This is a genomic window from Klebsiella sp. HMSC09D12, from assembly GCF_001808475.1.
GTDB lineage: Bacteria > Pseudomonadota > Gammaproteobacteria > Enterobacterales > Enterobacteriaceae > Klebsiella > Klebsiella oxytoca.
In genome coordinates, this window is sequence record NZ_KV793483.1 from 66,307 (window position 1) to 122,382 (window position 56,076).

A 56,076-nucleotide genomic window follows, 5' to 3' on the forward strand; every position below is an offset into this window, starting at 1 on the left:
TCAAGCACCAGCAGTAGATGCTTCGGCTCCGGCAGCACCGCTTCGCTCTCCATAGCCGCCATCACCAGCGCATGGTTCGCCACCACCACTTCCGCTTCCTGGATTTCCCGTCGGGCGACAAAGAACGGACATTCGCGATAATAGTGACAGTTTCGATTCAGGCAGCTGGCTTTATCCGTGCTCAGGCGGCTCCACAGAGAATCATCCACGTTTTTGTCGGTATGATCGCGCAGGCCGTCCCATTTGTAGCTATCGAGATCCGCTTTCAGCGTTGCGCACAGCTTCTGCTCCGCCTGGTTGTTAGGCGTGAGTTCGTCATCAAGAAAGGCCAGCAAATCCTGCTGCGTCGGTTCCGTGCTGGCAAGCGCGGCCAGGTTACGCGGGCAGACGTAGCGCCCGCGGCCAAAGGCGGCGGTAAAGCGCAGATCGGGGATGATTTTGCGCAGCAGCGGCAGATCTTTACTGTAGATTTGGTCCTGCAGCGCAACGTTGGCGGTACTGACCACCAGCGTTTTTTGCTCTTCGCGGGCAATAGCAATGCCAGGGATCAGATACGACAAGGTTTTGCCGACCCCGGTCGGCGCTTCAATCGCCAGGTGCCGCCCCTCTTCTCCGGCGAGCGTCTTCGCCACATCGGCGATCATCTGCCGCTGCGGAGGCCGGGGAATAAAGTCAGGAATTTGTTCCTGAAGCGCCTTATACCAGGCGGCGATTTGCGCTTTCAGCGCTGCGGTCAAAGCCATGAGAAAACCTGAATACTGTATAAACAGCCACTATTGTGCCATTTTTGCCGGGAGGGAGGTATCCCTTTTTCGGCAAACAGGAAGCGGTCTCGCAGAATCAGGTTGAAGTCGGTTTATGCAGCCACAACCAACGCTCGACATCCACTTAATGAATAATGTGTCATAACGTTATTTTATCCGGGCTGAATATAATTTTCAAAATACCAGCACAGTCACCAAAATCGCTATCAATTTAACTTTATGGGCATTCAAAAAAACATGAAGATGTTTAAAATCATCTAAACGAATTCCGAAAAATATCGTCAAAAAGACCGTGAAATTAAAATTAATCCTTTAATTTCAGATATATTAAGAATATCTAAACTCATAATACATTATATCTTAAACGCTAATCCGTATACTGCTTTATGAACCCGCAGGGTCTGTAAATTATTGAGGGTATATATGGTTGCTTTTTTAATGTTATTAGTATCTGTCATTCTTTTGATAGTTGCAGGTTATAACTTTGTTAGTTATTGCAAAAATCGTAAAAATAGTTCATTGCCAAAAGTAAGATCTCATAAAAGATAAATAGCGAGCGGCAACATTGAAGTCAGACTTAGCGGGAGAGTGTTAAATTTTAATCGCGATGTGTTCTGAAAGGAACAAGCTGCGGTAGATTTCCCCACCGCAGCCAGAACAACTTTACTCAGCCGCAGCAGGTTTGCGCGGGCGGCGACGGCGAGGAGGCTTACCGTCCTGAGTGCGCGCTTTCGACGCTTCGCCATCGGTGCGACGCGGAGCAGCCTGCTGGGCACGACCCTGTCCCTGACCACCACGTCCCTGGCCGCTCCGGCCCTGGCTCTGACCGCCACGACCGCCGCCGCGCTGCTGCTGGCGACCGTTCTGAATCGGCTCGGCTTTGATCGACGGATCCGGCTCGTAACCCGCAATGGCGATGCGCGGGATCTCTTTCTTCAGCAAGCGTTCAATATCATGCAGCAGCTTATGTTCATCTACGCAGACCAGCGACAGCGCTTCGCCCGTTGCCGCAGCGCGCCCGGTACGACCAATACGGTGCACGTAATCTTCCGGCACGTTTGGCAGCTCGTAGTTCACCACGTGCGGCAACTCTTCAATATCCAGACCGCGCGCGGCGATATCGGTTGCGACCAGCACGCGGATGCCGCCGGATTTAAAATCAGCCAACGCTCGGGTACGCGCGCCCTGGCTCTTGTTGCCGTGAATAGCGGCGCTGCGGATGCCGTCTTTATTGAGCTGTTCCGCCAGGTGGTTTGCGCCGTGTTTGGTGCGGGTAAAGACCAGAACCTGCTGCCAGTTGCCTTCGCCGATCATCTGCGACAGCAGCTCGCGCTTGCGCTTTTTATCGACAAAATGCACCAGCTGGCTCACCTGCTCAGAAGCGGTGTTACGGCGGGCGACTTCGATTTCCAGCGGGTTATGCAGCAGCTTTTCCGCCAGTGATTTAATGTCGTCGGAGAAAGTTGCGGAGAACAGCAGGTTCTGCCGCTTTGCCGGCAGCTTCGCCAGCACCCGGCGAATATCGTGAATAAAGCCCATATCCAGCATACGGTCGGCTTCATCCAGCACCAGCACTTCGACTTTGTCCAGGCTCACGGCGTTCTGATGCTCAAGGTCCAGCAGACGGCCAGGGGTTGCCACCAGAATATCGACGCCGCTGCGCAGCTTCATCATCTGTGGGTTAATGCTTACGCCGCCGAAAACCACCAGCGAACGAACGTTAAGGTATTTGCTGTAATCCCGGACGTTCTCGCCAATCTGTGCCGCCAGCTCGCGCGTCGGGGTCAGGATCAGGGCGCGCACCGGGCGACGACCTTTGGCGTGGGGTTCTTTTTGGATCAGGTGCTGAAGCAGCGGCAGCGTAAATCCCGCCGTTTTGCCGGTACCCGTCTGGGCGCTGGCCATCAGATCGCGGCCCTGTAATACTGCCGGGATAGCCTGCTGCTGAATAGGGGTTGGCTCTACGTAGCCCTGCTCAGCGACGGCGCGCAGGATTTCAGGATTCAGGCCAAGGGAATCAAAAGACATAACAACTCCGAACCGCCCCGGCCCGTCACAGGCGTAGTTTTCAGGGAGATTATTGCGAAAGAGATGGCAAAAACCACAATGCCATGAAGTTGCGCAGTCTAGCAGATTTTGTGACGAACCGCATAAAATCTGCCGAAAAGAATCCTCTGCCTCACAAACGACAGCTCCCCGTTCTGTCGATGAGAAGCGGCGATGGCGCTTCGCGCCAGGCGTCCTCGAAATAGCACGTTTAATGCCTCGACAGGGAAGCCGCGAACAAAAGCAGAGAAGCGCCGCCGCAGGACGCGGCGGCGAAAGCAATTAACGCAGGCGATACTTAATTTTTTCGACCATCCTCGCGGTGGAAATACCGTAGCGATCGTGCAGGGTCGGCAGCGCGCCGGCCAGCAGGAATTCGTCAGGCAAGCCAACGGTATCCAGCTCGCAGCGCACGCCTTTGCGCATCAGCAACGCGGCAACCGCCTCCCCCAGTCCGCCAACCGAAGTATGGTTCTCGGCAGTAACCACCAGGCGACCGGGCTTCGAGGCCTGTGCAATAATCGTTTCTTCATCAAGCGGTTTGATCGTTGGCACGTGCAGTACGGCTGCGCTGATATTATCGGCCCGCAGCTTTTCGACCGCCTCGAGGGCGCGCATGGTCATCAGCCCGGAAGAGATAATCAGCACATCGTTGCCATCTTCAAGCAGCTTCGCCTTGCCCAGCTCAAACTGATAGTCGTACTTATCCAGCACCAACGGCACCTTACCGCGCAGCAGGCGCATATATACCGGACCGTTATGGTCGGCAATCGCCGGTACCGCCTGCTCTATCTCCAGCGCATCGCATGGGTCGACGATGACCATGCCGGGAATGCCGCGCATGATCGCCAGATCTTCCGTTGCCTGATGGCTCGGCCCGTAGCCGGTGGTCAGGCCCGGGAGCGCCGCGCAGATCTTCACGTTGAGATGCTCCTCGGCAATGACCTGATGAATAAAATCATAGGCGCGGCGGGTAGCAAAAGCGGCATAGGTGGTGGCGAAGGGAATGAATCCCTCTTTCGCCATTCCTCCCGCCGCCCCCATCAGCAGCTGTTCCGCCATTCCCATCTGGAAAAAGCGATCCGGGAAAGCCTGCGCGAAAATGTGCAGATCGGTGTACTTTGACAGGTCCGCGGTCATACCAACGATTTCTGGTCGCTGCGCCGCCAGCTTCGAGAGCGCAACGCCAAACGGTGCCGGAATCGTCGCCTGACCTTCGTCAGCAATAGAAGCGATCATCGCGGACGTTTTTAAACGTGGTTTACTCTGGCTCATTACAGCACTCCTTCCGGTTTGTTGGCGTCCAGCACCGCAATCGCTTTTTGCCACTCATCCGCATCGACGCGAATAAAATGGTTTTTATCCCGGGTTTCGAGGAACGGGACCCCTTTACCCATCAATGTGTCGCATAAGATGACCCGCGGCTGGTTGCCCGCATGATTTTTCGCGTTATCAAAGGCGGCCATCACCGCCGCCAGATCGTTACCGTCGACGCGCTGCACGTACCAGCCGAAGGCGGCCCATTTTTCATGCAGCGGCTCAAAGCCGAGAATTTTGCGCGAATCGCCGTCCGCCTGCTGTTTATTCACGTCAACGATGTTGATCAGGTTCGTCAGGCCGTAATGCGCCGCCGACATCGCCGCTTCCCAGGTGGAACCTTCATCCAACTCCCCATCCGACATGGAGTTGTAGACCCAGGATGCGCTCCCTTTTTGCCGCAGCCCCAGCGCCATCCCGACGGCAATAGAGAGCCCCTGCCCCAGCGAGCCGCCGGACATCTCCATACCCGGGGTGTAGGTCGCCATTCCCGACATCGGCAGGCGGCTGTCGTCAGAACCGTAGGTTTCCAGCTCCTCTTCCGGGATAATTCCCGCCTCCAGCAGCGCCGCATAGTAGGCGATGGCGTAATGGCCGTGAGAGAGCAGGAAGCGGTCGCGCCCTTCCCACCGCGGCTCTTGCGGACGGTAGGTCATCGCGTGGCTGAACGCGGTGGCCAGCACATCCGCATAGCCTAATGCCTGGCCGATATAGCCCTGACCCTGAACCTCCCCCATGCGCAGGGCATAGCGGCGAATCCGCCACGCCGCCGCGGCGACTTTTTGTGCTTCGGTGATCTTCATCTGCTTGCCTCGCTTAGTGGATTAACATGCCGCCGTTTACGTCAAGAGTGATACCGGTAGAGTAGGAAGAGAGATCGCTGCCGAGGAATAGCGCGGCGCGCGCGATGTCAACCGCATCGCCGAGGCGGTTCATCGGGATTCCGGCGAGGATGTTGGCCGTCATTTCGTCGGTCAGCTTACCGGCGGTGATATCGGTCTGGATCAGCCCCGGGGTAATGCAGTTGACGCGGACGTTGTCCGGACCCAGCTCGCGGGCCATCGCTCGCGCCAGACCAAGCACTCCGGCCTTTGCCGCACTGTAGTGCGGGCCGCCGAAGATACCGCCGCCGCGCTGGGCGGAAACCGACGAGATACAGACAATGCTGCCCGATTTTTGCGCCCGCATCGCCGGGATAACCGCCTGCGACATCAGCAGCGTACCGCGCAAGCTGACATCCAATACCGCGTCATAGTTGGCACGTTTAATGTCCATCAGCTTCAGCGGCTGGGTGATACCGGCGTTATTCACCAGCACGTCTACCCGACCATATTTCGCCAGAATCTGTTCCATTGCCGCCTGAACCTGAACTTCATCGGCGACGTTTGCCGCCAGCCCGAGATGGCCTTCGCCTAATGCCGTCGCCGCGGCTTTGCTGGCTTCGCCATTGAGGTCGATAATGACCACTTTAGCGCCGTTTTCGGCAAATAACTTCGCGGTAGCAAAACCCAAACCGCGTGCGGAGGCCGCGCCAGTAATAATGGCGACTTTATCTTTTAATAACATATTTTTACTCCATGACATTACGTCATATTAATTAACAGGATATATTTCCGTTATTGTGGCTCATCGAGAAAGAGAATAACCAGCAAACCAATTGCTGCGCAGATACCAAAATAAGTAAATACAGAATTAAAGCTGCCGGTCTGGTCCAGTAAAAATCCCGCAGCCATCGGGGCAACAAATCCGCCAAGGTTGCCACCGCTATTAATAATAGAAGAGGCGATCGGATAGGTTTTACTGTCCGAAACGGCCATACCGTAAGCGGTAAAAGCCGGCCAGCCGATATTTAAACAAAAGCCGACGAAGAACAAACCAATACAGACCGCCAGGGTACTCGCTGGAATATTCAGCATGATTAACATCATGACCACCGTTGAAATAGCGGTAAACATCATGGTGGGTTTACGCCGACGGCCTAATACTTTATCTGAAATCCACCCTCCGGCGATCGCGCCAATAAAACCGCCGATGCACGGCATACTTGCCACAAAGCCCATGCTCATCACATCAAAACCGCGCTCTTTGACTAAATACAGCGGGATCCAGGTTAATAATCCGTACAGTACGCTAACCATCATAAAATAGGCCAGACAGTCACCGAGAATATTTTTTGAGGTAAATAATCCTTTCGCCGTATCGATAGGCGCCATTTTCTTCACTCGAATAATTTTATCCAGCCAGGTAAAACGATTGGCAATTAAGATATTTTCGCGCACAAGGTTATCATCGGTTTCACGCCCGGCATTGATCTCTTCCAGTTCGGCTGGTGAAACAAATCCGCTCTCCGAGGGTTTTGACTTAACCAACAGGTACCACGCTATCGCCGCCACAATCCCCGGTATCGCAAAGGAGAAAAAGACCCACCGCCACCCCCAGGTTACCGCAATCCACACCGCCAGCGGCGGAACGATGATCGGCGCAAACATGGTAGCTGCAATGTAAACGCCCGTCGCCGTGGCTTTCTCTTTCGGCGGGAACCAATTGTTAATGGTTGAAGCCAGTCCTACCGGGCACGGCCCTTCGCTAAGACCCAGTCCCAGACGCACCATTTTCAGACCAAAAACGGAGCTCACGGTGCCCATCAGCCAGGTAAAAGCGGAAAAGCCGAAAATGGATAGCGAAACCAACCCCCGGGTACCGCGTTTGGCAATAAAGAATCCTGCCGGGATCTGACTTACCGCATAGCCCAAAAAAAACATGCTGGCGATGGCCCCGGCTTCAAAGTTATTGATATGAAACTCATCAATGATAAACGGCAGCACCGCGCCGATATTCGTTCTGTCAGCGTAATTTATGGCATACACCAGAAAAATCATCGTCAAAACCACGGAACGATATTTTGTTTTCCTGGCGTCAGTACAGACAACAGTATCTATACGTGACATAGGGTATCCTCATTATTGTTTTATGTTTTTGTCGCGAACCTTACCGCATCGCGCCTTGGTATCAGGCCTGTGGTTGCAATATAACAACCCAAAAAAGAAAGGGTATTCAAAAAACCTCAATTATGAGTGAGAAAAATTTGCTTCGTGACTGCACGCAAATTCCTGCGAATTATGTTGCCTGGCATCCCTCGCCCTAAAACTGTTAACTTCATCACGAATTACGCCATTACTTATTTTGTCTCTATGTTATGCTGATGTGCCATTGTGGAGATAAGGGCGAGCGTAGCTTCTTGCGAAGTAAAAATAATACCACCAGACATTTTCTATTTGCTGGAGAAATGATGAATCAGCCGCTGCAAAATAAAAGTTTACCGATGCCCTCCTTACGCAATATTCAGGCATTTATTGAAGTGGCGGATACCGGCAGTCTCAATCTGGCCGCAGAGCATCTCAATATTACGGCCTCAGCGGTCAGCCATCAGATAGCCAGCCTGGAACAGTATCTCGGAAAGAAAATATTTTCCCGCAGCAGTAAAGGCATGGTGTTAACCGCAATTGGTGAAAAATATCTTAAAGAGGTTTCCGGAGCGTTAAATATTATTGGCCAGGCCACCAATCAGGTGATTAACGATATCCATCAGGATTATTTACGCATTCACTCCGCGCCCAGCTTTGGGCTCCTGTGGCTGATGCCCCGCCTGAACAAATTTCGCCAGGCCTGGCCCGAGCTTAAAATTAGCCTGACCTGCTCTTATGAAAGTATCCAGTTCTCCCGCGATAATATTGATATCGATATTCGCCATGGGCTCTCACAATGGCCGACTCTGGTGGTCAAAACCATAAAAAATGAACGCATGCTCCCCTATAGCTCATCAACTTATTTAGCCAGCCGCGAAGTTCAGACTATTGAAGACTTACTGGCCTGCGATCTTATCCACTCCGACAGCACGCTGATCGGCTGGAGCAACTGGTTATCCTGGCACAAGGTTCGCGGCTGGAATAAGAGCTTTATTTTTAATTTTGACCGTTCCTATATGAGCATTGAGGCCGCACGCATGGGTATGGGCATTGTTCTTGAAAGTAATTTGCTGGCCGGTCAGAGCGTTCGGCAACGGCACCTCGAGCCGGTTTTTTCCAGCGACGCGAGTATGCCGGTTAACGCCCATCACTTCGTTTTGCCGCACCCTAACGAGCAAAAAGAGAAAGTGAAGATCTTTTTTAACTGGGTTGCCGAAGAGCTCAGTCATGAGGGATTTCATATCTAACCGTCGACGCTGGACAAAGCGGCAACCTGCGCCTAGAGTTAATCAATCGATTGATTAACTCTTTCCGCGTGATGACCACCACACCGACTACCAGCAAGGGAGAGCAGGCGAAAAGCCAGCTCATCGCCGCCGCTATCGCCCAGTTCGGCGAATACGGCCTGCACGCCACGACCCGCGATATTGCCGCCCAGGCCGGGCAGAATATCGCTGCGATCGCCTACTATTTTGGTTCTAAGGACGATCTCTATCTCGCCTGCGCCCAGTGGATCGCCGATTTTATCGAGCACAATTTCCGTCCCCACGCGCAGGCGGCGGAAGCGCTATTCGCTCAGCCTGTTCCGGACAAAGCCGCCATGCGCACTCTGATTCTGCGCGCCTGTCAGAATATGATTTTGCTACTGACCCAGGATGATACGGTTAACTTGAGCAAATTTATCTCCCGCGAACAGCTATCGCCGACTGCGGCCTACCGGCTTATCCACGATCAGGTCATTGCTCCGCTACACTGCTACCTGACCCGTTTAATCGCCGCTTATACCGGCCTTAACGCTGACAGCACGCAGATGGTGCTGCACACGCACGCGCTACTTGGCGAAGTGCTCGCCTTTCGTCTTGGTCGGGAAACGGTGCTGCGCCGCGCGGGCTGGGCTGAATTCGATCGGCAAAAAACCGAGCAAATTTTTGAAGTTATTACCTGCCATATAGATTTCGTTCTGGAAGGATTATCGCAAAGGGGTCTGGAGTCATGAAAAAACCGCTCATCGTCGTTGTGCTGCTTCTCCTGCTGGCCGCTGTCATTGGCGGAGGCTGGTGGTGGTACCAGAGCAGCCAGCAAAAAGAGCTCACGCTTTATGGCAACGTGGATATTCGCACCGTTAACCTGAGCTTTCGCGTGGGCGGACGGCTGGCGTCGCTCAGCGTCGACGAGGGCGATGCGATAAAAGCCGGGCAGACGCTGGGCGAGCTTGATCGCGCGCCCTACGAAAACGCCCTGCAGCAGGCGCAAGCCAACGTTTCCACCGCCCAGGCGCAGTACGACCTGATGATGGCGGGATATCGCTCGGAGGAGATTGCCCAGGCCGCCGCCGCGGTCAACCAGGCGCAGGCGGCTTACGACTATGCGCAGAACTTCTATCAGCGCCAGCTGGGGCTACGCAAAAGCAGCGCCATCTCCGCGAACGATCTGGAAAACGCCCGCTCCTCGCGCGATCAGGCCCAGGCGACGCTGAAATCCGCGCAGGATAAGCTGCGCCAGTATCGCGCGGGGAACCGTCCGCAGGAAATCGCCCAGGCCAGAGCCAGCCTCGAACAGGCGCAGGCCGCGCTGGCGCAGGCGAAGCTGGACCTGCACGATACCACGTTGACCTCGCCGTCCGACGGAACGCTGATGACCCGCGCCGTCGAGCCGGGCAGCATGCTTAGCGCGGGCGGTACCGTAATGACGCTGTCGTTAACCCATCCGGTATGGGTACGCGCCTACATCGATGAAACCAACCTGGGCCAGGCCCAGCCGGGGCGCGAAGTGCTGCTTTACACCGATAGTCGCCCGGATAAACCCTATCGCGGCAAAATCGGCTTCGTCTCCCCTACCGCTGAATTCACGCCGAAAACCGTGGAAACCCCGGACCTGCGCACCGATCTGGTTTATCGCCTGCGAATTGTGGTCACCGATGCCGACGACGCGCTGCGTCAGGGGATGCCGGTCACCGTCGCCTTCAGTCATGGAAACGGCCAATGAGCGAAGACGTGATTACGCTGAGCGGCCTGACCCGGAGCTTTGCCGGGATGGACCGCCCGGCCGTCGCGCCGCTGGACTGCACCATTCACTCCGGCTATGTGACCGGTCTGGTGGGCCCGGATGGCGCCGGAAAAACCACCCTGATGCGCATGCTCGCCGGGCTGCTGAAGCCCGACGCAGGCAGCGCAAAGGTGATCGGCTTCGACCCGATTGCTGACGATAGCGCCCTGCACGCTGTGCTCGGCTATATGCCGCAAAAATTCGGTCTGTATGAAGATCTGACGGTGATGGAAAATCTCACGCTCTACGCCGACCTGCGCAGCGTGACCGGCGAGGCGCGGGAGAAAACCTTCGCCCGGCTGCTGGAGTTTACCTCTCTCGGCCCCTTTACCGGCCGGCTGGCGGGTAAGCTTTCCGGCGGCATGAAGCAGAAACTCGGCCTGGCCTGTACCCTCGTCGGCGAGCCGAAGGTGCTGCTGCTGGATGAGCCCGGCGTCGGCGTCGACCCCATCTCACGCCGCGAGCTGTGGCAGATGGTACACGAGCTGGCGGGCGACGGGATGCTGATCCTCTGGAGCACCTCCTACCTCGACGAGGCCGAGCAGTGCCGGGACGTTCTGTTGATGAACGAGGGCCAGCTGCTTTACCAGGGAGCGCCAAAAGAGCTGACGCAGACCATGGCGGGACGCAGTTTTTTGATTTCCAGTACCCGGGAGAATAACCGCCGCCTGCTCCAGCGCACCCTGAAGCTGCCGCAGGTCAGCGATGGCGTCATTCAGGGTAAATCGGTACGCCTGATCATTAAAAAAGAGGCCAGCATCAGCGAAGTACAGAACGCTGCCGATATGCCGCCGCTGGAGGTCGCTGAAACCGCGCCGCGTTTTGAAGACGCCTTTATCGACCTGCTCGGCGGTGCCGGTACCGCCGAATCGCCGCTGGGCAAAATTATCCATACCGTGGAAGGCTCCCATGAGGACACGGTGATTGAAGCGCAGACCCTGACCAAGAAATTCGGCGATTTCGCCGCTACCGATCACGTCGATTTTCAGGTTAAACGTGGGGAGATTTTCGGTCTTCTCGGGCCTAACGGCGCGGGTAAGTCTACCACTTTTAAGATGATGTGCGGCCTGCTGGTCCCCACCTCCGGTAAAGCGCTGGTTCTGGGGATGGACCTGAAGGTCAGCTCCGGCAAAGCGCGTCAGCATCTGGGCTATATGGCGCAGAAGTTCTCGCTGTACGGTAACCTTTCCGTTGAGCAGAACCTGCGCTTCTTCTCCGGCGTATACGGCCTGCGCGGACGGGCGCAGAACGACAAAATCGCCAGCATGAGCGAGGCGTTCGGCCTGAAAAGCATCGCCAGGCAGGCCGCCGACGATCTGCCGCTTGGCTATAAACAACGCCTGGCGCTGGCCTGCTCGCTGATGCATGAGCCGGATATCCTGTTTCTTGACGAACCCACTTCCGGCGTCGATCCCCTCACCCGCCGCGAGTTCTGGCTGCATATCAACAGCATGGTCGATAAAGGCGTCACGGTGATGGTGACCACCCACTTTATGGATGAGGCGGAGTATTGCGATCGTATCGGTCTGGTCTATCACGGCAAATTGATCGCCAGCGGCACGCCGGACGATCTGAAGGCGCTGGCGGCGGATGAAAAACAGCCAGACCCGACGATGGAGCAGGCATTTATCACCCTCATCCATGACTGGGATAAGGAGAACGCCGGTGAGCGCTAAACTGCTATCGTGGCGGCGCGTACGCGCCCTGTGCGTGAAAGAGACGCGGCAGATCGTCCGCGACCCCAGCAGCTGGCTGATTGCGGTGGTGATCCCCCTGCTGCTGCTGTTCATTTTTGGCTACGGGATTAACCTCGACTCCAGCAAGCTGAGGGTGGGCGTGCTGCTGGAGCAGCAGAGCGAAGAGGCGCTGGATTTTGTCCATACCATGACCGGCTCTCCCTATATTGACGCCACCATCAGCGATAACCGCCAGGAACTGGTGCAGATGATGCAGGCGGGACGCATTCGCGCCCTGGTCACCCTACCGGTGGACTTCGACCAGAAGATGGCCCGTCCCGGCGACGACGCGCCGATCCAGCTCATCACCGACGGCAGCGAACCCAATACCGCTAACTTCGCCCAGGGCTACGTCGAAGGCATCTGGCAAATCTGGCAGCAGCAGCGGGCGGAAGATCGCGGTGAAACCTTCGAGCCGCTGATCGACGTGCAGATGCGCTACTGGTTTAACCCGGCCGCCATCAGCCAGCATTTTATTATCCCCGGCGCGATTACCATCATTATGACGGTGGTCGGCGCGATCCTGACGTCGCTGGTGGTGGCCCGCGAGTGGGAACGCGGCACGATGGAAGCGCTGCTGTCGACCGAAATTACCCGCGCCGAGCTGCTGCTGTGCAAGCTGATCCCCTACTATTTCCTCGGCATGCTGGCGATGCTGCTGTGTATGCTGGTGGCGGTGTTTATTCTCGGCGTGCCGTTCCGCGGTTCGCTGGTGATTCTGTTTTTTATTACCAGCCTGTTTTTGCTGAGTACCCTGGGCATGGGGCTGCTGATTTCCACCATCACCCGTAACCAGTTTAACGCCGCGCAGGTCGCGCTGAATGCCGCGTTCCTGCCGTCAATCATGCTCTCCGGATTTATTTTTCAGATAGACAGCATGCCGGCGATAATTCGCGCCGTGACCTACGTGATCCCGGCGCGCTATTTTGTCAGCACTCTGCAAAGCCTGTTTCTGGCGGGCAATATCCCGGTGGTGCTGTTGGTGAACGTGCTGTTCCTGATCGCCTCGGCGGTGATGTTTATCGGCCTGACGTGGCTGAAAACCAAACGACGTCTGGATTAATTTGCCTGCGCGCCCCCCGGTACAAGGGCTGGCAAACGGGTAGCCCGGATAAGCGCAGCGCAATCCGGGGATCACAAAGAGAGAATATGAGATGTTTCATCGCTTATGGACGTTAATCCGCAAAGAGCTACAGTCGCTGCTGCGTGAACCGCAGACGCGGGCGATTTTAATCATGCCGGTACTCATTCAGGTGCTGCTGTTCCCCTTTGCCGCCACGCTGGAGGTGACTAACGCCACCATCGCCATCTATAACGAAGACAACGGCAAGCACGCCGTGGAGCTGACCCAGCGCTTTGCCCGCGCTAAAGCCTTCACCCACGTCCTGCTGCTGAAAAGCCCTCAGGAGATAAGACCGACCATTGACGAACAAAAGGCGCTGCTGGTCGTGCGATTCCCGGCAGATTTTTCGCGCAACCTCGATACCTGGCAGACCTCCCCTCTCCAGCTGTTGCTTGATGGGCGCAACTCCAACAGCGCGCAGATCGCCGCGAACTATCTCCAGCAGATCGTCAAAAACTATCAGCAGGCGTTAATGGAAGGCAAAGCCAAACCAAACAACAGCGAGCTGGTGGTACGCAACTGGTATAACCCGAATCTCGATTACAAATGGTTCGTCGTGCCGTCGCTAATCGCCATGATCACCACCATCGGCGTGATGATCGTCACCTCGCTCTCCGTTGCCCGCGAGCGCGAACAGGGTACGCTCGATCAGCTGCTGGTCTCGCCGCTGGCAACCTGGCAGATCTTTATCGGTAAAGCGGTGCCGGCGCTAATCGTCGCGACCCTGCAGGCCACCATCGTGCTGGGAATTGGTATCTGGGCCTATCAAATCCCCTTTGCCGGCTCGCTGCTGCTGTTTTACTTTACGATAATTGTCTACGGCCTGTCGCTGGTAGGATTCGGCCTGCTGATTTCGTCACTGTGCTCCACGCAGCAGCAGGCGTTTATCGGCGTGTTCGTCTTTATGATGCCGGCAATTCTGCTCTCGGGCTACGTTTCCCCGGTGGAGAATATGCCGCAATGGCTGCAGGATTTGACGTGGATAAACCCGATACGTCACTTTACCGATATCACCAAGCAGATCTATCTGAAGGATGCGAGTCTGGAAATTGTGTGGGGAAGTTTGTGGCCGCTACTGGTCATAGCGGCCACCACCGGCTCAGCGGCGTATGCGATGTTCCGAAGAAAGATCGCGTAGTTTTTTATCTTTCGCCAGCAGTGAAACCACCGCCGGACCTGCCAGTATGGCCAGCCCGGCGAGGGCTAACAGCAGGTTGTTGTGCAGCACGCGCGACAGCAGCCACAGCACGATTACCGCCGCGCCGAAGTACCAGGTGGTGGTGAGCTCCTCAAGGAAATCACCGACGTCGCGCCAGCGCTCATCGTGGTGACGCTGCAAGAACAGCATCGACAGTAACGTGACGCCGTACAGCACGCACAAACCTAATCCGACGCGCACCAGCGCGCCGCTCATCCAACCCATCACCAGTACTGCCACGACCAGTAGATGCAACATAATCTGCCAGCAACTAAGACCCGTTGCGACGCGTACACGTTGTTGCCACTTCATGGCTTCTCTCCTGAAGGATTTTTCTCTGCTACTCAGAGTACCGCACTTTACGGAAAATTCCGTATCACCGCATCTTTTTGTGACCTCTACTACACTATTTCCTACAGGAAAGTGACATTGCCCAGAGAAATAAGGACAACCAAATGCCGCGATTTTCGCTAAACGTGCTGACAATTAACACTCATAAAGGGTTCACTGCCTTCAATCGCCGCTTTATTTTACCCGAGCTGCGCGAAGCGGTGCGTAGCGTCAGCGCCGACATTGTTTGCCTGCAGGAGGTGATGGGTGCGCACGAAATTCATCCGCTGCATATCGAAAACTGGCCGGATACGACCCACTATGAATTTCTTGCCGATACCATGTGGAGCGATTACGCCTACGGTCGCAATGCGGTTTATCCGGAAGGGCATCACGGCAACGCGGTACTTTCTCGCTTTCCTATAGAACATTATCAAAATCTGGATGTTTCGGTCGGCAACAGCGAAAAGCGCGGCCTGCTCTATTGCCGCATCGTCCCGCCCGAAAGCGGGATCGCTATCCATGTGATCTGCGCGCATCTGGGTCTGCGTTCTCATCAGCGCCAGGCCCAGCTGACGATGCTGGCGGACTGGGTAAACGGTTTGCCCGCGGGCGAGCCGGTGGTAGTGGCCGGTGATTTTAACGACTGGCAGCAGCAGGCTAACCGCCAGCTTAAAGCCCAGGCCGGGCTGGAGGAGATTTTTACCCGCGCCAGAGGGCGCCCGGCGCGAACTTTCCCGGTCAGCTTCCCTCTGCTGCGCCTCGACCGCATATACGTAAAAAACGCCCATGCCAGCCAGCCCAAAGCGCTGGCGTTAAAACAGTGGCGTCATTTGTCCGATCATGCACCGCTTAGCGTGGAGATACATCTGTGAAATGCAGCTGGCAGGAAGGAAACCGCATTCGGCTATTAGAAAATGGCGATAACTATTATCCGGCATTATTTGCCGCTATTGATCGCGCGCAGCAGCGGGTGATTCTGGAATCCTTTATCTGGTTCGAGGATGACGTCGGCAAGCAGCTGCATGCCGTGTTGCTCAAAGCGGCCCAGCGCGGCGTGCGCGTAGAAGTCCTACTGGACGGTTACGGCTCTCCGGATTTGAGCGAAAGCTTTGTGGGCGAACTGACGTCGGCCGGGGTGATTTTTCGCTACTACGATCCGCGCCCGCGGCTGCTCGGCATGCGCACCAATTTATTCCGCCGCATGCATCGTAAAATCGTGGTGATCGACGACGTTACCGCCTTTGTCGGCGGAATTAACTACTCCGCCGAGCATATGACCGATTACGGTCCCGAGGCCAAACAGGACTACGCCGTGCAGGTTGAAGGGCCGGTGGTGCTCGACATTCTGCAGTTTGAACTGGAAAACCTGCCCACCAGCGAAGCCACCCGCCGCTGGTGGCGCCGCCGTCGGCATAAGCCCGAAGTCAACCGCAATCCCGGCGAGGCTCAAGCGCTGTTTATCTGGCGGGATAATCAGGATCATCGCGATGATATCGAACGCCACTATCTGAAAATGCTGACCACCGCCCGCCGGGAAGTGATTATCGCCAACGCCTACTTTTTCCCCGGCTATCGGCTGCTGCATGCGATGCGCAACGCTGCCCGCCGCGGCGTACGCGTCAAGCTTATTGTCCAGGGCGAACCGGATATCCCGATTGTTAAATTCGGCGCACGTCTGCTGTACCACTACCTGGTCAAAGGCGGCGTGCAGATTTTTGAATATCGCCGCCGTCCGCTGCACGGCAAAGTGGCGCTGGCGGACGACCACTGGGCCACCGTCGGCTCCAGCAACCTCGACCCGCTCAGCCTGTCACTCAATCTGGAAGCCAACCTGGTGATACACGACCGCGAATTCAACCAGACGTTGCGCGATAATCTCAATGGCTTAATCGCCAACGACTGCCGCGAAGTGGATAAGCGCATTTTGTCGAAACGAACCTGGTGGCGGCTCGGGATTAGCGTGCTGGCGTTCCACTTCCTGCGCCACTTCCCCGCGTGGGTCGGATGGCTTCCGGCCCATACGCCCCTGCTGTCGCGCGTTCAGCCTCCGGTTCAGCCAGAAATTGAAACCCAAGATCGCGTGGACCCGGAAAACCAGGAGGTCAAATCCTGATGGCGAAATCTCACCCTCGCTGGCGGATGGCGAAAAAAATCCTGACGGTGCTCTTTTTTATCGCCGTCGTTGTGCTGCTGGTCGTTTACGCACAGAAAATCGACTGGCAGGAAGTGTGGAAAGTGATTCGTGATTACAACCGTACGGCGCTGCTCAGCGCCATAGGCCTGGTTATCGCCAGCTACCTGATCTATGGCTGCTACGACCTGCTGGGACGCGCCTACTGTGGCCACAAGCTGGCTAAACGCCAGGTGATGCTGGTGTCGTTTATTTGCTATGCCTTTAACCTGACGCTCAGCACCTGGGTGGGTGGGATTGGTATGCGCTATCGGCTCTACTCGCGCCTCGGCCTGAGCGGCGCAACCATTACCCGAATTTTTTCGCTGAGCATTACCACCAACTGGCTGGGCTATATTCTGCTCGGCGGCATCATTTTTAGCTCCGGCATGGTGAAGGTGCCCGAGCGCTGGTATATCAGTCAGTCGTCGCTGCAAATTCTCGGCGTCATTTTGCTGCTGATTTCCGCGTTCTATTTATGGGCCTGCGCCTTTGCTAAAAAGCGCCATCTGACGATAAAAGGCCAGCGGCTGGTTCTGCCCTCCTGGCGCTTCGCGATATTGCAGATGGCGGTTTCCAGCCTGAACTGGATGGCGATGGGGGCGATTATCTGGCTACTGCTGGGGCCGCAGGTGGACTATTTCCTCGTGCTCGGCGTGCTGCTGGTCAGCAGCATTGCGGGAGTTATCGTGCATATTCCGGCAGGGATTGGCGTGCTTGAGGCGGTGTTTATCGCCATGCTTTCCGGCGAAGAGATTTCGCGCGGCGCGATCATCGCCGCCCTGCTCGCCTATCGCGCGCTGTACTACTTCCTGCCGCTGCTGCTGGCGACCATCGGCTACCTGATTCTGGAGAGCCGGGCAAAGCATCTGCGGGCGAAAAACCAGCGCAAGCTGGCGGGTGAGAAGTAAAAAAGCCCCGGTCGCGGATGCTGACCGGGGCTGCAGTTTCATGCGGTTTGGTAGATATCGTGGATATCTGCCGCTATTTTATCCACTCCTCCGTTGATGAACTTGCCCGGAGGCGCTTCGCTGACCGGGCTACAAGTTCACCACCGTCTGAAATCCGGTAGCCCGGACAGATGCGCAGCATCGCCTCCGGGAACGAATTAACGACGGTTGCCGAAAATGCGCAGCAGCATCAGGAATAGGTTGATAAAGTCCAGATACAGCGTCAGAGCCCCGAGAATCGAGTATTTGCGCAGCGTCGACGTATCGCGAACGTCAATCTGCTCGCCGATATTTTTCAGCTTCTGGGTGTCATAGGCGGTCAGGCCGACGAATACGATCACCCCGATGTAGGTCACCGCCCACATCAGCGCTTCACTCTTGAGCCAGAAGTTAACCAGCGACGCCAGCACGATACCGATGAGCGCCATAAACAGCATATTGCCGAAGCCGCTCAGATCGCGTTTAGTGGTATAGCCGTAAAGGCTCATCACGCCAAACATCCCGCCGGCAACCACGAAGGTACTGGCGATCGATGAGTAGGTATAGACGAGGAATATACTGGATAAGGTGAGTCCGGTTAGCGCCGAATAGAGCATAAACAGGGTCGTCGCCATACCGGCGCTGAGGCGCTGCACCATGCCCGAGAGCACGAACACCAACCCCAACTGGGCGATAATTAGCCCAAAAAAGGTAATTTTGCTGGAAAAAACAAACATCATCACCGCCGGGGTGTTAGCGGCAAACCACGCGATAAACGCCGTGAGCAGCAGCCCGACCGTCATCCAGCCGTATACCTGCGCCATATAAGTTTGTAGCCCGCTGCGCCCCTGGACGATGGTACCGGAACGAGGATATCTGTCCATGACTGTCTCCTGATTAACGAAATTTATCTTCTAAGCGTACCACACTACCAGCGTTCTGCCGCCTTGCGGTCGCTATCTCGCGCATCCACCCAGCGCTCGCCTTCCGGCGTCGCCTCGCGCTTCCAGAACGGCGCGCGGGTCTTCAGGTAATCCATAATAAACTCTCCCGCCGCAAACGCGCTGCCGCGATGGGCGCTGGTGACGCCGACAAAGACAATCTCTTCCCCGGGCCACATTTCGCCGATACGATGAATCACCGTCACCCGGCCCAGCGGCCAGCGCTCGCGCGCCTGTTCCACGATCTCCGCCAGCGATTTTTCCGTCATTCCCGGATAGTGCTCAAGGGTCAGCGCTTTGACGCTGTCGCCAAGGTTGTGGTTGCGGACTTTACCGGTGAACGTCACCACCGCGCCGTCTTCATCGCGCTCGGCCAGCCAGGGATATTCCTCGCCGACTTTAAAGCGGTCATGGCTGACAATAATACGCGTCTGCGTCATATTAGCCCCCGGTAACCGGCGGGAAAAATGCCACTTCATCCCCGGGCGCCAGCGGATGATCAAAGGTCGTCAGCGTCTGATTTACCGCCGCCAGCAGTTTGCCCTCTTCCAGCGCCAGCGCCCAGCGGTCGCCGCGGGCGATGAGCTGCTGGCGAACGGCTTCAACCGTGGTCAGCCCGTTCGGTTCGAGAGTCAGGGAGTCGGTGCCGAGCAGTTCGCGCACCTGGGCAAAAAAAAGAACTTTAATCATGGCTAGCTTCCACTCTGAAATCGCCGGACTTACCGCCGCTTTTCGCCAGCAGGCGCACCGGGCCAATCACCATATCTTTCTGCACCGCCTTGCACATATCGTAAATGGTCAGCGCGGCAACGGAAGCGGCGGTCAGAGCTTCCATCTCGACGCCGGTTTTACCGGTCAAACGGCACAGGGATTCGATACGCACCCGGTTGTGCTCGGGCTGCGCCTGCAGATTCACTTCGACTTTGCTCAGCATCAGCGGATGACAAAGCGGGATCAGCTCCCAGGTGCGTTTGGCCGCCTGAATCCCGGCGATACGCGCGGTGGCGAAGACGTCGCCTTTGTGATGACTGCCGTCGATAATCATCGCCAGCGTCGTCGCCTGCATTTCAACATAGGCCTCGGCGCGCGCCTCGCGAACCGTCTCCGCTTTCCCTGAGACATCGACCATGTGCGCTTCGCCGGCGGCGTTAATATGGGTCAGCTGTGACATAAACTACTTCTTAAGATGAGAGATAAAGTTGCAAGGGCGCGTGCGCGCATCGAGCTGCGGCGCAATGATATTGTCCCATGCGGTACGACAGGCCTTGGTTGAACCAGGCATGGCAAAAATCAGCGTGCGGTTGGCTACCCCGGCAACGGCGCGGGATTGCAGGGTCGAGGTGCCAATCTCCTCAAAGGAGAGCATGCGGAATACCTCACCGAAGCCTTCCACCTCGCGGTCAAACAGCGGCAGCAGCGCTTCCGGCGCCTGGTCGCCGTCGGTAAAGCCGGTACCGCCGGTAATCAGCACCACCTGCACCTCATCGCCGGCAATCCACGCCGATACCTGGGCGCGAATGGCGTAGCGGTTCTCTTTAACAATCGCCTTATCGACGATGACGTGCCCCGCCTCCTGGGCGGCATCGCGCAGCCAGTGGCCGGAGGTGTCGTCCTCTTCGCCGCGTCGGCTGGAAACGGTGAGAATAGCAATACGGGTCGGGATAAACTCAGCGCTGGCCTGACTCATTAGATCGCTCCTTAAAATGCATTATCCGCCAATATACGACAGGTTCTGGGTAATACCGGTGTTGCCCTGATGCAGGAAATGGGTCTGTTTTTTATGGGTTAACGCTTCGGAAATCCGCGCTTCGAGCGCCGGCTGCTGCTGCTCATCGGCAAGCAGATCGCGCAGATCGACGCCGCCTTCGCCAAACAGGCACAGGTGCAGTTTTCCTACGGAAGAGACGCGCAGACGGTTGCAGGTGGCGCAGAAGTCTTTTTCATAAGGCATGATCAGGCCGATTTCCCCGGCATAGTCGGGGTGGCAAAACACCTGCGCCGGACCATCGCTACGCTGGCGGATCTGATGGATCCAGCCGCGGCGCAGCAATTCATCACGCAGCACCATGCCGGATATATGATGGCGGCGGAACAGTTCACTGCCTTCGCCGGTTTCCATCAATTCGATAAAACGTAGCTGAATGCGGCGCGGCTGGATCCACGCGAGAAAGGTATCAAGCTGATGATGGTTAACATCGCGCATCAGCACGGTATTGACCTTCACTTTTTCGAAGCCAGCGGCAAATGCGGCATCGATGCCGTCCATCACCTGACGAAATTTGTCCTGGCCGGTTATAGCATGAAACTGACGGGCGTCGAGGCTATCCACGCTGACGTTAATCGCCGTCAGTCCGGCATCGCGCCAGCTTTCAACATCCCGCGCCAGCCGGTAGCCGTTAGTGGTGACCGCAATCTGGCGAATAGAGGGGTTTTCCCGCACGGCGGCGATGATGTCGGTAAAATCGCGTCGCAGAGAGGGTTCACCGCCGGTCAGGCGCACCTTTTCGGTTCCCAGAGCGGAGAAAGCCCGCGTGACGCGACGCACTTCATCGACGCTGAGAAAGCCTTTATTGGTGACGGCGCCGGGCTTATAGCCATCGGGGAGACAGTAGGTGCAACGAAAGTTGCATACGTCGGTAATCGACAAACGCAGATAGTAAAACTTCCGCGCAAATGCATCGGTAAGCTGTGAAGCCATAGACACCTTTCCAAATACGGGAGACGCGGTCATTTCTTTTCGCGCCCTGGTGGCAACCGAAGTTGTCACGGCCAAAGCACCATATCTTTCGACACAGGCACAGAGGCTAGAGTGTTAGTGGGTTACGCCGAATAGTAGCGCGGAAACCAGGGTTATGCCATACCCACATTTCGTTATGTAACGATGTATATAACGGATTTATCTCGCTTTTTTACGACTAAGCGTGTGAGAAAGCAGCGTAATTTATCCCTCCCTTCTTTGCCTTCGGGCGGTAACAGACCCGTTGAGTATTTTATTTTTCCCGCGTAGTAGGTTATCTGGAGCGCAAAAGCTCTAAAAATATCACCCTGGCAATCGGCGGGAATTCACCAGTACGCTGATATTCTCGCCATTGCCACGCTAAAATATCCTTCATACCTGGAGAGAACGGACATCGTTTTTTAAGGTGAAATCAGTTACTGTGAGCCCGATTAATTGAGATAAGGATTTTTATGCGCAATCGTACTTTCGCCGATCTTGATCGCGTTGTGGCTCTCGGCGGCGGACACGGGCTGGGACGGGTAATGTCATCACTTTCTTCGCTGGGTTCGCGCCTGACGGGCATTGTGACTACAACCGATAACGGCGGATCAACAGGACGTATTCGCCGCGCGGAAGGCGGCATCGCCTGGGGCGATATGCGCAACTGTATTAATCAGTTAATTGCTGAACCCAGCGTGGCCTCGGCGATGTTTGAATACCGTTTTAGCGGTAACGGCGAACTTTCCGGGCATAACCTCGGAAACCTGATGCTTAAGGCCCTCGATCATCTGAGCGTTCGGCCGCTTGAAGCGATCAATTTGATCCGCAATTTACTGAAGGTCGATGCGTTTCTGATCCCGATGTCGGAACAGCCGGTCGATCTGATGGCTATCGATCAGGACGGGCACGAAATTTACGGCGAAGTCAATATCGATCAGTTGGCCTGCGTACCGCGCGAGCTTATGCTCTCCCCGCCGGTGCCCACAACCCGGGAGGCGCTAGAAGCTATCGCCGAAGCCGATTTAATCCTCATTGGCCCCGGCAGTTTCTATACCAGCCTGATGCCGATTCTGCTGCTTGATGAACTGGCGCAAGCGCTGCGCCGCACGCCCGCGCCAATGGTATTTATCGATAACCTCGGCAAAGAGCATAGCCCGGCGGCCAGCCTGACGCTGGCCGACAGGGTCGCCATTATGGAGCAACAAATCGGCAAACGAGTAATTGACGCGCTGGTTGTCGGCCCGAAAGCCGATACCGCAGGGGTTGAACAGCGGGTCATCATTCAGACGCCGCTGGACGCCAGCGATGTGCCCTATCGCCACGATCGGCAGCTATTACGCAACGCGCTGGAACAGGCCATTCAGGCGTTAGGTTAATCCTCAAGCGGCTTAATTGTGGCGGCAAAAGCTGGCTGGCTTAAAATCTTAAGGTTGTCTTAAAAAAGAATCGGCAGGATAGCGAACATCTCTTCATGTGGACGTTCGCTATGTCGTTATTTTCTTTACGTCGGCCGGTACTCAGCCGTACGGCCTATTTGCTTCTGTTCGCCTGCTATATCGGCCTCGCGCTGAATCTTGCTTTCTATCGCCAGGCATTTACCCTGCTGCCGGTTAACGGTCTGCATAACTGGCTGGTATTCCTCAGTATGCCGATAGTGGCCATCAGCGTGATGAATATCATCACCACTCTCGCCTCGTTCCTGAAGCTCGACCGCCTCGTGGTTAGCCTGTTTATTTTGCTCAGCGCCTCGGCCCAGTATTTTATCTGGACCTTCGGGGTGGTTATCGATCGGGCGATGATTACCAATATTTTCGATACCACGCCCGCGGAGAGCTTTGCGCTGCTCTCCGGGAAAATGGTGCTGATACTGGGGCTTTCCGGCATTCTGGCCGTCGTCGCGGCATGGTGGATCAAAATTCGCAAACCGCAGACGCTTTGGCGCAGTCTTGCCGTACGGCTGGTGAGCATCGCGGTTTCAGCGCTGCTGATTATTCTGGTCGCCGCCCTCTTCTATAAAGATTACGCTTCGCTGTTTCGCAACAACAAAGAGCTGGTAAAGTCCCTGAGCCCGTCAAACAGCATTGTGGCGGTGAATTCATGGTATGCGCATAACAGAATGGACAATCTTCCGCTGGTCAAAATTGGCGAAGACGCCGTTCAGAAGCCGCAGATGCGCAGCGGACCGCGGAAAAATCTGACCATTGTAGTGTTAGGTGAAACTTCGCGGGCGGCCAACTTCTCCCTGAACGGCTACTCTCGCGAGACCAACCCGCGTCTGAAGCAGGATAACGTGATCTATTTCGCTAATACGACTTCCTGCGGCACCGCTACCGCGGTTTCCGTCCCCTGCATGTTCTCTAATATGCCGCGCGCCCACTATGATGAAGAGCTGGCGCATCATCAGGAAGGCGTGCTGGATATCCTGCAACGGGCGGGAATTAAAGTGCAGTGGAATGACAACGACGGCGGCTGTAAAGGGGCCTGCGACCGGGTGCCGCACGAAAACGTCACCGATCTTAAGCTGAGCGGCCAGTGCATCGACGGCGAGTGCTACGACGAAGTGCTGTTCCATAATCTGGATAGCTATATCGATAATCTACAGCAGGACGGGATTATCGTTCTGCATACCATCGGCAGCCACGGGCCGACCTACTACAATCGCTATCCGGCGCAGTTTAAACAGTTTACGCCGACCTGCGATACCAATGAGATCCAGAGCTGCACCCAGCAACAGCTCACTAATACCTACGACAACACGATTTTGTATGTCGATTATGTGGTCGACAAAGCGATAAAATTACTGCAGTCGAAGCAGGATAAATTTACCACCAGCCTGGTATATCTCTCGGATCACGGAGAGTCGCTTGGCGAGGATGGGGTGTATTTGCACGGGCTGCCGTGGTCCATTGCGCCGGATACGCAAAAACATGTGCCCATGCTGCTGTGGTTGTCAGCGGATTATCAACAGCGCTATGGGGTCTCCAGCCAGTGTTTGCAGCAAAAAGCGAAAACCCAAACGTATTCGCAGGATAACCTTTTCTCCACCCTGCTCGGTCTGCTCGGGGTCAGCACTCACGAGTACCAGGCAACAGACGATATTTTAACGCCATGTAGAGAGGCAGGCCGATGAAAATTTTAGTCATTGAAGACGATGCGCTCCTGTTACAAGGATTAATTCTGGCGATGCAAAGCGAGGGCTACGTGTGCGACGGCGTCTCTACCGCCCACGAAGCCGCGCTCTCGCTGGCCAGCAACCACTACAGTCTGATGGTGCTTGACCTCGGGCTGCCCGATGAGGACGGCCTGCACTTTCTGGCACGCATGCGGCGAGAGAAGTTTAGCCAGCCGGTGCTGATCCTCACCGCCCGCGATACCGTCGATGAACGTATTAGCGGCCTGGATACCGGCGCGGATGACTATCTGGTTAAACCCTTCGCTCTTGAAGAGCTTAACGCGCGCATCCGCGCCCTGCTGCGTCGCCACAACAATCAGGGCGATAACGAGCTGACTATCGGTAACCTGCGCCTGAACGTCACCCGGCGGCTGGTCTGGCTCGGCGAACAGTCCCTGGATCTAACCCCGAAAGAGTACGCGCTGCTCTCCCGCCTGATGATGAAGGCGGGCAGTCCGGTACACCGCGAAATTCTTTATAACGATATCTACAGCTGGGACAACGAACCGGCCACTAATACGCTGGAAGTGCATATCCATAATTTACGCGATAAGGTGGGTAAATCGCGGATCCGCACCGTCCGCGGCTTCGGCTATATGCTGGTCGATAATACAGGAGCCGAATAACGCTATGGCTCTGTTTGTCAGTAAAAACTGGACCATGCGCCATCGGCTGCTGCTGACCATTGGCGCGATACTGGCGGTTTGCCAGCTCATCAGCGTGTTCTGGCTGTGGCATGAAAGCCAGGAACAGATTCAGCTGCTGGTGGCCAGCGCCATCGAAGGTCATAATAATCAGAAGCATATTGAGCATGAGGTTCGTGAAGCGGTAGCCAGTCTGCTGATCCCGAGCCTGCTGATTATCGGCCTGGCGCTCTATATCTCCCTGCTGGCGGTGAAAAAAATCACCAGGCCGCTATCCCGCCTCCAGCAGGAACTTGAAAGCCGTACCCCGGATAACCTGCGGCCTATCGCCCTGCAAGAGTCGGTGCCCGAAGTCACCGCGGTCACTACCGCGATTAATCAGCTGGTCTCCCGCCTTAACTTAACGCTCGATCGCGAGCGCCTGTTTACCGCCGACGTCGCCCATGAGCTGCGCACGCCCCTGGCCGGATTGCGTCTGCATCTGGAGCTGCTGGCGAAAGTGCATGGCGTTAGCGTCGCCCCGCTGATCCAGCGCCTCGATCAGATGACCAACAGCATTAATCAACTGCTTCAGCTGGCGCGGGTCGGCCAGTCTTTCTCCGCCGGCAGCTATCAGCAGGTCAGGCTGAAGGAAGATGTGATCGAGCCGCTGCGCAGCGAACTGGAGACGATGCTGGAACAGCGTCAGCAAAAGCTGGTGGTCAGCGACAAAGAGGGTGAAGCGATAGTGTCAGGTGACGCCACGCTGGTGCAGGTGATTTTACGCAATCTGGTAGAAAACGCGCATCGTTACAGCCCGACGGGTTCGACGATTAAAGTGTCGATAGCCCCCGGCTCCACGCCGGTTCTGGCGGTAGAAGATGAAGGTCCGGGCATTGATGAGGCCAAAAGCGGTGAATTGAGCAAAGCGTTCGTCCGCATGGACAGCCGCTACGGTGGTATCGGGCTCGGGTTAAGCATCGTCACCCGCATCGCCCAGCTGCACGACGCCCAGTTCTTTTTACATAACCGTCAGCCCGGGCCCGGCGTTCGCGCGTGGGTGCTTTTTCCCGACACGGTCCGTCAGAACGTCAGCACCCATTGATGAAAAAAGGCAACGACGATAACAAAAGCGCAGGTGACTGCCAGATATTCGCGGAAGGTTAATTTTTGCATGGCGCTATCCTCAGTAGATTGAGGATAGTTTCGCCAAACAATATTAAGCCAACATTAAGCATCACGGAAAATCGCGACAGAGGGGCAATAAATAGACAAAACGTGTTGCGCCTCGTTTTGGCTCATGCGCTCGCTTTTCTCTCGGGTGGTGGCTAACGCCTTACCCGCCCCACGAAAAACACCGCCCGTCCCCCCTGAAGCACCGGTAAAGCCCGGGCGATATTTATCTGGCAACTCCGCTACGAAGCGGCGATAAACAGATCGCGCAGCTGATGAAGCTGGTCGCGAATTTGCGCCGCCTCTTCGAACTCCAGATTCTGCGCGTGCTGCATCATCTGCGCTTCCAGCTCGTGGATCTTCTGCTGCAGCGCCTTCGGCGTGAGCGCCACGACATCCGCCTCAACCGGCGAGCGAGACTTGCCGCGCCCCTTAGTTTTCGTTTTGGCAATATTCTGACCGAGCGCCAGAATGTCGACCACTTTCTTATTCAGCCCCTGCGGAACAATACCGTGCTCTTCGTTATAGGCCTGCTGCTTCTCGCGGCGACGTTCGGTTTCACCGATCGCTTTCGCCATTGACGGCGTAATTTTATCGCCATAGAGAATCGCTTTACCGTTGATGTTGCGCGCCGCGCGGCCAATGGTCTGAATCAGCGAGCGTTCAGAGCGCAGGAAGCCTTCTTTATCGGCGTCCAGGATCGCCACCAGCGAGACTTCCGGCATATCCAGACCTTCACGCAGGAGGTTGATCCCTACCAGCACGTCAAACTCGCCGAGGCGCAGATCGCGGATAATCTCCATACGCTCGACGGTATCGATATCCGAATGCAGATAGCGCACCCGCTCGCCGTGCTCTTCCAGATATTCGGTTAAGTCTTCCGCCATCCGTTTGGTCAGCGTGGTGACCAATACGCGCTCGTTGATCGCGGTACGCAGGCGAATTTCCGACAGCAGGTCGTCGACCTGAGTGGCTACCGGGCGCACTTCGATGACCGGATCCAGTAGCCCGGTCGGGCGGACAACCTGGTCGACGACTTCGTCGCCGGATTTATCCAGCTCATAGGCGCCCGGCGTTGCCGAAACGTAGATCGTTTGCGGCGCCAGGGCCTCAAACTCTTCAAACTTCATCGGACGGTTATCCAGCGCGGACGGCAGACGGAAACCGTACTCCACCAGCGTCTCTTTACGCGCCCGGTCTCCGCGGTACATGCCGCCGATTTGCGGAATCGTGACGTGGGATTCATCAATCACCAGCAGACCATCCGCCGGCAGGTAGTCGAACAGCGTGGGCGGCGGCTCGCCCGGCCCGCGCCCTGACAGATAGCGCGAGTAGTTTTCAATCCCCGAGCAGTAGCCTAGCTCGTTCATCATTTCGAGATCGAACTGGGTACGCTGGCTGAGGCGCTGCTCTTCCAGCAGCTTATTGTTTTCCAGCAGCACCTTACGCCGCTCCGCCAGCTCGGTTTTGATCTCTTCCATCGCCTGGACAATACGTTCGCGCGGAGTGACGTAGTGGGTTTTCGGGTAGACGGTAAAGCGCGGTATCGTCGACTCGATGTGGCCGGTGAGCGGGTCGAACAGCGACAGGCGCTCGACTTCTTCATCGAACAGCTCTACGCGCAGCGCGACGTCGTCAGACTCCGCCGGGAAGATATCGATCACCTCGCCGCGCACGCGGAAGGTACCCCGCTGGAAGGCCTGATCGTTGCGGGTATACTGCAGTTCAGCCAGGCGGCGCAAAATGGCGCGCTGGTCGATGATCATGCCGACCGTCAGGTGCAGCATCATCTTCAGATAGAGGTCCGGATCGCCGAGGCCGTAGATGGCGGAGACCGAGGCAACCACCACCACGTCACGACGCTCCAGCAGCGCTTTGGTTGCCGACAGACGCATCTGTTCAATATGTTCGTTTACCGAAGCATCTTTCTCGATGAAGGTGTCCGAGCTTGGCACATAGGCTTCCGGCTGATAGTAGTCGTAGTACGAGACGAAATACTCCACCGCGTTCTCCGGGAAGAACTCTTTCATCTCGCCGTATAGCTGCGCCGCCAGCGTTTTGTTCGGCGCCAGCACCATCGTCGGGCGCTGCAGGTCGGCAATGACGTTGGCGATGGTAAAAGTTTTACCTGAGCCGGTCACCCCGAGCAGCGTTTGATGCGCCAGGCCATCTTCCAGCCCCTCTTCCAGGCGACGAATGGCTTCCGGCTGGTCGCCGGAGGGACGGAAAGCAGAATGCAGCTTGAACGGTTTACTCATCTATCAGGACCTGAAGAAGGGTTGAACGGCAGGTTTTTAATTCTACTCGCCAGCACAGCTTTTGCCAATAAAAAATACTGGATATAAAAACAGTATCCTATTATCGTATCCGGGCGAATCAGCCCTTTTTGCCGTCAGAATAGACGAATAAATAGCGCTTTTGCGCATAATCCACCACTCTGTGGGGTTATCCCCAGAAAGTATTGACATTTAACATTTGTCAAGCGAGTGGATGAATGTTTTATGGCAGCCGGTGACACTTTTCTTACAGGCATTGCTTTTATTTAAGCATTTGAAATTTAATGAAATTTAATAAAAGACGGGTTTCGCGTCAATTCGCCCGCAGGCCGCGTAGTCTCTAGCTTACCGCAAGTTTTCTAACTCTAATACACAAGGTTATCCACAGGAATAGTGGATAACTGTCTGCAGCCCCTGACCCAAGCCACCCGAACAAAACCGAGCGGACCGGCAAAACCCGCTGCGAAAAAAATTTATTGAATTTTTTTTGCTGTTTATCGGCAAAGATTAGCTGGATTTTTTATTATTTTTTGCACCACATTCCAGCGCGCGGGCACCGGGAAAGTGCAAGCGCCGTCCGCTTTCTGACGCCGCCGCCTGCATTCAACGGCAAAAACCGAGAGTTCTTTTTCCTGGCAAGAGATTTGCAGCATCTTCTCGTCGCCTGATATCTCAGGAAAGGAGAAAACGTCTATGTTGAGTCTACGTGCCGTGAATCACTATTACGGAAGCCAGCACACGCTGTGGAATGTTGACCTTGAACTCTGGCCGGGGAAATGCACCTGCGTGATGGGGCGTCAGGGCATGGGTAAAACCACGCTGGTTAACTGTATTACCGGGCATCTGCCGGTCGCCAGCGGCAGTATGACCTGGCAGGACGCGGGGGCGGCTCCTTATGACCTGATGCCGCTCTCCGCCCAGTCGCGCAGCGCTATCGGCATAGGCTACGTCCCGCAGGATAAACGTATTTTTTCGCAGCTAAGCGTTGAGGAAAATCTGCATATAGCCCTTGCTGCGGGCGGCGAATCCGCATCGGGCATGGCCGGAGAGATTTATGAGCTCTTTCCGGAGCTTTACGCGCTGCGCCAAAGTAAAGGGATTACCCTGACCGCCGACGACCAGTACCAGCTGGCGCTGGCGAGGGCGTTGATAACCCGCCCGCGCCTGCTGATCCTCGACGAACCCTCACGCGGCGGCGGCCCACGCTTTTTACACAAGCTCGGGGATTTACTGGTACGGTTGAACCGCGATATTGGCCTGACGGTGCTGATCGCCGAACAACACCTGCCGTTTATCCGTCGGGTGGCGGATCGTTTCTGTCTCCTGCACTGCGGACGCAGCGTGGCCCAGGGCGACGTTATGCAGTTGGATGCGCCGCTGCTGGCAAAATGGATGACGCCGGATCCAGCGCGCTGAGATCGAGATACTGGCCGAGATCCTCGCGCTGCTGCGCATTCGCCAGCCACGGAATTTCTCCAAGCAGCGGCGCGGGCAGTACGCGCTCTAGCGTTGCCAGATATTCAGAGTGACGCTTGCCCGGCGGCTGGATATCGTTAGCGATCCATCCCGCCAGCGGCAATCCGGCCTGCTGCACCGCCTGAGCGGTCAGCATCGCGTGGTTGATGCACCCCAGCTTGACCCCGACGACGAGAATCACCGGTAGCCGCTCCGCCTGTACCCAATCGGCAAAGGTCAGCGTTTCTGACAGCGGCGTAAACCAGCCCCCCGCCCCTTCCACCAGTACCCAATCAGACCATTCCTCCAGTTCGCGCAGACCCGCAGAGATCGCGGCGGCGTCAATCGGCCTCCCTTCATCGGCGCTAATGATATGCGGCGAGGTCGGCTCGGCAAAGGTAAAGGGATTAACCTGTTCGTAGCGCAGCACCGCGCGGCTATTGCGCTGCAGGGCCAACGCATCTTCATTGCGCAATCCCTGCGCCGTATGGTCGCTGCCGGAGGCCACCGGTTTATAGCCCGCGCTATGAAATCCCGCGCGGTTAGCCGCCTGCAGCAGCGCGCAGCTGGCGACGGTTTTCCCCACTTCGGTGTCGGTACCGGTAACGAAAAAACGTTTAATCACGTTCGATGACTCCTGTAAAAAGTTGGTACGTCAGCGGACTTTGTCCCTGCTGCTGCGGCCAGGCGAGCTGAAGCTGCCGCAGCTTACCGCGGCTGAGCGGCGCAGGGCTGCGTCCGTGGTGCAGATGGGTAGCGCCGATGCCTTTCAGCGAGCGCATCGCGCTGAGCGCATCGGTAAACGGCAGCGTAATGGCATGGACGCGGCCGGTCGCGCGGCGACCGGCCAGCGCATCACGCACCGCCTGCTCGCTGAGAAAACGGTTGGCGTGCGGCTGCTCATCGATAGCGCGCCAGGCCTGGTTCAGCTCTGGCAAAGAGCCCGCCAGTAGGGTACTGAACGCCACGCGTCCGCCGGGCCGCACCACCCGGGAAAGTTCGTCAAGGGCGGTGACGAGGTTGTCGCACCACTGCACCGCCAGGTTGCTCCACGCCAGGTCGACGCAGCCGTTCGCCAGCGGCAGCGCTTCGATGTCGCCTTCGACGTAGCGATGCGCGCAGCCGCCGCGGCGGGCTTCTGCCAGCATGTCGACGGAAAGGTCCAGCGCCGTCACCCAACTCCCCGCATCAACCCAGAAGCGGCTCATGCTACCGGGGCCGCAGCCCGCGTCCAGCACCTCGGGGAAGGTTTTAATATCGAGCTGCGCCAGCAGCAGAGAGGCGCTACGCCGCTGTAATTCGTCATGCCGGGCGTACTGTCCCGCCGCGCGGCCAAACGCCGCCGCTACCGCGCGTTTATTCACCACCGTCATGCAGTACCTCCAGCAGCCGGGCAATATCGGCGGAATCGTGCGCAGCGGTCAACGTCAGGCGCAGGCGGGCGCTACCGACGGGAACCGTCGGCGGGCGGATTGCCGTCGCCCAGCAGCCGCGCTCGCGTAGACAGGCTGCCAGCCGCAGCGCGCGAGCGTTATCGCCGACGATCAGCGGCTGAATCGCGCTGTCAGAATGGGTCAGTTCGCCGGGATAATGGGTCATTTCGCGGCGAAAATCTGCAATATGGCCAGCCAGCTTTTCCCGCCGCTGCCGGCCATCGTCACTACGTATCACCCCCAGCGCGGCGCTGAGCGCCACTGCCTGCGCCGGGGGCATGGCGGTGCTGTAAATGAGATGGCGGGCAAACTGCAGCAGATAATCCGCCAGCGCTTCGCTGCAGAGGACCGCCGCCCCGCTGACGCCAAACGCTTTACCGAAGGTGACGATCAGCAAATCCGGATGAACCTGCTGGCTATAACAGCTGCCCCGCCCCTCTTCGCCGAGCGCGCCGATACCGTGCGCGTCGTCAACCAGCAGAAGCGCCCCGGCCACCCGCGACGCTTGCTGAACCTCCGCCAGCGGCGCGCTATCGCCGTCCATGCTAAAAATGCCTTCAGTCACCACCAGCTGCTGACCGGATAGCGGTTTCGCCAGCAGATCCCGCAGATGTCGGGAGTCATTGTGCTGAAAACGCCGCAGCTGCGCCGGGCTAAGGCTGGCGGCTTCCAGCAACGAGGCGTGGCTGAGACGATCGGCGACAATCCGATCCTCTTTGCCCGCGAGAGCGGCAATCACCGCCTGATTCGCGGCAAAGCCGGAATTAAACAGCAGCGCGCGCGGATAGCCCAGCCAGTCGGCCAGTTGCTCCTCCAGCACGCGGTGCGCCTCGCTGTAGCCGCTGACGTGGCCGGAACCGCCGCTGCCGACGCCGTAGCGCTCCGCGCCCTGCTGCCAGGCCTTGACGATAGCCGGATGCTGACTGAGACCCAGATAATCGTTGCTGGAAAAATTGAGCCAGCGCTGCCCTTCACGAATAAGCCAGCGTCCTGCGCCCTGGGTCACCGGCAGGCGACGGCGCAACGCATCCGCCGCCTGCCGCTCCGCCAGCGCTTGTTCGATACGGTGCTGCCAGCTCATAGCGCCGCCGCGTTGTAATATTCCTCGGTATCCGGGTTCATCAATGCCTGCTCCAGGCGCTGCTGTTGGGCGTTATCGCCTTCCAGCACCGCGGTCTGCTGCGGGTTGATCCCCAGCTTGCGGAACAGCTGCAGGTCTTTATCCTCTTCCGGGTTTGGCGTGGTCAGCAGCTTGCAGCCGTAGAAAATCGAGTTCGCCCCGGCCATAAAGCACATCGCCTGGGTCTGTTCGTTCATCTGTTCGCGACCGGCTGAAAGGCGCACGTGCGAGGTCGGCATCATGATGCGCGCAATGGCGATAGTACGAATAAAATCAAAGGCATCAACGTCGTCATTATCCGCCAGCGGCGTGCCTTTGACCTTTACCAGCATATTAATCGGCACGCTTTCCGGCGGCGTCGGCAGATTGGCCAGCTGCAGCAGCAGCCCGGCACGGTCTTTGACCGTTTCCCCGAGCCCGACAATACCGCCGGAGCACACTTTAATTCCGGCATCGCGCACTTTGTCGAGGGTATCGAGGCGCTCCTGATAAGTACGGGTGGTAATAATATTGCCGTAGAACTCCGGCGAGGTATCGAGGTTGTGGTTGTAGTAATCCAGGCCGGCGCCTGCCAGACGCTGCGCCTGGCTCTCGTTCAGCGTGCCAAGCGTCATACATGCCTCCAGCCCCAGCGCTTTCACCCCTTTTACCATCTGCTCAAGATACGGCATATCGCGATCGTTCGGGTTCTTCCACGCCGCGCCCATACAGAAGCGGGTTGAACCGGCTTGTTTCGCCTGCCGCGCCGACTCCAGCACCTGCTCAACCTCCATCAGGCGTTCGGATTCAAGGCCGGTTTTATAGCGCGCGCTTTGCGGGCAGTATTTGCAATCTTCCGGGCAGGCGCCGGTCTTAATCGACAGCAGCGTGCTGACCTGAACCTGGCGCGGGTCGAAGTGTTGACGGTGGACCTGCTGCGCTTCAAACAGCAGATCCAGAAATGGTTTATTAAATAACTCAGTGACTTGCGACATTGTCCAACGTGGGTGGTGAGCCATTAGCCTCTCCAAAAGTCGTACACGTTCTATTTCACACAGCCTCTTTGTTGGCTGCACTCGCGCACCCCAGTCACATAGTGAACTTTGCTCATGGGGGTTTTCTCGTTTGCCGCCTCGATGCAGCGCGAAATATTTTGTGTACGATTCATTGTAAGTTCAGTGTAGACTTGTAAACCTAAATGTTTTCAAAATGGTTTACAAGTCGATTATGACAACGGACGATCTCGCTTTCGATCGGCGCCACATCTGGCACCCTTACACTTCAATGACTTCACCGCTGCCGGTCTATCCGGTAGTGGCCGCCCACGGCTGCGAGCTGACCCTCGCCGGCGGCGAGCAGCTGGTTGACGGCATGTCGTCCTGGTGGGCGGCGATTCATGGCTACAATCACCCGCGCCTGAATGCGGCGATGAAAGCGCAGATCGACCAGATGTCGCACGTCATGTTTGGTGGGATAACCCACCCTTCGGCGGTGGCCCTGTGCCGCCAGCTGGTAGCGATGACCCCGGAAAGCCTTGAGTGCGTGTTCCTCGCCGATTCCGGCTCCGTTGCCGTCGAAGTGGCGATGAAAATGGCGCTACAGTACTGGCAGGCGAAGGGCGACCCGCGCCGGCGCTTTCTTACCTTCCGCAACGGCTATCACGGCGATACCTTCGGCGCCATGTCGGTCTGCGATCCGATGAACTCAATGCACAGCCTGTGGCAAGGTTATTTGCCGGATAACCTCTTCGCCCCGGCGCCGCAGAGCCGCTTCGACGGCGACTGGGATGAGCGGGATATGGCGCCGTTCGCCCGACTGATGGCCGCCCATCGTCATGAAATCGCCGCGGTGATCCTCGAGCCGATTGTTCAGGGCGCGGGCGGAATGCGGATGTACCATCCCGAGTGGCTCCGGCGGATCCGCAGAATGTGCGATCGCGAAGGTATCCTGCTGATCGCCGATGAGATTGCCACCGGGTTCGGCCGCACCGGTAAGCTGTTTGCCTGCGAGCACGCGGGGATTACGGCGGATATTCTGTGCCTTGGCAAAGCGCTGACCGGCGGCACCATGACGCTCTCCGCCACCCTCACCACGCGTCAGGTGGCGGAAACCATCAGCGACGGTGAAGCGGGCTGCTTTATGCACGGACCGACCTTTATGGGCAATCCGCTGGCCTGCGCGGTGGCGACCGAGAGTCTGCGTCTGCTGGAAAGCGGCGAGTGGCAGCAGCAGGTGGCGGGGATCGGAGTGCAGCTCAACGCCGAGCTGGCCCCGGCGCGCGAATCTGAACAGGTTGCCGACGTGCGGGTCTTAGGGGCGATTGGCGTGGTTGAGACGCATCGACCGGTTAATATGGCTACCCTGCAGCGCTTCTTCGTCGAACAAGGCGTGTGGATACGCCCGTTCGGTCGCCTGATCTATCTGATGCCGCCGTACATCATTACGCCGGAGCAGCTAAGCCGCCTGACGCGGGTGGTTAACATCGCCGTTCAGGATGAAACATTTTTTAGCGAATAAGAGACGGTAAAGGCGCGGCGCACGCGCTACACTTCTTTGCTAATCAGTGAATTAATGCGAGGAGAGACGATGAAATTAATCAGTCATGATTTGCAGGACGGCGAGAAGCTGCCTAATCGCCATGTCTTCAACGGCATGGGCTACGATGGCGATAATATTTCACCGCACCTGGCGTGGGATGAGGTGCCGGCCGGCACTAAAAGCTTTGTGGTGACCTGTTTCGATCCCGATGCGCCGACCGGTTCCGGCTGGTGGCACTGGCTGGTGGCCAACCTTCCCGCCGATACCCGCGTGTTACCGCAGGGAGCCGGTTCCGGCCAGGCCGAACTGCCCGAAGAGGCGATTCAGACTCGTACCGATTTCGGTCAGACCGGATACGGCGGCGCAGCGCCGCCGAAGGGCGAGACCCATCGTTATATCTTTACCGTCCACGCGCTGGACGTCGAAAAAATTGCAGTCGATGAGGGCGCAAGCGGCGCGATGGTCGGCTTTAACGTCCATTTCCACAGCCTCGGCAGCGCGTCGATTACCGCCCTGTTTAGCTAATCCCCGGATGGCGGCGTAAACGCCTTATCCGGGCTACAGGTGAGTGCGATTGGGTAGCCCGGGTAAGGGTCAGCCGCAACCCGGGTAAACCAAAACAATCACGACTCCGTCACCGCCTGCACGGCGTTTTTGCGCACCCGCGCAAACCACACCGCCGTCAGCAGGCCGAGCCACACCAAACCGGCGATCAGCGCAATCCGCGTCTCTTCCACCATCCCCAGCACCGCAATAACCAGTCCCATAAACAGTAGCGTCAGCAGCGGCGCAACCGGCCAGAACGGCACCGGAAACGCGATAGCGCTACGCTCCTCAGCGGACAGACCGCGACGCATCGCAAAGTGGGCCAGCAGGATCATTAACCAGACCCATACCGTCGCGAAGGCCGCCAGCGAGGCAATCAGCACAAACACCTGCTCCGGCATCAGATAATTCAGCACCACCGCTGCCAGCAGCGCCACGCCCATGACCACCACCGTCATCCACGGCACCCCGTTGCTGGCGATGCGCTGGAAGCTCTTCGGCGCCAGCCCCTCTTTCGCCATACCGTACATCATGCGCCCCGCACCAAAAATATCGCTGTTAATCGCCGAAATGCTGGCGCTGATGACGATAATATTCAGAATGGTGGCCGCTGCCGGAATGCCCAGGCCATCGAAGATCAGTACGAAAGGACTACCTCGCTCGCCGAAGCTGTTCCACGGGAAAATCGCCATCAGAATCGCCAGGGTGCAGACATAAAACAGCACGATACGCAGCGGAATCGTATTGATCGCCTGCGGGATCACCTTGTGCGGATTCTTCGCTTCCGCAGCGGTGACGCCGATGATCTCAACGCCGCCAAAGGCAAACATGACGATTCCGAGCGAAGCCACGATCCCCTCCCAGCCGTTAGGGGCAAAGCCGCCGTGACTCCATAGGTTATCCAGCCCGGTTGCCGGGAAGGCGTTACCGAATCCGAAGAAAATAATGCTGCCGCCCGCCACAATCATGGCAATAATCGCCACCACTTTGATTAGCGACAGCCAGAACTCCATCTCGCCGAAAACGCGCACGCTGCACAGGTTCATGGCGCCGATAAAAAAGATAATGCTCAGCACCCAGATCCAGCGCGGAACATCGGGATACCACAGCCCCATGTAGATGCCGAAAGCGGTCACGTCCGCGAGGGCGACGATCACCATCTCAAAGGTGTAGGTCCAGCCGGTAATAAACCCCGCCAGCGGGCCAAGATACTGTCGCGCGTAGCTGCTGAAGGAGCCGGAAACCGGGTTGCGTACCGCCATTTCCCCCAGCGCCCGCATCACGATAAACACCGCCGCGCCGCCAATCAGATAGGCCAGCAGTACCGCCGGGCCTGCGGCCTTGATCGCCGATGCCGAGCCGTAGAACAGCCCGGTGCCGATGGCGGAACCGAGCGCGATAAAACGAATGTGACGGGCATTCAGCCCGCGCAGCAGGTGTGGCTTGTTTTGTTGTTGCATATGCAAGTGTCCTGATAGTTTTTATACGACGACAAATATGCGTGTAGGGTGGCCGGAAGGAAGATATCCTCCCGGCGCAGGTACAGAGAACAGCGATGGTTTAGCGTTGGTCTGAGAGCACGGCAGGCAGCAGCCGCGTAAGATGACGTGCGGCCAGAAGCGCAATGGCGTTTTCGATATCCGGAGCGAAGAAGCGGTCTTCGGTGTAGTGGGTCACCCGCTCGCGCAGCAGGTGGCGCGCCTCTTCCAGCAGCGGACTGCTGGTCAGGCCTTCACGCATATCCAGACCCTGCACGGCAGCCAGCCACTCTACGGCCAGCACGCCGCGGGTATTTTCCGCCATCGCCCACAGCCGGCGACCGGCGGCTGGCGCCATTGAGACGTGGTCTTCCTGGTTAGCGGAGGTCGGCAGGCTGTCCACGCTGTGCGGATGCGACAGCGCTTTGTTTTCGCTGGCCAGCGCCGCCGCCGTCACCTGGGCGATCATAAAGCCGGAGTTGACGCCGCCGTTTTTCACCAGGAAAGGCGGCAGCTGCGACATATGGCTGTCCATCATCAGGGCGATTCGGCGCTCGGACAGCGAGCCAATTTCGGCAATCGCCAGCGCGATATTATCCGCCGCCATCGCCACCGGTTCGGCGTGGAAGTTGCCGCCGGAGATCACGTCGTTCTCGCTGGCAAATACCAGCGGGTTATCGGAGACCGCGTTGGCTTCAACCAGCAGCACTTCCGCCGCCTGGCGAAGCTGGGTCAGGCAGGCTCCCATCACCTGCGGCTGACAGCGCAGAGAATACGGGTCCTGCACCTTGGTGCAATTATGGTGTGATTGGGAAATTGCGCTGTCATCGGTCAATAGGTGGCGATAGAGCGCCGCGGCGTCAATCTGTCCCCGCTGGCCGCGCGCTTCATGAATACGCGGATCAAATGGACGACGCGATCCAAGCGCCGCCTCGGTGGTTAACGCCCCGCAGACCACTGCGGAAGCAAACAGGTCTTCGGCTTCGAACAGCCCGCGCAGGGCAAACGCCGTCGATGCCTGCGTGCCGTTGAGCAGCGCCAGCCCCTCTTTTGCCGCCAGAGTAATCGGCTCAAGCCCCGCCTGACGCAGCGCTTCCGTCGCCGGTAGCCACTCCCCGCCGCGCACCCGCGCTTTCCCCTCGCCAAGCAGGGTTAAGGACATATGCGCCAGCGGCGCGAGATCGCCGGACGCGCCGACCGATCCCTTCGCCGGGATCCACGGCGTTACCCCGGCGTTGACCAGGCCGATCAGCGCCTGAATCACGCTCAGGCGAATGCCGGAAAAGCCGCGCGACAGGCTATTAATTTTCAGCACCATAATCAGACGCGCGAGATCGTCATCCAGCGGTTCGCCGATCCCCGCCGCATGCGACAATACCAGTGAGCGCTGGAGATTTTCCAGGTCTTCGGTGGAGATACGGGTTTGCGCCAGCAGGCCAAAACCGGTGTTGATACCGTAGGCGGTGCGGCCTTCCGCCAGAATCGCGTTGACGCAGGCAACGCTGTCATCAATCGCCGCGAACGCGCTTTCGTCTAGCGTAATGTTCAGCGGCTGGCTGTAGACGTCGCGCAGCTGCGACAGGCTGAGTTGGCCCGGAATCAGTGTTAAAGCGTTCATTTAGCGTGCCCCTGCGTTGCTGCTACCATCGGAAGATTCAAACCTTGTTCTGTCGCGCACTCAATGGCGATGTCGTAACCCGCATCGGCATGACGCATGACGCCGGTCGCCGGGTCGTTGTGCAGAACGCGGGCGATACGCGCCGCCGCTTCATCTGTACCGTCGCAGACGATAACCATGCCGGAGTGCTGCGAAAAGCCCATCCCGACCCCACCGCCGTGATGCAGCGACACCCAGGTCGCGCCGCTGGCGGTATTCAGTAAAGCGTTGAGCAGCGGCCAGTCGGAAACGGCGTCGGAACCATCGCGCATCGCTTCCGTTTCGCGGTTCGGGCTGGCGACGGAGCCGGAGTCAAGATGGTCGCGGCCGATGACGATCGGCGCGGAGACTTCGCCGCTGCGCACCATTTCGTTAAACGCCAGCCCCAGCTTCTGCCGCCACTCCAGTCCTACCCAGCAGATACGCGCCGGTAGTCCCTGAAAGCTGATACGCTCGCGGGCCATATCCAGCCAGTGATGCAGGTGCTTATCGTCTTTAACGATCTCTTTCACTTTCGCGTCGGTTTTATAGATGTCCTGCGGGTCGCCGGACAGGGCAACCCAGCGGAACGGACCGATGCCGCGGCAGAACAGCGGGCGGATATAGGCGGGAACGAAGCCCGGGAAAGCAAACGCGTCGTCAACGCCCATCTCCTGAGCCATCTGGCGAATGTTATTGCCGTAGTCAAACGTCGGCACGCCCATTTCGTGGAATGCCAGCATCGCCTGCACGTGGTCGGCCATTGAGCGTTTTGCCGCCAGGATAGTGCCCTGCGGGTCAGACTCGGCTTTAGCCTGATACTCTTCCCAGCTCCAGCCTTTCGGCAGATAGCCGTGCAGCGGATCGTGGGCGCTGGTCTGATCGGTCACCATGTCCGGACGCACGCCGCGCTTCACCATTTCCGGCACGATTTCCGCCGCATTGCCGCATAGCGCGATAGAGATAGTCCGGCCTTCGGCGGTGTATTTTTTAATGCGCGCCAGCGCGTCATCCAGCGATGTCGCCTGTTCATCAACGTAGCGGGTACGCAGGCGGAAATCGATGCGGCTCTGCTGGCATTCGATATTCAGCGAGCAGGCACCCGCTAAGGTCGCGGCCAGCGGCTGCGCGCCTCCCATGCCGCCCAGACCAGCGGTCAGTACCCAGCGGCCCTTCAGGCTACCCTGATAGTGCTGGCGACCGGCCTCAACAAAGGTCTCATAGGTGCCCTGCACGATGCCCTGGCTGCCGATATAGATCCAGCTGCCGGCGGTCATCTGGCCGTACATCGCCAGCCCTTTGGCATCCAGCTCGTTAAAGTGTTCCCAGGTTGCCCAGTGCGGCACCAGGTTGGAGTTAGCGATCAGCACCCGCGGCGAGTTTTCATGGGTTTTGAAGACGCCCACCGGCTTGCCGGACTGCACCAGCAATGTTTCGTCGCTCTCGAGGTTTTTCAACGCCTTCACGATGGCGTCGTAGCATTCCCAGTTGCGCGCCGCGCGTCCAATACCACCGTACACCACCAGCTCATGCGGGTTTTCGGCGACATCCGGGTCGAGGTTATTCATGAGCATACGCAGCGGGGCTTCGGTCAGCCAGCTCTTCGCATTTAACGTCGTGCCACGCGGTGCACGTACGTCCTGCTGGCGGTATTTGCTTTGCGACATCGGGGGTTCTCCTGACAATTTACGTTGTGTACGTAAATACATATACTTGTCTATACAAGCATGCGCAAGACAGGATTTAACAGAAATGATACATTTTTGTTATATTGCGTCAGCAATCACGTTTTGCCGACGCGCAGAGCGTTCAGGAGCCAAAATGGCCCTGGAGACGGTAGCGGCTGCCGGGGAAAAGCAGGCGCGCGTGGGAGACAATATGGGTGGTGGACCAGGTACGGCGGCGGATCAGCAGACACGGGTCGTGGGCATGAATATGCAGCAGCGCGCACTCCTCCGCCGTAGCCTGCACTGCCTCAACAATGTGCTCTCCCTCGGTTAAGGGGGCGATCAGCGACAGATAGTCGTGGGGAGTGGTGACGGTGTAGTCCTGATGCAGATAGTCCGGCACCACGGCGGCGTTAACGCAGCGGTCCTCAATCTGTACCGGGATCTCATTTTCAAAATGCACCATCAGCGAATGGAAAATGCGCGTTCCGGCAGCTACGTTCAGCGCTGCGGCCTGAATCAGGTCAGCCTGAGTTTCCTCCAGCAGCAGCACCTCGCAGCGGTGCTGATGATGGCGAGAAGCGATTTCTTCAGCGATGCTGCGCACTTCAAACAGCGCCGACTGCCCTTTTGGCTCCGCAACAAACGTTCCCACTCCCTGTAATCGCACCAGCAGGCCTTCATCGGTCAGCTCGCGCAGCGCCCGGTTAATGGTCATGCGGCTAAAGCCAAACTGCGCCACCAGCTCCGCCTCCGAGGGGATGCGATCGTGCGGCCGCCAGACGCCGCTGTGGATCTTTTCGCTAATAGCCTGTTTCACCTTTTCATAGAATGGCGCAGGCGCGGAACGAGGTTGCGATGAGAACATGGCCGGGCTTCCTTGTGCTAATGGGCAGCGAAACGTCCAGAATATACTGAATCGCTATTGCCACCAATGGGCGATTTGCCACGCCAGACGCGCTGCCGCGCGGGCTCCCTGGCTATCAATATCGTACTGCGGGTTAAACTCGACCAGATCAACCGCCTGGAGCTTACCGCTGCGGCACAGCGGCTCGACGATGCGCAGCAGCGTCGCCAGCGGAACGCCGAGCGCGGCCGGCGCGGACACTGCGGGCATTTCACACGCGGGCAGCACGTCGAGATCGATAGTCAGATACAGGCGATCGTAGCGGGCAATAAGATGCTCGATTTGCGGGATAACCCGCGCTTCAAAGGCGAAGAGCACCGCTAAATCGTCAATGATCGTCACCTCGCGGCGGGCAGCTTCGTCCAGCAGCGCCCGGGTATTAGCGGCGTAACTCACGCCGATACAGGTGTAGTGAAAAGCGCGCCGCTGCGCTTCACAGGCCAGCGCCAGCTGACGAAACGGCGTACCCGAGCTGGCCCGGTCGGCAATACGTAAGTCCAGATGCGCATCAAGGTTAATAATGCCAACCTCATCTGTGGGAAACGCGTCCAGCACGCCGGCGCCGTGGCCGAAAGCCGTCTCGTGACCGCCGCCCAGCACCAGCGTACGCTTGCCCGCGCGTTGGCAGGCCGTAACCGCTTCGCGCAGCGCCTGCTGCGCCGCTTCCAGCGCGTCGCCCTCTACGCTGACGCTCCCCATATCCACGCAGCGGTCGTGGCCGTCGTGGCTGGCCATATTCGCCAGCGCCCGGCGCAGGATTTCCGGGCCTTTAGCAGCGCCGGTTCGTCCTTTATTACGCCGAACCCCTTCGTCGCAGGCGAATCCCAGCAGAGCAATGTCACCGGGCTGCGCCTGCGGTTCAAAACGTTCGACGCGGGCGATAGTCTGAAACAGACGCAGCGCGTTGGCCGCCTCCGCGCTATCGTCGCGTCCCTGCCAAATCTCGGCGGGCGTCGGTTGCCATAGCTTCATACGATCTCTCCTCGCACCACACGCTGCCAGAGCGGACTGCGCCCCGGCTCATAAACCATCTCAACCGGATGCGCCGCATCCCAGATAGCAAAATCGGCAACGAAGCCCGCCGCCAGCTGACCGTGGCTCGCCTGACGGCCCAGCGCCTGCGCCGCATGACGGGTTACGCCTGCCCACGCCTCCTCCGGCGTCAGGCCAAATTTCACGCAGGCCATATTCATCGCCAGATGCAGGCTGGCGAAGGGGCTGGTGCCGGGGTTGTAGTCCGTCGCCACCGCCATCGGAACCTGATATTCGCGCAGCAGTTCAACCGGCGGCCTGCGGGTTTCGTTAAGGAAATAGAACGCGCCGGGCAGAAGCACCGCCACGGTGCCGCTGCGGCTCATCGCCGCCGCGCCCTCTGGGGTCAGGTATTCGATATGGTCGGCAGACAGGCCTTTATAGCGGCTCACTAATTCGGCGCCGCCCAGCGAAGAGAGCTGCTCAACGTGACCTTTTACCGGGATACCTAATGCCTGGGCCGTACTGTAAACCCGTTCAGTCTGCGCGGGGGTAAAGCCGACGTTTTCGCAGAAGGCATCGACGCTTTCGAATAACCCCTCTTCCCACAGCGCCGGGAGAAGAGTCTGGCACACCAGATCGATATAGCCGTCCGGGTCGCCTTGATACTCCGGCGGCGTGGCGTGGGCGGAAAGCAGCGTTGGCGAAATCTCCACGGCATGCGTCGCGGCAAGCTGTTGTATCACGCGCAGCATTTTGCGCTCGTTTTCAAGGTCCAGCCCGTAGCCGGATTTAATCTCCAGGGTGGTGACGCCTTCGCGCAGCAGACGAGCCAGCCGCTGGCGGGCCAGCGCCAGCAGCTCCGCTTCGCTGCTTTCCCGGGTGGCGCGCACGGTCGCGTTAATGCCGCCGCCGTTTGCGCTAATGGTCTGGTAGGAAACGCCGTTGAGGCGCTGCTCCCACTCCTGCGCCCGGCTGCCGCCAAAAACCAGATGCGTATGGCAATCGATCAGCCCCGGCGTAAGCAGCCTGCCGCCGAGGTCGATACTTCGGCCGGCTGGCGCATCGCCTTCGGGCACAATGGCCTCAATACGGCCATCGCGCACCAGCAGCACGTGGTCCTCCAGCAGGCCATAAGGCCGGGCGTATCGAGGGTCGAGGGTAGCAAGGCGGACGTTTCGCCAGATTACGCGTTCGGAAAGAGTCTGTGTCATTGCGGTCAACTTGTCATGGGTTGTATAGACATTTATTTTGATTCCACGAGAAATGTCAACTCAGACCGGGGCAAATGTTATTTATTTGTGATCAAAAGCGGCCCGTTTCCGGCGCTGAATATGTAAAGGAAGCAACTTTTTTGCGCTACATCTTCCCGTTTCGCTTAAGTTGGTATAAAACAGCAGGCTTTAAAGGACTTATCCCCTTAATTTATTCTTGCCCGGAGCAACATGAACACATATTCCGTTTCCCGCCTGGCGCTGGCGCTGGCCTTTGGCGTGACGTTGTCCGCCTGTAGTTCGACGCCTGCCGATCAACAGCCCTCAACGCAGACTGCGCCGGGCACGGCCTCTCGTCCTGTTTTAACCGCCGATGAAGCAAAAAACTTTTTACCGGCGAGCTATTTCCAGTCTTTGGATCCTAACGCTGCGGCGTGGAGCCCATCCGCCATCAGCCTGCCGGCGCAGCCGGATTTTGTCGTGGGTCCTGCGGGCGCCCAGGGCGTAACGCATACCACCATTCAGGCCGCGGTGGATGCGGCGATTATCCGCCACTCCAACCGTCGTCAGTTTATCGCCATTATGCCGGGCGAATATGCGGGCACCGTATACGTTCCGGCGGCGCCTGGCGCGCTGACCCTGTACGGCACCGGCGAGAAGCCGATTGACGTCAAAATCAGCACAGCGCTTGATTCAGAAATGGATCCGGTCTCCTGGCGTCACCAGGTCAATCCGGGCGGTAAATATATGCCGGGTAAACCGGCCTGGTATATGTACGACAGCTGCCAGAGCCGACGTGCCGCCACCGTTGGCGTTATGTGTTCCGCGGTATTCTGGTCGCAGAACAACGGCCTGCAGCTGCAGAATCTGACCATCGCCAACAACCTTGGCGACAGCGTTGACGTGGGGACGCATCAGGCGGTGGCGCTGCGTAACGATGGCGATCGGGTACAGATTAACAATGTTAATATCCTTGGCCGCCAGAATACCTTTTTCGTGACCAACAGCGGCGTGCAAAATCGCCTGCAGGATAACCGCCAGACCCGTACGCTGGTCAGCAACAGCTATATAGAAGGCGATGTGGACATCGTTTCCGGTCGCGGAGCGGTCGTGTTTGAGAATACCGACTTCCGCGTAGTCAACTCGCGCACCCAGAAAGAGGCTTACGTTTTCGCCCCTGCCACCCTGAAAAGCGTGACCTACGGCTTCCTGGCGATCAACAGCCGCTTTACGGCGTCCGGCGATAACGTCGCGCAGCTGGGCCGCTCGTTAGACGTTGACGGCAATACCAATGGCCAGGTCGTTATTCGCGACAGCGTCATTAACGAAGGTTTTAACATTGCCAAACCGTGGGCTGATGCGGTCGGTTCCAATCGTCCTTTCAGCGGCAATACCGGAACGGCGGATGCCAAAGGCAACCCGCAGCGTAATCTGAACGACGCTAACTTCAATCGCATGTGGGAATACAATAACCGCGGCGTGGGGAGCTTCGTCGTCGCTGAACCGAAACAGTAACGCCTGACTTGAAGGGGGAGCGCCTCCCCCTTTCTCCTCCTCTTTCCTGCGGCCCCCTTTCCGTTGCAAATCATTACCTGGCGTCATGACGCTCTTTCATCAGAGCAGGCGACAATCCCGTACAAGTTTTTCACATTTTTATTACACCATAAGATAAGTAAAATCATATAGTTAAATTTATTTGTTAAAAAAACCCACTAAATGTACAAAATTTTTCTGCAAAAATTGTACATCCTGAAAATCGTGACTATAGTTATTACGTAAGTTTTGATTACTCTGCATTACCGAATTCTTATGAATTAAAAATTGCACACCATTTCTCTGAAATGGTGAAAAAACCGTATAGCAAAGATGGTGTTATCACTCATCTTTGTTAGTTGATTATGGCTAAAATAACCCGGGATTAACCATGCAGATAAAGAACACCATTCCAGCAGAATTTATATTTAACTCTGCGTTGCTGAAAAACATCGAACATATGGTGCGAATGGAGAACGAGGCCGTGAGCAATGAACGTTTAATCGTTGAAGTTCAGCGCCGTCTGAATGTCGAGAAAAATGAAATACTCGCTGACTTATACACCCAGACGCTGCATATGTTACGCGCGAAAAATCATCACTAAGCGTGATTTGTTAAAGTATTCTTTAATTAACACTTCTGCCTCGGAGGACAAATGAATAACGACAAGCAAGGTCTCTTTTTTAATCATTACGATCTTTGGATTAACAATAACCTTCTTCGTCAAGGATTACAGCTTGTACTAGATTCATTATCACCAGGCTGTTTTCATGGAAAATACGTCTTTTTCACCAGCGATAACTATTATGCGGTGCTCAATCATCATTACGACCGCAAAAGAGTTCGTTTTGTCCTGCTCACCGACGGCAACGATCTGAACTTCCTTAGCGAAATTCCGATGTACAGAATTCCTGCGCGCTCAACGCCCGCTGAGATAAAATCTTTTATTCTTCGCCCGACGTTGTTTGGTAAAAAACCTGACAGTGAAGCTGAAAGTATTGTTTTTACCAACCGCGAAAAAGAAGTGATTCGCCTGATGAACGATGGCGAAGCGATGGTTAATATTGGGAAGTCACTGAATTTACATATTAAAACAATTTACCAAATTCGCCTGACCTTAATTAAAAAACTAGGCTGTTCTGGTCGCACTGATTTTTTTAATATTAGCCGCAGCGAAACATTTAAAGCCTGGACTCAGCAAAATTTCTGATAGTTTACCTACCAGCGCATGTTGCCATGCTTCAGGAAGACAAGCGGCGGAAAAACATCTCTAAGAATGTTCCGCTGCTAACCCTCTAAGTCGCTTACTCTCCGTGAAACTCGATGGTAAAGCCCTGACTTTGCCAATGGCTAAGTAATTCTGCCTGCAAAGGGGTCAGCGCGCGGCCGGTCCAGACAAAGATGTGCTGACCCGGGAACAGTTCCGGGCGAGGAGAGTCGAGCGGTTCCGCCAGCACATTAACGTGCCAGGCGCGCTGGGACAATCGCCATGCTTCCAGCCACAGGCGAGTGCGATCTTCATTACCCCATCCTACTAACAGCGTCTCTTTACCCACCTTCTTACGCGATTCCGCAAGGATGGACGCCACGCAATCTATCAAAATGCCATCCAGCATACTGATGATAGCCAGGGAAGTATTCTGGTCGAGATTAAGCTTGCTGCGCACGGGGACAAACAGCCGGTCAATAAGTTTATCTACGGGATATTCATGGCTGAGGGACATGATGCGGGTGCGTAATTTTGAGGGCTGGACACCTCGCAGAAGCGTCATCATCTCTTCCTGGAGCAGGACGGCTGCGTCTTGCGTTTCAGGCTGATGGCCTTCCAGAAGCGCCTTAACTTTGCCAACGGAGACGCCGCGATCGATCCAGCGTTTGATTTCCTCAATCCGCTGAACGTCCTCCTCGTCAAACTGGCGGTGTCCACCCTCGCTTCTCTGCGGCTTTAGCAGACCGTATCTACGCTGCCATGCACGCAAAGTAACAGGGTTGATTCCGCAACGTTCGGCAACTTCACCGATGCTGTAATATGCCATTAGCGCCCTCTAACCTGATAATACTTTACCGACTAAATTAACTAATTTAGACGAGTTGTACAATTAACTTTTCTTGTACAGCTAAAATTAACAGGTCGGACGCCAATGTACACAGCAAAAAACAAGGCTTATTTTGCCGTTATACACGGCTTTTTAAGCGAAACGCTGCGCTGAGCAGCGTTCAAAAAATTAAAGAAGCTCGCAGGCTATTTTTTTCTCCGGCCAGGCTACCGGCGGAATGCCCCCGAAGCACGGGCTGGCAAATAAATTTCCCTGGAAATGCGTAATCCCCGCTGATTCCAGCCACATCCACTCTTCCGCCCGCTCAACCCCCACCGCTGAAATGGCAATTTCCAGGGAATTACAACATTTAATAATCGCCTGAACGATTGCCTGTTTCGGGCCGTGCTTATGGATATCTTTGACCAGCTGGCGATTAATCTTAATGCGGTCCGGCTGAAACTGCGCCAGCAGCACTAGCCCGGCAAACCCGGCGCCAAAGTGATCGATAGCCACGCGAATTCCCGCAGATTTTAGCTTTCGTACTGAATCGGTAAATTCATCAACGCGAGAAATCGCTTCGCTCTCGGTGAATTCCACAATAATTTGCTCGGGAATCAAACCACTGGCTTCAATTTCAGCCAACAGAAATTCGACAGCGTTGGGAACATTGACCAGCGTCATGGGTAACAGATTAATCGACAAGGTGCGTCCACGAAGATGCAAACGTCCCGCCATGGCGAAGGCGATGCGCTTACTGTGCAGATCCGTCCAGTAGATTTCCTCTCGCGAAAGTCCGTCAAAATAGACCGCTGGCGATTCTCCGGAGTTGGTGCGCAGCAGCGCTTCATAGGAGACGACCTCTTTGGCAAACGGATCGATCACCGGCTGAAAAGCAAAGCTGCACTCGGCCTGCTCGAGCGGGGTTTCAGGATACCAGGCCTCGTCTTCTATCACAAAGTCCCAGCTTTCGGCCGCAGGAATTTCGTAATAGTTCTCCTTTTCCGTGGCTTCGACGAAGGTACGGAAAAAGTGGAGAGCTCTGTCGTCATAGATGAGCTGATATTTTGAGGTTCCTTTGTCCAGCACGGCCTGCAGAACTTCATCGCGGTCAAACTCTCGTAAATCAAAGAGTTCCATACCGATTTTGCCAAAGCGACGGGTTGGCCCATGGTCTCTGAGGAGCTCAACGAGGTTATGGTGCCGCGGGTCTTCGCAGATATGGCGATAAATTTCCTCAACCTTCTCTTCAGGTCCTTCTAATAGTTGAAAAAAATGGGTGCCGTTAAAAAGCAAAATACCCGACACGTCTTCCTGACCATTTTTTACATTTGCTGCAGCAACCATGCTTTCGAGCGATTTAATTGACACGTTGTCGCAGATATGGCTGCGATAAATGATGGTAGTGAGCATGAAATTTCCGACAGAAGAGATGAATGCTAATGAGATATTACAGTAGCAGGTCTACCCACATAAGTCCTGTAAAACAGCGCGCGTCCTTAACAAATAAATCACATTAACATCCTCTTTTCGCTGACATTCTTACCATCCTGCACACCTGTACAAGCCGTACATCTCCATTCGCTGTTTACCTTAAGATTTGTACAATTTTAAAAGCATATAAATCAATATGTTATAAAAAATATTAAGAAAATTAACATATTTTTTCCATTTTCTATGTACAAGTTGGCAAACATTGTATAACTTTAATCGCAACTTTACTGATAATTGAACTGACAGGAGCACATATGCAGCAGAACGGTTACATTCCTGACACGGCTAACGCTATTGCCCATTACTTCAATAAAGCTTCGTTGCCTTCTCAGCAGGAAACGTTGGGACAGATTGTTATGGATATCCTGAATGAAGGACGGAACCTGAATCGTAAATCCCTGTGTACGAAACTGCTGAGTCGCCTTGAAGTGGCTTCAGAACCTGAAGAAGAAAACCATTATCAAACGTTGATTGGTCTCTTGTTTGAGCATCAGGGGTAAAAGTAGCTTCAGTTATCTGGTGATTTAAGTCGTTACTGAATGAGGAAATATAGGGGATGGGCCAGTATCTGACACGGATTACCGGCTTGCTACTAAATTCCCAGTCAAGGAGATGACAATGATCAGAGATACCGTTATGAATCACAATGATTATGATCCATTAACCGATGTATTGATTGGAGAGGCTGTCCTCTCGCTACTCAAAAGCAAGGGGCCTATTAGTAAACAAGCACTGATCGGTAAACTCCAGGCCATGCAGGCCGGAGAACAAGATAACAAGCGGCGGAATGCAATTGGGCGTATTATCGATGAAATCAGTAATATGGTAGCTCGCCGTGGAAACAACAAAACTGTGGGTACTTCAGGCGCTAAACACAATTGGGATAAGCCGAATTCATTATTAGGCTCCCCTCAGCAGCCAGGTACTAATAAAATACACTGACCTCTAACGGTCGAATGTTTAACTCACAACGTAGAGAATATGATGAGACAGACTATGCATCAGCAACCGGATATTTACGCAGGCCTGAACGATACCGCACTCTCTGAATATTTCCGCAACGCAGGCGACAGGCTGATCGATGAATCAGCAGTAATGTCACTGGCTATCAGCAGCATCCTGGAGTCTGAGGGGCATCTCAACAATAAAGCGATTATTCTGTGGTTAATTACGGCGCTGGAGACTACCAGCGATGTCGTAACCGCCGACGTTATCCGCAAAACGCTGGAAATCGTCGTAAGCTACACCATGGATGATATCTGATTTTTTAACCGGCAGTCATTCACAGGGATGTCACCTATCGCTAAGCGAATGGTTGTTTCGTTATATAGCTGTGGATACATCTACAATCCATGCGCAATATTATTGTTCTTAACACTCGCCTCCGCTGAGCAGATGACTCATCTGCTCAGCGGTGTGAGTTAATTATAAATAAGATTTAATTTATTTTTGCTCGCCCTCGCCAGAAATAAACGCGATAGTTTTTGTTTCAATAAAGCCTGCGGTATTGGGTTATATGACCGCCGCCAGACGGCGAATCCCCTCTGCCAAAACCTCTGGCGGATGGTTTGCAAAGCCAAGCAATATTCCCTCACGTGACATTGGCCGCTGGCAATAGCGCGCAAAAGTTTGTACACCTAAGCCTATCTGGCGCGCCTTCCGCACCACCTCCTGTGCCCGTAAGCCATCCAGCAGCCAGCAGACTAAATGCACGCCGGAATCCGTAGGATGCACCAGCATGCGCCCGGGAAAATAGAATTTAATCGCCGCCTCCAGCGCGCTTTTTCGCTCAAAACAGGCTTTACGGATCCGACGAACGTGGCTGGCATAGTGCCCCTCGCGGATGAAACGCGCCAGAACGGCCTGTTCCAGATATCCGCTACAGAGGTCAGTATAATATTTGGTGATGGCAAACTGTTCGCGCAAATGCTCGGGGACAACTAAAAAGCCCAGACGAAATGCCGGATACATCATCTTAGAGAATGTACCCGCATAGATGACCCGCTGATGTTTATCCAGCCCCTGCAACGCCTGCAGAGAGCGGGCGGCATAGCGAAATTCGCTATTGTAATCATCTTCGAATATCCAGGCGCGGTTAGCTTCCGCCCACTCCAGCAGAGCAAGCCTCCGCGGCAGACTCAGCGTGCCGCTGAGCGGAAACTGATGCGACGGCGCGGTATAGACCAGCTTAGCCCCGGGATAATGGTCTATTCCATCCTGAATATCCATGCCCTCATCGTCAACCCGAACGGGCCGAACAACGGCTCCCCTGGCGGCGAATGCGCCGCGAGCGCGTTATATCCGGGATCGTCCAGCCAGACTTCATCGCCCTCTTCCAGTAAAGCCTGCGCGGCGATCGTCAACGCTTGCTGAATGCCGTTAACAATAATCACCCGATCTTCGTGGCAATTTACGCCGCGCGTCGCCTGTATATAGTCGCTGATTGCCTGACGCAGCGGCAGGAATCCCCAGGAGGAGGCGTGCGATGCGAGTTCACGGCGCGATTGCCGCCAGACGCGCCCCAGCAATCGCCCCCACAAAGCATGAGGGAAAAGATCGGTACAGCCAATACCGACGGCAAAAATCGCGCCCATCTCTCCGCTATCTTCGCTTTCCGTCCATGAGGGTACCAGGGCTGACACATCAGGGTTCAGCGGCCCAACGCTGGCTATTGCCGTTTCCGGCGCCGTCGACGACCCGTACTCGCTAATGACGTGATCCGGAATATGGTCGCAGACAAAGGTGCCTGCCCCCTTGCGCGTCAGCAGATAGCCTTCATCAATCAGGCGCTCAAACCCGGCAATGACCGAGTTGCGGGAGATCGCCATCATCTCAGCCAGCGCCCGGCTGGAGGGTATTTTTGCACCCGCCGATAACCGGCCATCCAGAATCGCGTGGCGCAGGGCGTGATAGACCTGGTCTTTAATCACGCCGCGCGTTAATAACAGTTCCTGGAACAGAGGGGCAATGGGTTTTGGCATGAGCGGCAGCGGCATCAACGTAATAAAAGTGGATCCTATAAATATACAGAAAGTGTCACTTTTTAGGAACCAGAACGCCTCCTATCATAACGCACAACCATCCGGTTTCTAAAAGTAAGGAAGAAGCATGAAGAGCCAGAAAACCGACGTTAACCTCGCGGAAATTACCCTCCAACCCGCAGCTGAAACTGACTTTGCCGCGTGGCTGCCGCTGTGGAAAAGCTACCAGACGTTTTATCGCGTCGACATCCCGGACACCGTCACGCAACTCACCTGGAAGCGTTTTTTCCATTCTGTCGAACCCATGTATTGCGCGGTGGCAAAATGCGAAGGCAGGATTGTGGGATTCGTTCACTATCTCTTCCACCGCTCTACCTGGGCCGAAAGCGACTACTGCTATCTGGAAGATTTGTTCGTTGATCCGGCCGTTCGGGGCCAGCATATCGGCAAACAGTTGATTGAGTATGTACAGCTACAGGCGCGGAAGCGTCACTCAGCCAGCCTGTACTGGCACACGCATGAAACCAATCTGCGGGGTCAGCGCTTGTACCACTGGGTCGCGGAGAAAAGCGGCATGATTGAGTATCGTATGCGGGTGAAATAGCCCTTGCGCCAGGCGTAAAAAAACCTCGCCGCGGCGAGGTTTCGGTCACACCTGCGGGCTTAACGAGCGTTGACCACCACCCACATCGGGCCCTGGCCTACGGCATAGCGCCCTTTTTCCTGCAGCAGCCCCTGCTTGCCTTCGATTTCATACACCGCAATATGATGCGATTTCTGACCGGCAGCGATGAGGAATTTGCCGCTATGATCGAGATTAAAGCCGCGCGGCTGGGTTTCGGTATTTTGATAGCCCTCGATGGACAGCACGCTGCCGTCTTCCGAAACGCTAAAGATGGTAATAACGCTGGCGGTGCGATCGCAGGCGTAGAGGTGACGGCCATCGGACGTCAGGTGAATATCCGCCGCCCAGCGAACGCCGGTGAAATCAGGCGGCATCATGTCCAGCGTCTGCACGCACTCGATTTTGCCGTGTGGATCCTTCAGCTCCCATACGTCAACGGAGCTGTTCAGTTCGTTAACGCAGTAGCCGTATTGCTGGTTCGGATGGAAGACCATATGACGCGGGCCAGCGCCTTCAACGGTGGTCACCTCAGCCGGTTCCTGGGCAGCCAGGAAACCGTCGTCGCTCAGGGTAAACAGGCAGATACGATCCTGTTTCAGCGCCGGAACCCACAGGGTGCGATTGTCCGGGGAAATATTTGCCGAGTGGCAGCCTTCCAGCCCTTCCACCACCGCCACCGCTTCCCGCGGCAGGCCGTCCACCAGCGGCGTAACGCTTACGCAGCCCGCGTTATAGGATGCGCTGAACACAAAGCGGCCCTGATGATCGGTAGAGATGTGCGTTGGGCTACCGGGCAGCGCGGCTTCGCCAGCGAAGGTCAGGGCGCCATTATCGGGCGCAATGCGGTAGGCCAGTACGCGAAACTCCGGACGCACGCCGACGTAGAGATACTCTTTGTTCGGGCTCACCACCATCGGCTGCACCTGCCCCGGGGCATCAACAACCTGCACCAGCGTCAGTTTCCCCTCAGGATCCAGATCCCAGACGTGAATCTGCTGGCTTTCCGGGCTGGCGGTATAAACGGTTTGTTTCATGAATACTCCTTCCTCACTGCACGTGGAAATTTCATTTTTCAGACTAACGGCGCCCTGAAAAATACAATACGCATACACAACATTTTTCAGATTGCCTCCAGGCAGCCTGAAAGATCAAGTGTATCGGCTCTTTAGCGGTAGATGCTGAAAAGTTTGCCGGAATGGCACAGCGGTGTACCATCATAGCCTGCTAACTTTTCATCATTAACCGGAAACAACACATGACCTCACGCGTGATTGCCCTGGATTTAGACGGCACGCTCTTAACCGGCAAAAAGACCATCCTCCCCGCCTCGCTCGACGCGCTGGCTCGCGCCAAAGACGCTGGATACCAGATCATTGTCGTCACCGGACGACATCACGTCGCTATCCATCCTTTTTATCAGGCACTGGCTCTCGATACACCTGCAATTTGCTGCAATGGTACTTATTTGTATGATTATCATGCAAAAAAGGTGCTTGAGTCCGATCCGATGCCGGTCGATAAAGCCCTGAGCCTGACGGAGCTGCTGAACCAGCATGATATTCACGGCCTGATGTACGTTGATGACGCCATGCTCTACGAGCAGCCGACCGGGCACGTCATCCGCACTGCCAACTGGGCCCAGTCTCTGCCCGTCGAGCAGCGCCCGGTATTTACTCAGGTCGACTCTCTGGCGCAGGCGGCGCGCGAAGTTAACGCCGTGTGGAAATTCGCCCTGACCGATGAAGATACCGCCAAACTGCAGCGCTTTGCCCTGCACGTTGGCCAGACGCTGGGCCTGGAGTGCGAATGGTCGTGGCACGATCAGGTGGATATTGCCCGGGAAGGCAACAGTAAAGGTAAACGCCTGGCGCAGTGGGTGGCGTCCCGGGGACTGTCAATGCAGGATGTTATCGCTTTCGGCGACAACTATAACGACCTCAGCATGCTGGAGGCCGCCGGCACCGGCGTAGCGATGGGCAACGCGGTAGAGGAAGTGAAAGCGCGCGCCAACGTGGTGATCGGTGAAAACGAAACCACCAGCATCGCCGACTACATCTATCGCCACCTGCTGTAATCAGGCGGCTATCGACACGCTTTTTATCTGCGCATACAGCCGCTGGCCCGGGGCAACGCCCAGATCATCGCGAGCCCAGGGGCTGATGCGCGCCCACAGCGTGCGGCCGCTTATCTCCAGCCGGACCTCAACCTGCCCATGGCTTTCAATACACTGCATAACCTCCGCGGGCAAAATATTGCGAATACTGGTTTGCTGAGCGGGCTGCAGTACCAGAGACACGTCCGAGGCCTGAATGCGGATGCGCGCGGTTTCGCCCAGCGGCCTGTCAAGCCGGTTGACCCATATCTGCTGGTCGCCGATCGCCAGGGCGGTCATCGTATACTGCGGATGCTGGGCGGCAACAATCGCGCTCAGAATGGTACTTTGCTGATCCTCGGGCAGCCAGGGGTGCATCACGCTACTACTCCACACCTCTTCCAGGCAGCCAAAGGCTTTCACCTTCCCCGCCTCCAGCACCAGCACGTTATCCGCCAGGTGCTGGATCTCATCAAGAGAGTGGCTGACGTACAGCATCGGGATGTTAATTTCGCGCGCCAGCCGCTGCAGATAGGGCAACAGCTCGCGCTTGCGCGGGATATCCAACGATGCCAGCGGTTCATCTAACAGCAGCAGCTCCGGCGCGGTAAGCAGCGCCCGGCCAATCGCGACCCGCTGTTTTTCTCCGCCGGAGAGTCCTCCCGGTAGCCGATCAAGCAGTGGCGCAATGCCGAGCAGATCGACCAGCTTATCGAACTGTCCGGCCATATTTTTTGCCATGCCATATTGCAGATTGCCGCGCACTTTATAGTGCGGAAACAGGCGCGCGTCCTGAAAAACATAGCCAATGCGGCGTTTTTCCGGCGCCAGGCAGATACGTTTTTCAACATCGTTTAGCACTCTGCCGTTAAGGACAATGCGCCCCTGCTGCGGGCGGGTCAGGCCGCTAATAGCGTTGATCAGCGAGGTTTTTCCCGCGCCAGAGACGCCGAATACCGCTGTAATGCCGCTGGCAGGGAGCGTCTCGCGGATTTGCAGACAGTGGGTTCCCAGCGTCTGGGTAAAATCGAGTTCAAGCATGTTATTTCCCCATCCGCTGACGGCTGAGGCGGGCCAGCCATTCGGAAATCAGCAGCGATACCAGCGCCAGCACAATCGAAATCAAGCATAAACGCGCGGCTGCGCCCTCGCCGCCGGGAGTCTGAATCAGGGTATACATTGCCGAAGGGATGGTACGCGTTTCACCGGGAATATTGGAAACAAAAGTGATAGTGGCGCCAAACTCGCCCAGCGAACGGGCAAAAGCCAGCACGGTGCCGACGATAATACCGGGTAGCGTCAACGGTAGCGTAATAGTGAAAAATACGCGCCAGCGCCCAGCGCCCAGGGTACGCGCCGCCTGCTCAAGCTTGATGTCCACCCCTTCCAGCGCGAGGCGAATGGCCCGCACCATCAACGGAAAGGACATGACCGCCGCCGCCAGCACCGCGCCGCGCCAGCTAAACGCAAAGCTCAGCCCAAACCAGTCATATAGCCAGCTGCCGATAAAGCCGCGGCGCCCCATCGCAATCAGCAACAGATAGCCCACCACCACCGGCGGCAGCACCAGCGGCAGGTGGATAACGCTATCGAGCAGCGCTTTGCCGGGAAAATCCCGACGAACCAGCAGCCAGGAAAAAAAGATGCCGAAAGGTAAGCTAACTACCACCGCCAGGGAGGAGACTTTCAGGCTCAGCAGTACCGCCTGCCATTCAGGATCGCTTAAGAACATTAGTGGGTAGTGAATCCGTAACGTTTAAAGATGGCGGAAGCTTCCGGCCCTTTTAAATAGTCATAAAACGCGCTGACCGTCGCACTGTTATGCCCGTCGACGATAGC

At 56.4% G+C, this 56,076-nt stretch carries 55 protein-coding genes, 1 pseudogene and 1 riboswitch (2 of these 57 cut by a window edge); of the genes and pseudogenes, 25 read left to right on the forward strand and 31 right to left on the reverse strand.

Going from position 1 to position 56,076, the window contains the following annotated elements; genetic code table 11:
* Positions 1-743, reverse strand: the 5' portion of a protein-coding gene (gene dinG, locus HMPREF3178_RS15320; protein ID WP_016808142.1) for an ATP-dependent DNA helicase DinG. 1,402 nt of this gene lie to the left of the window's left edge; 743 of the gene's 2,145 nt are visible here — the first part of the coding sequence; the start codon lies at positions 741-743; the stop codon falls past the left edge of the window.
* Positions 744-1,202: 459 nt separating this feature from the next.
* Between dinG and HMPREF3178_RS30990 the strand changes: the two genes are divergently transcribed.
* Entirely contained in the window at positions 1,203-1,313 is a 111-nt protein-coding gene (locus HMPREF3178_RS30990) for a small membrane protein (RefSeq protein ID WP_224226336.1), read from the forward strand.
* A 114-nt stretch (positions 1,314-1,427) separates the two neighbouring features.
* Here HMPREF3178_RS30990 and rhlE read toward each other — a convergent pair whose 3' ends face one another.
* From rhlE to HMPREF3178_RS15345, 5 genes are all read right to left on the reverse strand, one after another.
* On the reverse strand, positions 1,428-2,792 hold the full coding sequence (gene rhlE / locus HMPREF3178_RS15325; RefSeq protein ID WP_017146298.1) for an ATP-dependent RNA helicase RhlE: 1,365 nt from the start codon (positions 2,790-2,792) through the stop codon (positions 1,428-1,430).
* A 300-nt stretch (positions 2,793-3,092) separates the two neighbouring features.
* Positions 3,093-4,085, reverse strand: a complete 993-nt coding sequence (locus HMPREF3178_RS15330) for a transketolase family protein (RefSeq protein WP_016808144.1) — start codon at positions 4,083-4,085, stop codon at positions 3,093-3,095.
* Positions 4,085-4,930 (reverse strand): transketolase, encoded by an 846-nt coding sequence (locus HMPREF3178_RS15335; RefSeq protein WP_017146299.1) that lies wholly within the window; start codon positions 4,928-4,930, stop codon positions 4,085-4,087. Before HMPREF3178_RS15335 ends, HMPREF3178_RS15330 begins: the two co-directional genes overlap by 1 nt.
* 13 nt (positions 4,931-4,943) lie before the next feature.
* The gene (locus tag HMPREF3178_RS15340; RefSeq protein WP_004100470.1) at positions 4,944-5,693 is read right to left on the reverse strand and encodes an SDR family NAD(P)-dependent oxidoreductase; all 750 of its coding nucleotides are present in this window, start codon (positions 5,691-5,693) and stop codon (positions 4,944-4,946) included.
* Between the two features lie 50 nt (positions 5,694-5,743).
* Positions 5,744-7,075, reverse strand: coding sequence for an MFS transporter (locus HMPREF3178_RS15345; protein ID WP_017146300.1), 1,332 nt, complete (start codon positions 7,073-7,075; stop codon positions 5,744-5,746).
* A 341-nt stretch (positions 7,076-7,416) separates the two neighbouring features.
* On the opposite strand from HMPREF3178_RS15345, the gene HMPREF3178_RS15350 reads away from it, so the two are divergent.
* The 6 genes from HMPREF3178_RS15350 to HMPREF3178_RS15375 all read left to right on the forward strand — a co-directional run bounded on the left by HMPREF3178_RS15350 (position 7,417) and on the right by HMPREF3178_RS15375 (position 14,135).
* Complete coding sequence (locus HMPREF3178_RS15350) at positions 7,417-8,340, forward strand: LysR substrate-binding domain-containing protein (RefSeq protein WP_023329459.1); 924 nt, start codon at positions 7,417-7,419, stop codon at positions 8,338-8,340.
* 71 nt (positions 8,341-8,411) lie between these two features.
* On the forward strand, positions 8,412-9,089 hold the full coding sequence (gene cecR / locus HMPREF3178_RS15355; RefSeq protein ID WP_004100467.1) for a transcriptional regulator CecR: 678 nt from the start codon (positions 8,412-8,414) through the stop codon (positions 9,087-9,089).
* On the forward strand, positions 9,086-10,078 hold the full coding sequence (hlyD, locus tag HMPREF3178_RS15360; protein ID WP_004100466.1) for a secretion protein HlyD: 993 nt from the start codon (positions 9,086-9,088) through the stop codon (positions 10,076-10,078). The genes cecR and hlyD overlap by 4 nt, the downstream gene beginning before the upstream one ends.
* Positions 10,075-11,814 carry an ATP-binding cassette domain-containing protein gene (locus HMPREF3178_RS15365; protein WP_016808150.1) on the forward strand — a complete coding sequence of 580 codons (1,740 nt, stop codon included), beginning with the start codon at positions 10,075-10,077 and terminating at the stop codon, positions 11,812-11,814. Before hlyD ends, HMPREF3178_RS15365 begins: the two co-directional genes overlap by 4 nt.
* On the forward strand, positions 11,780-12,937 hold the full coding sequence (locus HMPREF3178_RS15370) for an ABC transporter permease (RefSeq protein WP_029779306.1): 1,158 nt from the start codon (positions 11,780-11,782) through the stop codon (positions 12,935-12,937). Before HMPREF3178_RS15365 ends, HMPREF3178_RS15370 begins: the two co-directional genes overlap by 35 nt.
* 91 nt (positions 12,938-13,028) lie before the next feature.
* Positions 13,029-14,135, forward strand: a complete 1,107-nt coding sequence (locus HMPREF3178_RS15375) for an ABC transporter permease (RefSeq protein WP_017146304.1) — start codon at positions 13,029-13,031, stop codon at positions 14,133-14,135.
* Here the strand turns inward: HMPREF3178_RS15375 and HMPREF3178_RS15380 are convergent.
* Entirely contained in the window at positions 14,097-14,507 is a 411-nt protein-coding gene (locus HMPREF3178_RS15380; protein ID WP_004100459.1) for a YbhQ family protein, read from the reverse strand. The two genes, HMPREF3178_RS15375 and HMPREF3178_RS15380, sit on opposite strands and share 39 nt — an antisense overlap.
* Positions 14,508-14,650: 143 nt before the next feature.
* On the opposite strand from HMPREF3178_RS15380, the gene HMPREF3178_RS15385 reads away from it, so the two are divergent.
* From HMPREF3178_RS15385 to HMPREF3178_RS15395, 3 genes are read left to right on the forward strand one after another with little or no spacing between them, the layout of a single operon-like run.
* Positions 14,651-15,400, forward strand: a complete 750-nt coding sequence (locus tag HMPREF3178_RS15385; RefSeq protein WP_004100457.1) for an endonuclease/exonuclease/phosphatase family protein — start codon at positions 14,651-14,653, stop codon at positions 15,398-15,400.
* Positions 15,397-16,641: a cardiolipin synthase ClsB gene (clsB, locus tag HMPREF3178_RS15390; protein WP_004100455.1), complete on the forward strand. Its 1,245-nt coding sequence runs from the start codon at positions 15,397-15,399 to the stop codon at positions 16,639-16,641. Before HMPREF3178_RS15385 ends, clsB begins: the two co-directional genes overlap by 4 nt.
* Positions 16,641-17,609, forward strand: coding sequence for a lysylphosphatidylglycerol synthase transmembrane domain-containing protein (locus HMPREF3178_RS15395; RefSeq protein ID WP_004111555.1), 969 nt, complete (start codon positions 16,641-16,643; stop codon positions 17,607-17,609). Before clsB ends, HMPREF3178_RS15395 begins: the two co-directional genes overlap by 1 nt.
* Before the next feature lie 197 nt (positions 17,610-17,806).
* Here the strand turns inward: HMPREF3178_RS15395 and HMPREF3178_RS15400 are convergent, their stop codons facing one another.
* The 6 genes from HMPREF3178_RS15400 to moaA form a co-directional block, all read right to left on the reverse strand.
* Complete coding sequence (locus tag HMPREF3178_RS15400) at positions 17,807-18,511, reverse strand: Bax inhibitor-1/YccA family protein (protein ID WP_004100449.1); 705 nt, start codon at positions 18,509-18,511, stop codon at positions 17,807-17,809.
* Between the two features lie 44 nt (positions 18,512-18,555).
* Positions 18,556-19,008 carry a molybdopterin synthase catalytic subunit MoaE gene (gene moaE / locus HMPREF3178_RS15405; RefSeq protein ID WP_004100447.1) on the reverse strand — a complete coding sequence of 151 codons (453 nt, stop codon included), beginning with the start codon at positions 19,006-19,008 and terminating at the stop codon, positions 18,556-18,558.
* A 1-nt stretch (position 19,009) separates the two neighbouring features.
* The gene (gene moaD / locus HMPREF3178_RS15410; RefSeq protein ID WP_004100442.1) at positions 19,010-19,258 is read right to left on the reverse strand and encodes a molybdopterin synthase sulfur carrier subunit; all 249 of its coding nucleotides are present in this window, start codon (positions 19,256-19,258) and stop codon (positions 19,010-19,012) included.
* On the reverse strand, positions 19,251-19,739 hold the full coding sequence (gene moaC / locus HMPREF3178_RS15415; RefSeq protein ID WP_004100440.1) for a cyclic pyranopterin monophosphate synthase MoaC: 489 nt from the start codon (positions 19,737-19,739) through the stop codon (positions 19,251-19,253). The genes moaD and moaC overlap by 8 nt, the downstream gene beginning before the upstream one ends.
* Before the next feature lie 3 nt (positions 19,740-19,742).
* Positions 19,743-20,255, reverse strand: a complete 513-nt coding sequence (gene moaB, locus HMPREF3178_RS15420) for a molybdenum cofactor biosynthesis protein B (protein WP_004100439.1) — start codon at positions 20,253-20,255, stop codon at positions 19,743-19,745.
* A gap of 21 nt (positions 20,256-20,276) precedes the next feature.
* Entirely contained in the window at positions 20,277-21,266 is a 990-nt protein-coding gene (gene moaA / locus HMPREF3178_RS15425; RefSeq protein WP_004111553.1) for a GTP 3',8-cyclase MoaA, read from the reverse strand.
* Positions 21,254-21,392, reverse strand: a riboswitch (molybdenum cofactor riboswitch). (Overlaps the previous gene by 13 nt.)
* A gap of 365 nt (positions 21,393-21,757) precedes the next feature.
* Between moaA and yvcK the strand changes: the two genes are divergently transcribed.
* The 4 genes from yvcK (at position 21,758) to pmrB (ending at position 26,187) form a co-directional block, all read left to right on the forward strand.
* Entirely contained in the window at positions 21,758-22,663 is a 906-nt protein-coding gene (gene yvcK / locus HMPREF3178_RS15430; protein WP_004100435.1) for a uridine diphosphate-N-acetylglucosamine-binding protein YvcK, read from the forward strand.
* A gap of 110 nt (positions 22,664-22,773) precedes the next feature.
* Positions 22,774-24,417 (forward strand): phosphoethanolamine transferase EptA, encoded by a 1,644-nt coding sequence (eptA, locus tag HMPREF3178_RS15435; protein WP_017146305.1) that lies wholly within the window; start codon positions 22,774-22,776, stop codon positions 24,415-24,417.
* Complete coding sequence (gene pmrA, locus HMPREF3178_RS15440; RefSeq protein ID WP_017146306.1) at positions 24,414-25,085, forward strand: two-component system response regulator PmrA; 672 nt, start codon at positions 24,414-24,416, stop codon at positions 25,083-25,085. Before eptA ends, pmrA begins: the two co-directional genes overlap by 4 nt.
* Before the next feature lie 4 nt (positions 25,086-25,089).
* Entirely contained in the window at positions 25,090-26,187 is a 1,098-nt protein-coding gene (gene pmrB / locus HMPREF3178_RS15445) for a two-component system sensor histidine kinase PmrB (protein ID WP_004111547.1), read from the forward strand.
* A 310-nt stretch (positions 26,188-26,497) separates the two neighbouring features.
* Here the strand turns inward: pmrB and uvrB are convergent, their stop codons facing one another.
* Entirely contained in the window at positions 26,498-28,513 is a 2,016-nt protein-coding gene (gene uvrB, locus HMPREF3178_RS15450; protein ID WP_004111544.1) for an excinuclease ABC subunit UvrB, read from the reverse strand.
* A 711-nt stretch (positions 28,514-29,224) separates the two neighbouring features.
* On the opposite strand from uvrB, the gene HMPREF3178_RS15455 reads away from it, so the two are divergent.
* Positions 29,225-29,947 carry an ABC transporter ATP-binding protein gene (locus tag HMPREF3178_RS15455; protein WP_004100417.1) on the forward strand — a complete coding sequence of 241 codons (723 nt, stop codon included), beginning with the start codon at positions 29,225-29,227 and terminating at the stop codon, positions 29,945-29,947.
* Here the strand turns inward: HMPREF3178_RS15455 and bioD are convergent.
* The 4 genes from bioD to bioB are packed head-to-tail and all read right to left on the reverse strand — an operon-like array spanning position 29,889 to position 33,537.
* A complete protein-coding gene (gene bioD / locus HMPREF3178_RS15460) occupies positions 29,889-30,611 on the reverse strand; it encodes a dethiobiotin synthase (protein ID WP_017146307.1) in 723 nt (240 codons plus the stop codon). The two genes, HMPREF3178_RS15455 and bioD, sit on opposite strands and share 59 nt — an antisense overlap.
* On the reverse strand, positions 30,604-31,359 hold the full coding sequence (bioC, locus tag HMPREF3178_RS15465) for a malonyl-ACP O-methyltransferase BioC (RefSeq protein ID WP_017146308.1): 756 nt from the start codon (positions 31,357-31,359) through the stop codon (positions 30,604-30,606). The genes bioD and bioC overlap by 8 nt, the downstream gene beginning before the upstream one ends.
* Positions 31,343-32,500, reverse strand: coding sequence for an 8-amino-7-oxononanoate synthase (gene bioF, locus HMPREF3178_RS15470; protein ID WP_017146309.1), 1,158 nt, complete (start codon positions 32,498-32,500; stop codon positions 31,343-31,345). The genes bioC and bioF overlap by 17 nt, the downstream gene beginning before the upstream one ends.
* Positions 32,497-33,537 (reverse strand): biotin synthase BioB, encoded by a 1,041-nt coding sequence (bioB, locus tag HMPREF3178_RS15475; protein ID WP_004111537.1) that lies wholly within the window; start codon positions 33,535-33,537, stop codon positions 32,497-32,499. Before bioB ends, bioF begins: the two co-directional genes overlap by 4 nt.
* 208 nt (positions 33,538-33,745) lie before the next feature.
* On the opposite strand from bioB, the gene bioA reads away from it, so the two are divergent.
* Positions 33,746-35,035 carry an adenosylmethionine--8-amino-7-oxononanoate transaminase gene (gene bioA / locus HMPREF3178_RS15480; RefSeq protein WP_029496852.1) on the forward strand — a complete coding sequence of 430 codons (1,290 nt, stop codon included), beginning with the start codon at positions 33,746-33,748 and terminating at the stop codon, positions 35,033-35,035.
* Between the two features lie 69 nt (positions 35,036-35,104).
* The gene (locus HMPREF3178_RS15485) at positions 35,105-35,581 is read left to right on the forward strand and encodes a kinase inhibitor (RefSeq protein WP_016808907.1); all 477 of its coding nucleotides are present in this window, start codon (positions 35,105-35,107) and stop codon (positions 35,579-35,581) included.
* A gap of 98 nt (positions 35,582-35,679) precedes the next feature.
* Here HMPREF3178_RS15485 and HMPREF3178_RS15490 read toward each other — a convergent pair whose 3' ends face one another.
* From HMPREF3178_RS15490 to hutI, 6 genes are all read right to left on the reverse strand, one after another.
* On the reverse strand, positions 35,680-37,062 hold the full coding sequence (locus HMPREF3178_RS15490) for an amino acid permease (protein ID WP_004100403.1): 1,383 nt from the start codon (positions 37,060-37,062) through the stop codon (positions 35,680-35,682).
* Positions 37,063-37,162: 100 nt separating this feature from the next.
* Positions 37,163-38,698, reverse strand: a complete 1,536-nt coding sequence (gene hutH / locus HMPREF3178_RS15495) for a histidine ammonia-lyase (protein WP_016808908.1) — start codon at positions 38,696-38,698, stop codon at positions 37,163-37,165.
* Positions 38,695-40,383: a urocanate hydratase gene (gene hutU / locus HMPREF3178_RS31760; RefSeq protein ID WP_017146311.1), complete on the reverse strand. Its 1,689-nt coding sequence runs from the start codon at positions 40,381-40,383 to the stop codon at positions 38,695-38,697. The genes hutH and hutU overlap by 4 nt, the downstream gene beginning before the upstream one ends.
* Positions 40,384-40,525: 142 nt before the next feature.
* On the reverse strand, positions 40,526-41,251 hold the full coding sequence (locus HMPREF3178_RS15505) for a histidine utilization repressor (RefSeq protein ID WP_004100400.1): 726 nt from the start codon (positions 41,249-41,251) through the stop codon (positions 40,526-40,528).
* A 54-nt stretch (positions 41,252-41,305) separates the two neighbouring features.
* Positions 41,306-42,262, reverse strand: a complete 957-nt coding sequence (hutG, locus tag HMPREF3178_RS15510; RefSeq protein WP_017146312.1) for a formimidoylglutamase — start codon at positions 42,260-42,262, stop codon at positions 41,306-41,308.
* A complete protein-coding gene (gene hutI, locus HMPREF3178_RS15515; RefSeq protein WP_017146313.1) occupies positions 42,259-43,476 on the reverse strand; it encodes an imidazolonepropionase in 1,218 nt (405 codons plus the stop codon). Before hutI ends, hutG begins: the two co-directional genes overlap by 4 nt.
* A 231-nt stretch (positions 43,477-43,707) precedes the next feature.
* Between hutI and HMPREF3178_RS15520 the strand changes: the two genes are divergently transcribed.
* From HMPREF3178_RS15520 to HMPREF3178_RS15530, 3 genes are all read left to right on the forward strand, one after another.
* On the forward strand, positions 43,708-44,991 hold the full coding sequence (locus HMPREF3178_RS15520) for a putative acyl-CoA thioester hydrolase (protein WP_004100394.1): 1,284 nt from the start codon (positions 43,708-43,710) through the stop codon (positions 44,989-44,991).
* A 409-nt stretch (positions 44,992-45,400) separates the two neighbouring features.
* Entirely contained in the window at positions 45,401-45,613 is a 213-nt protein-coding gene (locus HMPREF3178_RS15525) for a hypothetical protein (protein WP_004100392.1), read from the forward strand.
* A gap of 51 nt (positions 45,614-45,664) precedes the next feature.
* Positions 45,665-46,219: a LuxR C-terminal-related transcriptional regulator gene (locus HMPREF3178_RS15530; RefSeq protein WP_004100391.1), complete on the forward strand. Its 555-nt coding sequence runs from the start codon at positions 45,665-45,667 to the stop codon at positions 46,217-46,219.
* A gap of 94 nt (positions 46,220-46,313) precedes the next feature.
* Here HMPREF3178_RS15530 and HMPREF3178_RS15535 read toward each other — a convergent pair whose 3' ends face one another.
* On the reverse strand, positions 46,314-47,045 hold the full coding sequence (locus HMPREF3178_RS15535) for a MerR family transcriptional regulator (RefSeq protein ID WP_004100389.1): 732 nt from the start codon (positions 47,043-47,045) through the stop codon (positions 46,314-46,316).
* A 189-nt stretch (positions 47,046-47,234) separates the two neighbouring features.
* Positions 47,235-48,458 carry a diguanylate phosphodiesterase gene (locus HMPREF3178_RS15540; protein ID WP_004100387.1) on the reverse strand — a complete coding sequence of 408 codons (1,224 nt, stop codon included), beginning with the start codon at positions 48,456-48,458 and terminating at the stop codon, positions 47,235-47,237.
* A 335-nt stretch (positions 48,459-48,793) separates the two neighbouring features.
* Between HMPREF3178_RS15540 and ycgZ the strand changes: the two genes are divergently transcribed.
* The 3 genes from ycgZ to HMPREF3178_RS15555 all read left to right on the forward strand — a co-directional run bounded on the left by ycgZ (position 48,794) and on the right by HMPREF3178_RS15555 (position 49,802).
* Complete coding sequence (ycgZ, locus tag HMPREF3178_RS15545) at positions 48,794-49,039, forward strand: regulatory protein YcgZ (protein WP_004100386.1); 246 nt, start codon at positions 48,794-48,796, stop codon at positions 49,037-49,039.
* Between the two features lie 118 nt (positions 49,040-49,157).
* Entirely contained in the window at positions 49,158-49,481 is a 324-nt protein-coding gene (locus tag HMPREF3178_RS15550; RefSeq protein ID WP_004100384.1) for a hypothetical protein, read from the forward strand.
* 54 nt (positions 49,482-49,535) lie between these two features.
* Positions 49,536-49,802, forward strand: a complete 267-nt coding sequence (locus tag HMPREF3178_RS15555) for a biofilm development regulator YmgB/AriR family protein (protein ID WP_004100382.1) — start codon at positions 49,536-49,538, stop codon at positions 49,800-49,802.
* A 249-nt stretch (positions 49,803-50,051) separates the two neighbouring features.
* Here the strand turns inward: HMPREF3178_RS15555 and HMPREF3178_RS15560 are convergent.
* A pseudogene (locus HMPREF3178_RS15560) lies at positions 50,052-51,520 on the reverse strand (PLP-dependent aminotransferase family protein).
* A 127-nt stretch (positions 51,521-51,647) separates the two neighbouring features.
* On the opposite strand from HMPREF3178_RS15560, the gene HMPREF3178_RS15565 reads away from it, so the two are divergent.
* On the forward strand, positions 51,648-52,124 hold the full coding sequence (locus tag HMPREF3178_RS15565; RefSeq protein ID WP_017146314.1) for a GNAT family N-acetyltransferase: 477 nt from the start codon (positions 51,648-51,650) through the stop codon (positions 52,122-52,124).
* A 59-nt stretch (positions 52,125-52,183) separates the two neighbouring features.
* On the opposite strand, the gene pgl is transcribed toward HMPREF3178_RS15565, so the two are convergent.
* On the reverse strand, positions 52,184-53,179 hold the full coding sequence (gene pgl / locus HMPREF3178_RS15570) for a 6-phosphogluconolactonase (protein WP_004100376.1): 996 nt from the start codon (positions 53,177-53,179) through the stop codon (positions 52,184-52,186).
* Positions 53,180-53,400: 221 nt separating this feature from the next.
* On the opposite strand from pgl, the gene HMPREF3178_RS15575 reads away from it, so the two are divergent.
* The gene (locus tag HMPREF3178_RS15575) at positions 53,401-54,219 is read left to right on the forward strand and encodes a pyridoxal phosphatase (RefSeq protein ID WP_004100374.1); all 819 of its coding nucleotides are present in this window, start codon (positions 53,401-53,403) and stop codon (positions 54,217-54,219) included.
* Here HMPREF3178_RS15575 and modC read toward each other — a convergent pair whose 3' ends face one another.
* The 3 genes in view from modC to modA are tightly spaced (at most 1 nt apart) and all read right to left on the reverse strand, a layout consistent with a single transcriptional unit that may run on beyond the window.
* The gene (gene modC / locus HMPREF3178_RS15580; RefSeq protein ID WP_004100372.1) at positions 54,220-55,278 is read right to left on the reverse strand and encodes a molybdenum ABC transporter ATP-binding protein ModC; all 1,059 of its coding nucleotides are present in this window, start codon (positions 55,276-55,278) and stop codon (positions 54,220-54,222) included.
* Between the two features lies 1 nt (position 55,279).
* Complete coding sequence (gene modB, locus HMPREF3178_RS15585) at positions 55,280-55,969, reverse strand: molybdate ABC transporter permease subunit (protein WP_017146315.1); 690 nt, start codon at positions 55,967-55,969, stop codon at positions 55,280-55,282.
* Positions 55,969-56,076 carry the 3' portion of a molybdate ABC transporter substrate-binding protein gene (modA, locus tag HMPREF3178_RS15590; protein WP_017146316.1) on the reverse strand. 666 nt of this gene lie beyond the right edge of the window, so the window shows 108 of its 774 coding nt (coding positions 667-774); the start codon falls outside the window, past its right edge; its stop codon occupies positions 55,969-55,971. Before modA ends, modB begins: the two co-directional genes overlap by 1 nt.

Excerpts from the sequence above, each read along its gene's own strand:
- HMPREF3178_RS30990 (WP_224226336.1), top strand. The coding sequence starts at position 1,203 with ATGTTATTAGTATCTGTCATTCTTTTGATAGTTGCAGGTTATAACTTT.
- rhlE (WP_017146298.1), bottom strand. The coding sequence starts at position 2,792 with ATGTCTTTTGATTCCCTTGGCCTGAATCCTGAAATCCTGCGCGCCGTC.
- HMPREF3178_RS15330 (WP_016808144.1), bottom strand. The coding sequence starts at position 4,085 with ATGAGCCAGAGTAAACCACGTTTAAAAACGTCCGCGATGATCGCTTCT.
- HMPREF3178_RS15335 (WP_017146299.1), bottom strand. The coding sequence starts at position 4,930 with ATGAAGATCACCGAAGCACAAAAAGTCGCCGCGGCGGCGTGGCGGATT.
- HMPREF3178_RS15340 (WP_004100470.1), bottom strand. The coding sequence starts at position 5,693 with ATGTTATTAAAAGATAAAGTCGCCATTATTACTGGCGCGGCCTCCGCA.
- HMPREF3178_RS15345 (WP_017146300.1), bottom strand. The coding sequence starts at position 7,075 with ATGTCACGTATAGATACTGTTGTCTGTACTGACGCCAGGAAAACAAAA.
- HMPREF3178_RS15350 (WP_023329459.1), top strand. The coding sequence starts at position 7,417 with ATGAATCAGCCGCTGCAAAATAAAAGTTTACCGATGCCCTCCTTACGC.
- cecR (WP_004100467.1), top strand. The coding sequence starts at position 8,412 with ATGACCACCACACCGACTACCAGCAAGGGAGAGCAGGCGAAAAGCCAG.
- hlyD (WP_004100466.1), top strand. The coding sequence starts at position 9,086 with ATGAAAAAACCGCTCATCGTCGTTGTGCTGCTTCTCCTGCTGGCCGCT.
- HMPREF3178_RS15365 (WP_016808150.1), top strand. The coding sequence starts at position 10,075 with ATGAGCGAAGACGTGATTACGCTGAGCGGCCTGACCCGGAGCTTTGCC.
- HMPREF3178_RS15370 (WP_029779306.1), top strand. The coding sequence starts at position 11,780 with ATGACTGGGATAAGGAGAACGCCGGTGAGCGCTAAACTGCTATCGTGG.
- HMPREF3178_RS15375 (WP_017146304.1), top strand. The coding sequence starts at position 13,029 with ATGTTTCATCGCTTATGGACGTTAATCCGCAAAGAGCTACAGTCGCTG.
- HMPREF3178_RS15380 (WP_004100459.1), bottom strand. The coding sequence starts at position 14,507 with ATGAAGTGGCAACAACGTGTACGCGTCGCAACGGGTCTTAGTTGCTGG.
- HMPREF3178_RS15385 (WP_004100457.1), top strand. The coding sequence starts at position 14,651 with ATGCCGCGATTTTCGCTAAACGTGCTGACAATTAACACTCATAAAGGG.
- HMPREF3178_RS15395 (WP_004111555.1), top strand. The coding sequence starts at position 16,641 with ATGGCGAAATCTCACCCTCGCTGGCGGATGGCGAAAAAAATCCTGACG.
- HMPREF3178_RS15400 (WP_004100449.1), bottom strand. The coding sequence starts at position 18,511 with ATGGACAGATATCCTCGTTCCGGTACCATCGTCCAGGGGCGCAGCGGG.
- moaE (WP_004100447.1), bottom strand. The coding sequence starts at position 19,008 with ATGACGCAGACGCGTATTATTGTCAGCCATGACCGCTTTAAAGTCGGC.
- moaD (WP_004100442.1), bottom strand. The coding sequence starts at position 19,258 with ATGATTAAAGTTCTTTTTTTTGCCCAGGTGCGCGAACTGCTCGGCACC.
- moaC (WP_004100440.1), bottom strand. The coding sequence starts at position 19,739 with ATGTCACAGCTGACCCATATTAACGCCGCCGGCGAAGCGCACATGGTC.
- moaB (WP_004100439.1), bottom strand. The coding sequence starts at position 20,255 with ATGAGTCAGGCCAGCGCTGAGTTTATCCCGACCCGTATTGCTATTCTC.
- moaA (WP_004111553.1), bottom strand. The coding sequence starts at position 21,266 with ATGGCTTCACAGCTTACCGATGCATTTGCGCGGAAGTTTTACTATCTG.
- yvcK (WP_004100435.1), top strand. The coding sequence starts at position 21,758 with ATGCGCAATCGTACTTTCGCCGATCTTGATCGCGTTGTGGCTCTCGGC.
- eptA (WP_017146305.1), top strand. The coding sequence starts at position 22,774 with ATGTCGTTATTTTCTTTACGTCGGCCGGTACTCAGCCGTACGGCCTAT.
- pmrA (WP_017146306.1), top strand. The coding sequence starts at position 24,414 with ATGAAAATTTTAGTCATTGAAGACGATGCGCTCCTGTTACAAGGATTA.
- pmrB (WP_004111547.1), top strand. The coding sequence starts at position 25,090 with ATGGCTCTGTTTGTCAGTAAAAACTGGACCATGCGCCATCGGCTGCTG.
- uvrB (WP_004111544.1), bottom strand. The coding sequence starts at position 28,513 with ATGAGTAAACCGTTCAAGCTGCATTCTGCTTTCCGTCCCTCCGGCGAC.
- HMPREF3178_RS15455 (WP_004100417.1), top strand. The coding sequence starts at position 29,225 with ATGTTGAGTCTACGTGCCGTGAATCACTATTACGGAAGCCAGCACACG.
- bioC (WP_017146308.1), bottom strand. The coding sequence starts at position 31,359 with ATGACGGTGGTGAATAAACGCGCGGTAGCGGCGGCGTTTGGCCGCGCG.
- bioF (WP_017146309.1), bottom strand. The coding sequence starts at position 32,500 with ATGAGCTGGCAGCACCGTATCGAACAAGCGCTGGCGGAGCGGCAGGCG.
- bioB (WP_004111537.1), bottom strand. The coding sequence starts at position 33,537 with ATGGCTCACCACCCACGTTGGACAATGTCGCAAGTCACTGAGTTATTT.
- bioA (WP_029496852.1), top strand. The coding sequence starts at position 33,746 with ATGACAACGGACGATCTCGCTTTCGATCGGCGCCACATCTGGCACCCT.
- HMPREF3178_RS15485 (WP_016808907.1), top strand. The coding sequence starts at position 35,105 with ATGAAATTAATCAGTCATGATTTGCAGGACGGCGAGAAGCTGCCTAAT.
- HMPREF3178_RS15490 (WP_004100403.1), bottom strand. The coding sequence starts at position 37,062 with ATGCAACAACAAAACAAGCCACACCTGCTGCGCGGGCTGAATGCCCGT.
- hutH (WP_016808908.1), bottom strand. The coding sequence starts at position 38,698 with ATGAACGCTTTAACACTGATTCCGGGCCAACTCAGCCTGTCGCAGCTG.
- hutU (WP_017146311.1), bottom strand. The coding sequence starts at position 40,383 with ATGTCGCAAAGCAAATACCGCCAGCAGGACGTACGTGCACCGCGTGGC.
- HMPREF3178_RS15505 (WP_004100400.1), bottom strand. The coding sequence starts at position 41,251 with ATGTTCTCATCGCAACCTCGTTCCGCGCCTGCGCCATTCTATGAAAAG.
- hutG (WP_017146312.1), bottom strand. The coding sequence starts at position 42,262 with ATGAAGCTATGGCAACCGACGCCCGCCGAGATTTGGCAGGGACGCGAC.
- hutI (WP_017146313.1), bottom strand. The coding sequence starts at position 43,476 with ATGACACAGACTCTTTCCGAACGCGTAATCTGGCGAAACGTCCGCCTT.
- HMPREF3178_RS15520 (WP_004100394.1), top strand. The coding sequence starts at position 43,708 with ATGAACACATATTCCGTTTCCCGCCTGGCGCTGGCGCTGGCCTTTGGC.
- HMPREF3178_RS15525 (WP_004100392.1), top strand. The coding sequence starts at position 45,401 with ATGCAGATAAAGAACACCATTCCAGCAGAATTTATATTTAACTCTGCG.
- HMPREF3178_RS15530 (WP_004100391.1), top strand. The coding sequence starts at position 45,665 with ATGAATAACGACAAGCAAGGTCTCTTTTTTAATCATTACGATCTTTGG.
- HMPREF3178_RS15535 (WP_004100389.1), bottom strand. The coding sequence starts at position 47,045 with ATGGCATATTACAGCATCGGTGAAGTTGCCGAACGTTGCGGAATCAAC.
- HMPREF3178_RS15540 (WP_004100387.1), bottom strand. The coding sequence starts at position 48,458 with ATGCTCACTACCATCATTTATCGCAGCCATATCTGCGACAACGTGTCA.
- ycgZ (WP_004100386.1), top strand. The coding sequence starts at position 48,794 with ATGCAGCAGAACGGTTACATTCCTGACACGGCTAACGCTATTGCCCAT.
- HMPREF3178_RS15550 (WP_004100384.1), top strand. The coding sequence starts at position 49,158 with ATGATCAGAGATACCGTTATGAATCACAATGATTATGATCCATTAACC.
- HMPREF3178_RS15555 (WP_004100382.1), top strand. The coding sequence starts at position 49,536 with ATGCATCAGCAACCGGATATTTACGCAGGCCTGAACGATACCGCACTC.
- HMPREF3178_RS15565 (WP_017146314.1), top strand. The coding sequence starts at position 51,648 with ATGAAGAGCCAGAAAACCGACGTTAACCTCGCGGAAATTACCCTCCAA.
- pgl (WP_004100376.1), bottom strand. The coding sequence starts at position 53,179 with ATGAAACAAACCGTTTATACCGCCAGCCCGGAAAGCCAGCAGATTCAC.
- HMPREF3178_RS15575 (WP_004100374.1), top strand. The coding sequence starts at position 53,401 with ATGACCTCACGCGTGATTGCCCTGGATTTAGACGGCACGCTCTTAACC.
- modC (WP_004100372.1), bottom strand. The coding sequence starts at position 55,278 with ATGCTTGAACTCGATTTTACCCAGACGCTGGGAACCCACTGTCTGCAA.
- modB (WP_017146315.1), bottom strand. The coding sequence starts at position 55,969 with ATGTTCTTAAGCGATCCTGAATGGCAGGCGGTACTGCTGAGCCTGAAA.